General features: G+C 39.6%; 43 protein-coding genes and 1 pseudogene. 23 read left to right on the top strand and 21 right to left on the bottom strand.

From position 1 onward, the window contains the following. Positions 1-202, bottom strand: a pseudogene (locus tag KK060_RS15575) (phospholipase); the annotation flags it as partial. A gap of 54 nt (positions 203-256) precedes the next feature. Here KK060_RS15575 and pdeM point away from each other — a divergent pair. The 3 genes from pdeM to KK060_RS15560 all read left to right on the top strand — a co-directional run bounded on the left by pdeM (position 257) and on the right by KK060_RS15560 (position 4050). Beyond that, positions 257-892 carry a ligase-associated DNA damage response endonuclease PdeM gene (gene pdeM / locus KK060_RS15570; RefSeq protein ID WP_254154685.1) on the top strand — a complete coding sequence of 212 codons (636 nt, stop codon included), beginning with the start codon at positions 257-259 and terminating at the stop codon, positions 890-892. Position 893: 1 nt separating this feature from the next. Further along, positions 894-2198 carry a CapA family protein gene (locus tag KK060_RS15565; protein ID WP_254154684.1) on the top strand — a complete coding sequence of 435 codons (1305 nt, stop codon included), beginning with the start codon at positions 894-896 and terminating at the stop codon, positions 2196-2198. A 268-nt stretch (positions 2199-2466) separates the two neighbouring features. Next, entirely contained in the window at positions 2467-4050 is a 1584-nt protein-coding gene (locus KK060_RS15560) for a CHASE3 domain-containing protein (protein WP_254154683.1), read from the top strand. A gap of 6 nt (positions 4051-4056) precedes the next feature. Here the strand turns inward: KK060_RS15560 and KK060_RS15555 are convergent, their stop codons facing one another. Further along, positions 4057-4785: a hypothetical protein gene (locus tag KK060_RS15555; RefSeq protein ID WP_254154682.1), complete on the bottom strand. Its 729-nt coding sequence runs from the start codon at positions 4783-4785 to the stop codon at positions 4057-4059. A gap of 25 nt (positions 4786-4810) precedes the next feature. Further along, positions 4811-6631 (bottom strand): LTA synthase family protein, encoded by a 1821-nt coding sequence (locus KK060_RS15550; RefSeq protein WP_254154681.1) that lies wholly within the window; start codon positions 6629-6631, stop codon positions 4811-4813. Positions 6632-6711: 80 nt separating this feature from the next. Here KK060_RS15550 and KK060_RS15545 point away from each other — a divergent pair, with 80 nt between their 5' ends. The 4 genes from KK060_RS15545 to KK060_RS15530 all read left to right on the top strand — a co-directional run bounded on the left by KK060_RS15545 (position 6712) and on the right by KK060_RS15530 (position 11612). Next, a complete protein-coding gene (locus tag KK060_RS15545; protein ID WP_254154680.1) occupies positions 6712-8421 on the top strand; it encodes an amidohydrolase in 1710 nt (569 codons plus the stop codon). A 340-nt stretch (positions 8422-8761) separates the two neighbouring features. Continuing rightward, on the top strand, positions 8762-9316 hold the full coding sequence (locus KK060_RS15540; protein WP_254154679.1) for an RNA polymerase sigma factor: 555 nt from the start codon (positions 8762-8764) through the stop codon (positions 9314-9316). Continuing rightward, a complete protein-coding gene (locus KK060_RS15535; protein WP_254154678.1) occupies positions 9309-11120 on the top strand; it encodes a hypothetical protein in 1812 nt (603 codons plus the stop codon). Before KK060_RS15540 ends, KK060_RS15535 begins: the two co-directional genes overlap by 8 nt. 3 nt (positions 11121-11123) lie before the next feature. Further along, a complete protein-coding gene (locus KK060_RS15530; RefSeq protein ID WP_254154677.1) occupies positions 11124-11612 on the top strand; it encodes a hypothetical protein in 489 nt (162 codons plus the stop codon). A 55-nt stretch (positions 11613-11667) separates the two neighbouring features. On the opposite strand, the gene KK060_RS15525 is transcribed toward KK060_RS15530, so the two are convergent. Beyond that, the gene (locus tag KK060_RS15525) at positions 11668-12072 is read right to left on the bottom strand and encodes a tellurite resistance TerB family protein (protein WP_254154676.1); all 405 of its coding nucleotides are present in this window, start codon (positions 12070-12072) and stop codon (positions 11668-11670) included. A 158-nt stretch (positions 12073-12230) separates the two neighbouring features. On the opposite strand from KK060_RS15525, the gene KK060_RS15520 reads away from it, so the two are divergent. Together KK060_RS15520 and KK060_RS15515 are read left to right on the top strand one after the other, a co-directional pair. After that, entirely contained in the window at positions 12231-12911 is a 681-nt protein-coding gene (locus KK060_RS15520; RefSeq protein WP_254154675.1) for a head GIN domain-containing protein, read from the top strand. Between the two features lie 434 nt (positions 12912-13345). Next, positions 13346-15508, top strand: coding sequence for a glutamine synthetase III family protein (locus tag KK060_RS15515; protein WP_254154674.1), 2163 nt, complete (start codon positions 13346-13348; stop codon positions 15506-15508). A 76-nt stretch (positions 15509-15584) separates the two neighbouring features. On the opposite strand, the gene KK060_RS15510 is transcribed toward KK060_RS15515, so the two are convergent. Further along, the gene (locus KK060_RS15510; protein WP_254154673.1) at positions 15585-16454 is read right to left on the bottom strand and encodes an alpha/beta fold hydrolase; all 870 of its coding nucleotides are present in this window, start codon (positions 16452-16454) and stop codon (positions 15585-15587) included. A 25-nt stretch (positions 16455-16479) separates the two neighbouring features. Next, entirely contained in the window at positions 16480-18126 is a 1647-nt protein-coding gene (locus tag KK060_RS15505) for a S41 family peptidase (protein WP_254154672.1), read from the bottom strand. 148 nt (positions 18127-18274) lie between these two features. Between KK060_RS15505 and KK060_RS15500 the strand changes: the two genes are divergently transcribed. Beyond that, positions 18275-21256 carry a M16 family metallopeptidase gene (locus KK060_RS15500; RefSeq protein ID WP_254154671.1) on the top strand — a complete coding sequence of 994 codons (2982 nt, stop codon included), beginning with the start codon at positions 18275-18277 and terminating at the stop codon, positions 21254-21256. 96 nt (positions 21257-21352) lie between these two features. On the opposite strand, the gene KK060_RS15495 is transcribed toward KK060_RS15500, so the two are convergent. The 6 genes from KK060_RS15495 to leuS form a co-directional block, all read right to left on the bottom strand. After that, a complete protein-coding gene (locus tag KK060_RS15495; protein ID WP_254154670.1) occupies positions 21353-22423 on the bottom strand; it encodes a dipeptidase in 1071 nt (356 codons plus the stop codon). A gap of 5 nt (positions 22424-22428) precedes the next feature. Then, entirely contained in the window at positions 22429-23535 is a 1107-nt protein-coding gene (locus tag KK060_RS15490) for a D-TA family PLP-dependent enzyme (protein ID WP_254154669.1), read from the bottom strand. Next, the gene (locus KK060_RS15485) at positions 23532-23999 is read right to left on the bottom strand and encodes a RidA family protein (protein WP_254154668.1); all 468 of its coding nucleotides are present in this window, start codon (positions 23997-23999) and stop codon (positions 23532-23534) included. The genes KK060_RS15490 and KK060_RS15485 overlap by 4 nt, the downstream gene beginning before the upstream one ends. A gap of 140 nt (positions 24000-24139) precedes the next feature. Next, entirely contained in the window at positions 24140-25453 is a 1314-nt protein-coding gene (locus KK060_RS15480; protein ID WP_254154667.1) for a gluconate:H+ symporter, read from the bottom strand. 66 nt (positions 25454-25519) lie between these two features. Next, positions 25520-26518: a 3-oxoacyl-ACP synthase III family protein gene (locus KK060_RS15475; RefSeq protein WP_254154666.1), complete on the bottom strand. Its 999-nt coding sequence runs from the start codon at positions 26516-26518 to the stop codon at positions 25520-25522. Positions 26519-26634: 116 nt separating this feature from the next. Then, positions 26635-29442, bottom strand: a complete 2808-nt coding sequence (gene leuS / locus KK060_RS15470; RefSeq protein WP_254154665.1) for a leucine--tRNA ligase — start codon at positions 29440-29442, stop codon at positions 26635-26637. A gap of 138 nt (positions 29443-29580) precedes the next feature. On the opposite strand from leuS, the gene KK060_RS15465 reads away from it, so the two are divergent. The 6 genes from KK060_RS15465 (at position 29581) to KK060_RS15440 (ending at position 36779) form a co-directional block, all read left to right on the top strand. Then, on the top strand, positions 29581-31350 hold the full coding sequence (locus tag KK060_RS15465; protein ID WP_254154664.1) for a DUF885 domain-containing protein: 1770 nt from the start codon (positions 29581-29583) through the stop codon (positions 31348-31350). Positions 31351-31695: 345 nt separating this feature from the next. After that, complete coding sequence (locus KK060_RS15460; protein WP_254154663.1) at positions 31696-33837, top strand: TonB-dependent receptor; 2142 nt, start codon at positions 31696-31698, stop codon at positions 33835-33837. An 11-nt stretch (positions 33838-33848) separates the two neighbouring features. After that, positions 33849-34502 (top strand): tetratricopeptide repeat protein, encoded by a 654-nt coding sequence (locus tag KK060_RS15455; RefSeq protein ID WP_254154662.1) that lies wholly within the window; start codon positions 33849-33851, stop codon positions 34500-34502. A 78-nt stretch (positions 34503-34580) separates the two neighbouring features. After that, complete coding sequence (locus tag KK060_RS15450; RefSeq protein WP_254154661.1) at positions 34581-34997, top strand: hypothetical protein; 417 nt, start codon at positions 34581-34583, stop codon at positions 34995-34997. A gap of 5 nt (positions 34998-35002) precedes the next feature. After that, a complete protein-coding gene (locus tag KK060_RS15445; RefSeq protein WP_254154660.1) occupies positions 35003-36016 on the top strand; it encodes a sensor histidine kinase in 1014 nt (337 codons plus the stop codon). Position 36017: 1 nt separating this feature from the next. Continuing rightward, positions 36018-36779, top strand: a complete 762-nt coding sequence (locus KK060_RS15440; protein ID WP_254154659.1) for a LytR/AlgR family response regulator transcription factor — start codon at positions 36018-36020, stop codon at positions 36777-36779. A gap of 348 nt (positions 36780-37127) precedes the next feature. On the opposite strand, the gene KK060_RS15435 is transcribed toward KK060_RS15440, so the two are convergent. After that, positions 37128-37523 (bottom strand): response regulator, encoded by a 396-nt coding sequence (locus tag KK060_RS15435; protein ID WP_254154658.1) that lies wholly within the window; start codon positions 37521-37523, stop codon positions 37128-37130. Positions 37524-37847: 324 nt separating this feature from the next. Between KK060_RS15435 and KK060_RS15430 the strand changes: the two genes are divergently transcribed. The 5 genes from KK060_RS15430 to KK060_RS15410 all read left to right on the top strand — a co-directional run bounded on the left by KK060_RS15430 (position 37848) and on the right by KK060_RS15410 (position 44318). Continuing rightward, on the top strand, positions 37848-38741 hold the full coding sequence (locus KK060_RS15430) for a hypothetical protein (RefSeq protein WP_254154657.1): 894 nt from the start codon (positions 37848-37850) through the stop codon (positions 38739-38741). Positions 38742-38849: 108 nt separating this feature from the next. Then, on the top strand, positions 38850-41900 hold the full coding sequence (locus KK060_RS15425; protein ID WP_254154656.1) for an ATP-binding cassette domain-containing protein: 3051 nt from the start codon (positions 38850-38852) through the stop codon (positions 41898-41900). Between the two features lie 55 nt (positions 41901-41955). Further along, the gene (locus KK060_RS15420) at positions 41956-42723 is read left to right on the top strand and encodes a YdcF family protein (RefSeq protein ID WP_254154655.1); all 768 of its coding nucleotides are present in this window, start codon (positions 41956-41958) and stop codon (positions 42721-42723) included. A 2-nt stretch (positions 42724-42725) separates the two neighbouring features. Beyond that, on the top strand, positions 42726-43115 hold the full coding sequence (locus KK060_RS15415; RefSeq protein WP_254154654.1) for a rhodanese-like domain-containing protein: 390 nt from the start codon (positions 42726-42728) through the stop codon (positions 43113-43115). A gap of 366 nt (positions 43116-43481) precedes the next feature. Then, positions 43482-44318 carry an alpha/beta fold hydrolase gene (locus KK060_RS15410; RefSeq protein WP_254154653.1) on the top strand — a complete coding sequence of 279 codons (837 nt, stop codon included), beginning with the start codon at positions 43482-43484 and terminating at the stop codon, positions 44316-44318. A gap of 42 nt (positions 44319-44360) precedes the next feature. Here KK060_RS15410 and KK060_RS15405 read toward each other — a convergent pair whose 3' ends face one another. The 3 genes from KK060_RS15405 to KK060_RS15395 all read right to left on the bottom strand — a co-directional run bounded on the left by KK060_RS15405 (position 44361) and on the right by KK060_RS15395 (position 46548). Next, complete coding sequence (locus KK060_RS15405; protein ID WP_254154652.1) at positions 44361-44675, bottom strand: hypothetical protein; 315 nt, start codon at positions 44673-44675, stop codon at positions 44361-44363. 10 nt (positions 44676-44685) lie between these two features. Beyond that, positions 44686-45768 carry a FecR family protein gene (locus KK060_RS15400; RefSeq protein WP_254154651.1) on the bottom strand — a complete coding sequence of 361 codons (1083 nt, stop codon included), beginning with the start codon at positions 45766-45768 and terminating at the stop codon, positions 44686-44688. A 216-nt stretch (positions 45769-45984) separates the two neighbouring features. Continuing rightward, complete coding sequence (locus KK060_RS15395) at positions 45985-46548, bottom strand: RNA polymerase sigma-70 factor (protein ID WP_254154650.1); 564 nt, start codon at positions 46546-46548, stop codon at positions 45985-45987. 138 nt (positions 46549-46686) lie between these two features. Between KK060_RS15395 and KK060_RS15390 the strand changes: the two genes are divergently transcribed. Both KK060_RS15390 and KK060_RS15385 read left to right on the top strand, forming a co-directional pair. Continuing rightward, positions 46687-47310 (top strand): hypothetical protein, encoded by a 624-nt coding sequence (locus KK060_RS15390; RefSeq protein WP_254154649.1) that lies wholly within the window; start codon positions 46687-46689, stop codon positions 47308-47310. A 14-nt stretch (positions 47311-47324) separates the two neighbouring features. Then, positions 47325-47558, top strand: coding sequence for a hypothetical protein (locus tag KK060_RS15385; protein ID WP_254154648.1), 234 nt, complete (start codon positions 47325-47327; stop codon positions 47556-47558). Positions 47559-47643: 85 nt separating this feature from the next. Here KK060_RS15385 and KK060_RS15380 read toward each other — a convergent pair whose 3' ends face one another. From KK060_RS15380 to KK060_RS15360, 5 genes are all read right to left on the bottom strand, one after another. Next, a complete protein-coding gene (locus KK060_RS15380; protein ID WP_254154647.1) occupies positions 47644-49299 on the bottom strand; it encodes an SGNH/GDSL hydrolase family protein in 1656 nt (551 codons plus the stop codon). An 18-nt stretch (positions 49300-49317) separates the two neighbouring features. Next, on the bottom strand, positions 49318-52047 hold the full coding sequence (locus KK060_RS15375; RefSeq protein WP_254154646.1) for a TonB-dependent receptor: 2730 nt from the start codon (positions 52045-52047) through the stop codon (positions 49318-49320). Between the two features lie 127 nt (positions 52048-52174). Next, positions 52175-52507: a gliding motility protein GldC gene (gene gldC, locus KK060_RS15370; protein WP_254154645.1), complete on the bottom strand. Its 333-nt coding sequence runs from the start codon at positions 52505-52507 to the stop codon at positions 52175-52177. Between the two features lie 75 nt (positions 52508-52582). Next, positions 52583-54541: an acetoacetate--CoA ligase gene (locus KK060_RS15365; protein ID WP_254154644.1), complete on the bottom strand. Its 1959-nt coding sequence runs from the start codon at positions 54539-54541 to the stop codon at positions 52583-52585. A gap of 35 nt (positions 54542-54576) precedes the next feature. Continuing rightward, positions 54577-55128 (bottom strand): riboflavin kinase (locus KK060_RS15360; protein ID WP_302180100.1); only part of this gene is annotated, 552 nt, incomplete at its 5' end.

Below are 55128 nucleotides of genomic sequence, written 5' to 3'. Positions count from 1 at the left end.
CTCCTGCGCCGTGCAGAAAAATTACGAGCGGAAATTTTTCCATCGCCTGCGGATTAACCGGTTTCAATAACCGATAGGGTAAGGAATCTCCCTTGCTGATATAAAGCAGTTTATCAAATAAATCTTTTCCCTGAAGTGCCTGAGAAAGAGCTATTGTATTTGAAATTGTTAAAGCGATAAGCCCCAAGAATAGTCTGTGCATGCGTAATCTATTATCTTCGAACTTTAATTTACAGAAAATTATATACCCGCTTTCATGGAGGTTGAGATTCTTGGCGAACAGGTAGTGTTGTATCCCCAGAAGGCTATGTTTTGGAAGAAGCAAAACGTTCTTTTTCTGGCAGATCTTCATTTGGGAAAGATTAATCACTTCAGGAAATCCGGTATACCAGTGCCCGTGAAGGCTAATGATAGAAATCTCGAAGTGTTGATGGATATCATTAATTTAACAAAACCGCAACGGGTTATCTGTCTGGGTGATTTATTCCACAGTCACTATAACTCCGAATGGGAAGTATTTGGAGAACTTGTAAATCATTACGCTGCCATTTCATTCGAACTTGTAGTTGGGAATCATGATATTATGAGTGATCATCAATACGAAAGAAAAGGCATTAAACTGCACGACAAACTTTTCATGGGACCGTTCTTATTTACGCATCATCCGTTAGAAGAATTTTCAGACACAGCATATAATATTGCAGGGCATATTCATCCTGGAATTCATTTAAAAGGAAAAGGAAGACAATCAGTAACTTTGCCTTGTTTTTACTTTGGAGCAAAACAGGCTTATCTCCCTGCTTTTGGATTATTTACAGGTCTTGCTTTAATTAATCCCAGGAAGAATGATAAAGTGTTTGTAGTTGCAGACAATAAAATATTATCCGTATAAAATGAAAAAATACCTATTTGTTTTCTTAACGCTTTTACATTATACCTCTTTTAGTCAGGATACCACACGTCTTTCATTATTGTTTCTGGGTGATATTATGCAACACGATTCGCAGATCAGCGATGCTTATAACCCAACTACCAAAACGTATGACTACAAACCTTGTTTTCAATATGTAAAACCATATACACAGGCAGTGGATCTTGCCATAGGAAACTTAGAGCTTACATTGGCGGGCCCTCCATATAAAGGATATCCTCAGTTTAGCGCACCTGATCAACTTCTCTTCGCTTTAAAAGATATGGGAATGGACGCGTTGGTTACGGCCAACAACCACTGCGTTGACACCGGAAAAAAAGGATTAGGGAGAACAATAAAAATGTTAGACAGCTTAAAGATTCCGCATACTGGTACATTCACAAACGAGCAGGAGAAATTGCGACTTAATCCACTACTTATTGAAAGAAAGGGATTTCGACTTGCACTACTCAATTATACCTACGGAACTAACGGTCTCCCTGTATACAAGCCAAACATTGTAAATTTGATAGACACGGCCTCAATAGCGAAAGACCTGGTTAAAGCAAAAGGATTAATGCCGGATGCTATTATTGTTTTTATGCATTGGGGTGCCGAATATCAGAGCCTTCCTTCTAAGTGGCAGAAAGATGTAGCAGAGTTCTGTTTCAAAAAAGGTGTACAGCTTGTTATCGGCGCACACCCCCATGTTCTTCAGCCGATGGAGTGGCGTAAAGAGAAAAACCAACTGATAGCCTATTCTCTTGGTAATTTTGTTTCAGGGCAGCGGAAAAGGTACACTGATGGCGGTGCAATGATTAGAATAGAACTTGAGAAAATTAAAGTAAATGACAGTATATCTTTTACAGGGATAGACACCGCAAGTTATATTTTACAATGGGTTCATCGTACGGCAGATGCAGAGAAAAACTATTATGTATTTCCTATTCCTACTGTTGAATCTGAAATAAATAAATATGTAAAAGATGTAGAGGGTAGAGAGGCTTTTAAAGTTTTTCTTGCAGACTCGCGAAATTTGTATAAGAAGCATAACCTTAATATCAACGAATTTAGCAGTAAGCCTTCTTATGTAATAGAGTATAGAGGAACAGAGTCAGATACTTTACAAGTACGCCAATATTTGCAGAAGGAAACAGAAATCAGAATAATTAATGACCAGCTTGGAAGAAGGATACAGATTGGACCTTTCTCACAGCCAGATGCAAATTTTGTATTAAAAAACATCAGGTTAAACGAAGCTGTTATTAAAGAAAAGGAGAAACAATAGTGCGGATAATTTGTAAGTACATTCCTGTAATCAACTATTACTACCGTCTTTAAAGAAAGTTTAGGAAATATTGATAAAAGTGCCGATATTATGTGTAGGGACATACACATCCATCAATACGGTTGGTTACCGCAATTACTTTCTGCCTATAAATATAGTTTCCGCAAATAGGTGTCTTTTAAAAGATACCCTTGATTGAATTAGCAGTGCATACTGAAATTTGCAAGAATAAGATAGAAATTAGATAGAGATTAAAAGATACTACGCTATGTTCAAGAAGTTAAAGGAGAATTTTATCAATGTTTCTCTCATTACCCTTATAATCCTTATCGTAATTAATGCGATTCTGATGTTTTATAATCGTTCTGTAATGATGAAAAACAATGTTTTACAGGAGCAAACTGTTCATGTAAAAAACGTATGGAATTCTGTCTTCGAAAACAACCTGCGTAGAATGGATATGGGTTTACGCGGATATGCCTTAACCCACAATGAACAACTTCTTAATCCGTATCGTGACGGTTTAAAAGCAATGCCCAAATCGATAAAAGAGATAGACAGCTTGTTAGTAGTTCAGGAACTGGATTCTTTAAAAGACCAATTCGAGTTGTTTAAGCCCAAACTGGAGGCCTTTCTTGAATACATGAACGAAATGTACCTCTTTTCAAAGGAGGATAGTCTTACGCATTTTGTAACACTCTTGAATGAAGACAGGGGCTTTTATCTATGGAGGGCGTTTTCGCCAATGTTCAGCACTATCAACGCACATCAGGATAAGCTAATGGATCAGGCCGTAGCCAAATACCAGGCAGCAATGGATAGAAACGTTTTCTTCCAGGTGTTTCTTATCGTTCTAACCATTCCCACACTGGTTATGGTAATGTATAAAATTAAAAGAGACGAAGGCAATCGTAGAAAGTTGCTGGAAGAGTTTGAGGGTAATAACAAACGCTATCTTTTTGATTCAGGAGAAGAAATAGAGGCTGATAACGGGAAGGCAATTATTGAAAGTTCGATAGCAAACATGAAAAAGGCATCGTCATTTATTAAAGATATTGCACAGGGTAACTACGCCGTAACCTGGGATGGACTTACACCTGCAAATGAGCATCTCAACCAGGAGAACATCGCTGGTGATCTTATTAAAATGCGCGATAAGATGAAGCGGGTTAAAGAGTTAGACGAAAAGAGGTTGTGGAGTACTGAAGGGCTTGCGAAGTTTTCTGATGTAGCACGCCATAATCAGAATAATATTGAAATGCTTTCCCTTGAAGTGGTTCGCTTCCTGACAAAGCATACAGGCGCACAGCAAGGAAGTTTATTTGTACTTCACAATGAAGAAATTGAAGAAGCGTACTTAAAACTTACTGCATGTTACGCTTTTGATAAGAAGAAGTTTGTTGAAAAAAGAGTTGATATAGGATCTGGTTTAATAGGGCAGGCGTTTTTGGAAGGCAATACGATATTACTTACGGATGTACCAGCGAACTACATTAAGATCACATCAGGATTGGGAGATGCAACACCAGGTTGTGTTATTATAGTTCCTATGAAGTATAATGAAAGAATAGAAGCTGTGCTTGAGCTGGCAAGCTTTAAAAAGTTTGAACAGCACGAAATAGAGTTTCTTGAAAAAGCCGGTGAAGTTATTGCATCTTCTCTCTATACTACAAAAACCAATGAACGCACTGCAAAACTTTTAACAGAAACCCAAGAGCAGGCTGAAGCGTTGCGCTCACAGGAAGAAGAACTTCGCCAGAACATGGAAGAACTGCAAGCCACGCAGGAAGACATGAGGCGCAGAGAAGTAGAGTTGAATAATAAGCGAGGCAAAGTGTCTTCGGTAAAATAATTACCGTTACCGTCTTCTTTTTTGTTTAGGTCTTTTTGGGGCACTGTTACCAGAACTAAAAATTAAACCAATGGAGAATTCAAGGCCAGTCATGTCAATTTTAGCATCCTTGTAATCTATTGGTTTAGTTTCGAATGTCGCGCTTGTTCCTCCTGTGTAAGAACCTGTTAAAGGAAATTTAGCGGCACCTACGAGATAATTTGTTTCGAGGGAGATGCCAAACTGACTGGTTACAAACACAGTGAGCTCGGCACCTGCATGATATCCAAAGCCTGGATTGTTTTTAAAAGAGACATCTGCATTTGCGACATCCCATTGTTCATGGTCTCGAATAGCCCGGTCAAGATTACCGTAGTTGATTTTATGAGCAAATCCAAAGAAGAAGAAGCCACCGCCTTTGATATCAAATTCTACACGCGAGCCTTTTAGTTGTATTACCAATTCTGCCGGAATAAGTATTGTAAAGTTAGGACCGATCAAAGATTTCTTGCTTTCAAAAGGAAGGTCTTTCAGGTTTAAACCACTCATTCTATATAGAGATGCACCGGTTTCTAACGCCAAATATCTATTGATGTCTACTCCGACACCTCTAATGGAAAATGGACTTATTGGTGTTGAAAACTCGCCATTCTTGGGAATAAAGTAGGAAAAGGATAAACCAAAATCCTGGGCGTTAGAAACGCCTGCAAAGCATAAGAGCACCAGTGAAGCGAAGAGATATTTACTTTTTCTCATGAGCAGATAAGGTTATCTAAAAATCCTACTTTCTATTATAATCACTATACAACACCTGTTGGTAAGCTTTACTTAACTCAAGGTCTGATTCCGTGGCGTTGTCCTTTTTCAGAAACTGCTTGCCAGGGTTGTCGTACACAATATGCTTATCAGGAAGAAGAAACCCATATCCGTCATTAAAAAAGTATGCAGCAAAAGGTTTAACAGTAGGAGAAAGCAGGTTTTTGCTGAATGTAAAATCCTTTGAAGGCTTGTCGAGCTGTGCTAATAATGTATTCGCAATATCTGTCTGGCTCCCCAGGGTGTGAATAACAGTATCTTTTTTAATGGCGCCTCCAACGATTAGAAACGGTATTTTAAATCGCCTTGAATCTTTCATTTGTTTGTTTCCCGGTTGCCTGTGGCCATGGTCGGCTACAAAAACAACAATCGTATTATTCCACCAGGTAGTTGCTTTTGCCTTGTTAATAAACGCACCTACCGTACTGTCTGTAAAGTAACAGCTGTTCAGGAATAGCGAGTCGGGCTCACTACCTTTAATATGTTTTACGGGTACATCAAAAGGCTCGTGGCTGCTTAGTGTTAGAATAACTTTAAAGAATGGTGCCCGCGCTGTATCAACTTCTGAAAAAGCTCTTTCAAGAACAATATCATCATGAATGCCCCATTTGCTTTTATTAAGCTCATCAGGGAAATCTTCATCCCGGGTAATGTAATCGAAACCACAATTGGTGAGATAAGAACGGAAATTTGCAAAATCAATATCACCCCCATAAATAAATGAAGTGTTGTATCCTAACTTCTTTATGTAGTGGTTTACATAGGGGAGTCGTTGGGTTTTGGATGGAAATTTAATGATTGATGTTTGAGGCTGAGCAGGGTATGCACTTAATATGCTGATGAGACCTTTATCAGTTCTATCACCACTAGCATAAAAATTATCGAAGAGGATACCTTCCTCACATAGTTTGCTCAGATTAGGAGCAACTCCCTTTACTCCACCCAATGGTTCAAATACATCAGCTGTGAAACTTTCGAGAATGAAAAAGATAATGTTAGGTTTTTTTATGTTGAGCAATTCAACGGTGGAGTCGCTTTCTGTATAAAGATCTTTAAAAAGATCGTTTGCTTTTGCCTGATCAAAGAAGTTCTCCGGGTATTTGATCTGGGAGTTCTTTTTAATACTATACAAAAAATTCCAAACTACATTTATTGCAGCGTGGTTGGCATATGCTTTTGATTTATGGAAGTAAACAAACCCGGTGTTCATGGGAGCCACGGTAAAGCTTCCTCTGATAGGAATGAACATAAACGCAGAAAGTACAAATAGCGGAATAAATGCTTTTTTAGCAGGTTGCGTTAAAGCATTAAATTTTGGAACGATGAGTTTGAAATAGAAAAACAGAGATAGGGTGAAAATTGCAATGAGTATAAGTATAAGTTTTACATATACTGAAAAGCCTATACTACCCATTGCTTCTGATCCTACATAAAAGAGGGGAGTAGTATTTAGTCTGAAACCCCAGTGATGGTATAGTTCCAGATCAACAATAACAATAATTGACGATAGCAGCAGTATGAGGATAGTTGTGATGTTCAGTATTCTGCCGATAACTTTTCCCTTTGCAAATACCGATATTGAAAGGAGAAGACCGACAAGCATGAGAAAATACCCACAAATGCTCAGGTCCATTTTAAATCCATGAAAGAAAACCTGCAGAATTTCAGAGGCCGTAAGATCATCAGTAAATGCTTGATTATACAGTAAAAAAATTGCTCTGATAATAATCTGATAAGAAACCCAAAAAATAGCGAAGAAGCCGAAAAGGCGTAAGCGTGCGCGCATGCTGATAAATTATCCCGCAAAGATAAGAAGTAAGGGCTTTTAATAATTATTCAGTAAAATTACAGGATCAATTTATTCTTATGCGAATCAGATCTTGCTACTATTTTATCTTAATTCTACTTGTTGCGATTGGGTGTAAGCCTAAAGAAAAACCTGCAGATTTAATTATTCTTGGAACAATCTATACCGTAAATGAACAACAACCAAAGGTTGAAGCGGTGGCAGTGTCAGGTGATAAAATAGTCTTTGCAGGGAAAAAGACAGATGTTGAGTCGCTTAAAGGAGAGAATACGCAGGTCATAGAGCTTAAAGACCGTGTCATGATTCCCGGTTTTATTGAGGGCCACGCCCATGTTATTGAAGTGGGTTATAATGAAATGAACCTTAACCTGATGGATGCCAAAAGCTATGATGAAATAGTAGAAAGGGTAAAGGAGGCAGTAGCCAAAGCGAAGCCCGGACAATGGATCTTAGGAAGAGGATGGCACCAGGATAAATGGGAAAAGAAACCCGAAAAACTCATCAAAGGATTTCAGACGCATCAGAAGTTAAGTGAAGTGTCACCGAATAACCCCGTCTTTTTAGAGCACGCCAGCGGCCATCTCGCTATTGCTAATGGAAGGGCAATGGAACTGGCTGGTGTTAATATGCTTTCGAAGGAAAGACAGAAAAATATAGGAAGTGAGGGAGGTGAAGTGTTACGCGATGAATTGGGCAACCCTACAGGTATTTTTAGTGAAAACGCCATGTCACTCATCTATCAACACATACCTAAGAAGGATGAGGCATTGGATGAGCAGGCCCTAAATCTTGCTTTTGATGCTTGTTTAAGAAATGGAATAACCAGTGTTGTTGATGCTGGTGTTGGCCGCAGTAGTTTGAATCTTTTTTACAAATTGAAAGAGCAGGGTAAGTTGAGGGTGAGAATGTATGTGATGTTGTCAGGTGCCGAACGCGACCTCATTTATGAGTGGTATAAAAAAGGACCCGATATAGATACCACGCATTGGCTAACAGTTCGCTCAATAAAGCTTTACACGGACGGCGCTTTGGGCTCAAGGGGAGCTTGGTTGTTGGAGCCTTATACAGATCGTCCTGATTTTTCTGGTATGGCTACCTTATCCATGGATACGGTACTTAAGTCAGCACGCGATGGCCTCAAGTATGGTTTTCAAGTTTGCTCTCATGCTATTGGTGATAGGGCCAACCGCGAGATCCTGGATCGATATGAACAAGCATTCAAAGAAAATCCAGATCAGGCAAAAGACGTGCGGTTCAGAATTGAACATGCTCAACATTTGCATCCCGACGATATAGCAAGGTTTGGCAGGCTTGGTGTTATTCCTGCAATGCAGGCTATTCACATGTCGTCCGATCGCCCTTGGGCAATTGACCGTCTGGGGGAAAAAAGAATCAAAGAAGGCGCTTATATGTGGCAATCCCTTCTAAAATCTGGTGCACATGTTGTAAATGGTACCGATGCCCCCGTAGAACCAATCAACCCAATTCCTTCATTATATGCGTCTGTTACAAGAAAAACGTTAAAAGGACAGCCTGAAGAAGGTTATGAACCGGAAGAAAAAATGACGCGGGCACAGGCACTGAAGTCGTATACGCTTGACGCGGCTTACGGATCATTTGAAGAGAACACCAAGGGATCCATTGAAAAAGGAAAACTTGCAGATTTTACAATATTATCTCAGGATATCATTGAGGTTCCTGAAGATCAACTACTTAAAACAGAAGTATTGATGACTATTGTAGGCGGAAAAGTAGTATATCAAAAGTAAAACTGTGTATATGGGTAATTACGCCTTAGTAGTAGAGCGTGCAATTTCGAGGGGTAGGTATAGGATCAGATTGCTGCTATGGCCGCTATAAACTTAATAAGATCGCGGTTTTAACCTGGTTTTCGATCTTTACAATATTTTAGATTTCTTCGTTTTTGTAAAGTAACATTGGGTACTGCTGAAACGAGTCTGTTATTACGCCCATTCGCATATAATAAAGTAGGCTGAGCGGTTTATCATTCTACACCAAAATTCATTTTACTAAACTTTCATTAATTTTTCAGACAGAGGCAACCCTCTTCTTAAAATCATTGTACTGTCTATAAAAGCAGAATTCCTTTTGATAGAAAAAGAAGATCATTTGACTGAGATACTGATCGGGTGCTCGAAAATGCACCGGGCCAGCCAGAAATTGCTCTATCAAAAATTCTACAGTTATGGAATGAGCATTTGTTTGCGATATGCGGATACGCGCGATGATGCTGCGGTAATCTTAAACGATGGTTTTATGAAGATATTTAAAAACATCAGCCAATTTGATTTGAGTAAGTCATTCAAGCCCTGGTTCAGGAAAGTGATGATTAATACAGCGATCAATCACTATCATGAAAAACAGAGACAAATACAGGCTGAGGAATTGGAGAAAGCTGACAAGGAAGCTAACGTTGAGAAGATTATCTCGGGTATTTCTTACGATGAGATAATTTCATTGCTTCAGAAATTATCTCCGGCCTATCGCACTGTGTTTAATCTCCATGTTATTGAAGGATACACGCATGAGGAAATAGCAAGCATGCTGGGTATATCAGTAGGTACTTCCAAGTCCAATCTCTCAAAGGCCAAGGAAGCACTTCGTAAAATATTAAGTGATTTTTTTGAGGTTGATTATGTCTAAAGGAACAGACGACAATATTGAGAATTTTTTCCGTAAGGCGGTTAATCAACCTGAGAACATTGAATTCAGGGACAGTGACTGGCAGGATATGGAAAAACTTCTGGACGCAGATCCCGCTATGCGTCCTGCACCTACGTTTCCTTATGTGAGAATGGGAATTGCAGCACTTGCTTTGGTGGCTGTATCCATCATTGGTTTTTATTTCATTAATAAAAAAACAGATACAGTATCCACAGCTCGAACAAATGCTGTCGCAACTGAAAATAATTCAAGCACAAGTAATCCAACAGATAATAAGGAAGTGGCAGTTGATAATCTTGAGCCATCTGAAATAAAGCAAGATACCGCCTCGCCCCACATGCAAATGTTAGAAGAGAATTCAACATATGAGGGGGCTGTGAATCAGAAGAAACCTTCAACGCTAACTCTTAATGGACAGCAGCCAGAAAAAGAAAAACTGAACCATACAATAGGCGTTAGTAGCGAAATAGAAATACCCGCTACTAACATAGCTAAAAGTAAAAGAAGTGAAACCGATGCAACTACACGCAAGGAAGTTTTACATAAGAGGTCAACGGAAGATAGAACAGATAAGAGAATTGACCTTGCTAAGGCCGATGCTATTGGCAATATTGGTAAGGAAACGATGGTAAAAGAGTTGGCGGAAACCAAAATGCCCTTGTCTGCTAAAAAAGGAGCCGATGAAAACCATATTTCAATTGATAAACATATTGATACGCTTTCTCTTTCGGATGAATTTGCTACGGAGAGAAATGATCGAGCGCCTGAAAAAAAATTGTTAAGTGAGACAACTGGCGTAGTGAATACAGTCACAAGAAAAGATAGTAAGCATGATGTGAACATCGCTGCAACAGTTGACGCAGTAAGCGACCTCAGCAATTCAGGGAAAAATATCAATGCTAGCATCGGACAAGAGAAAGCAAGGGACTGGCATTTGAGTAATACAATCGACGAAAGTAAAAATGCAGGTGATAGTTTAGCACACCCAACATTCACTGACGACAATAGTAAGAATGGATCTATTACAGATATTGCAGTTTTAGGTGATACTTCAGTTACAAACGCGAAGCTCCCCGTAAAAATTGAAGAAGATACGCTAGAGAAAGCAGATGAAACAATTGTAGTGACAGAAGGTGGCAGTAAGAAAGATACTGTTGAAAGGAAAGAGGAAGCAAGAAGGAGTTTATTCCGTTTTGCCCTAAACGTTTCACCAGATTTTAGCGCCACACGTATGAATAAGTATACAGTACCTGGTGAGGCGTATGGTATTCAGTTGGGGTATTACATTACCGAAAGATTTATCATTACTTCAGGATTTATTAAAACAACCAAGAAGTATATAGGAGCAGGAAGTGACTATACACCTCCGGAAGGGTATTGGCAGTATGTAACGAATGGTGTTGTTCCTAATGAAATAAAAGGACAATGTTCGGTAATTGAAATTCCGTTATCGCTACAATATAACTTTCATGCTACTGCAAAGAATATATTCTTTGTCTCAGGTGGTGTATCAAGTTACATTATGTTGAGCGAGAATTACCAATATAAGTTCAAGTCGGCAAACCCCGGGGCAGCGAAAGGATGGGATACATCAAAATCATCAAAGTACCCATTTAAAGTAATTCATTTATCGGCAGGATATCAACGTCATATTAATCCCAATGTATTTATAGGAATTGAACCTTATTTAAAACTTCCTACTCAGGGTTTAGGATGGACAAGTGTAAAATTGATAACAACTGGTGCGTATGTAACAGTAGGGTATAAGTGGTTAAAGAAATAAGATATGCTACAGACAAATACAATTGAGATTTTCAATCAGCGTTTTGAGAACAAAGTACCCAATCAGAAGATCAATGTAGGGGGGGTACATTATGAAGATGATTATGCAAAGATTTCTTTTATGGAATCCATTCCGTGTGTAAAGCTGAAGCTTACGGGTATTCCTTTTTGCAGTGAACATTTTAAAATAGTTCACCTGCAATTATTAGAGAAGATTAACACCGAACGGCCCAATTACTTCAAGTTACATCTTGTAACGGATTGCAGTAAGGCAGGATTGGCGGCAAATGAAGATATTGAGTTCTATAAAAATACTGTGCTTCCGGGAATTATTAATGCAGGGGTGAGGTATCACGCATTGGTTATGCCGGAAACTGTATTGGGTCGGCTCATTATAAAGGATATGATTCAACCTTCCCTTACCGGAAAACCGCTTAAGATGGAGTTTTTCGACTCGTCTTATGCAGCATATGCGTGGCTGAGGAAAATGTAAAAAAAATAAAAGGAAGGATAAATCTCCTTCCTTTTCATACATCGTGATGTAAATATTAAGCTCTCATGTATTTATCAGCTTTCTTTCTGATCATATCGCGATCAGCAGTAATAGAAGGATCACTGTAAACATGTTGAGATATTTCGGCTACAACACCTTTTTTATATCCAAGTTTCTCAGCTATCTGCTCGCAGAATACAATTTCGCTGCGGAAAACCTGTCCGTCCATTTTCATGAGCTGAATAAGGTAATATAGGTGTTCAAATTTTTGGTCGGTAGTTAGAGCGGTAACATTGCTGATAGGTTTAGGATTTGCAATCATCTGGTTAATTTCATCAACTGAAAGACCATTAGCCTTGCCAATCATGTGAATTAACTTTGCTTCGCGTTCAGCCACTTGCGAATCGCTGGCAGCAAGATTTATGAGAACATTCAGTTCCGCTTTTTTATCGAAAATCATATTAGCTATGTTGGTTTTTGACTGATGCAAATGAAGGAAATAATAGCTTGAAAATTAATTAAAAAAGCAATGTTTTAATACATTTAAAAAAAATGTGAGTTTTGCAATCTGATGCAACCCTTCATTTTAAGGGCTGTCTTTAAGACAAAATTAGTAATATGAATAAGATAGTTGCCATAATTTTACTGAGTTACATAGCCATCACTAGTTTAGCCCAGACTTCTGAAACGAGGAATTTGAGTTCATTTTCTGGCGTAAAAGCTTCTGAGGGAATTGATGTATACCTTAAAAAAGGAGATAAGGAAACAGCAAGAGTAGAGGTTTCTGGTGGTAAATTAACTGATGTGCTTACGGAAGTGTCGGGATCCTATTTAAAAGTTCACATGCGCGAGGGCAACCATCGAAACATCAACGTGAAGGTTTATGTAACCTATGTTCATATTGATAAACTTTCTTCAAGTTCGGCTGGTAGCATTTTTGGAGAAGAAACAATTAAAGCAGATGATATTGAAATCAGTGCTTCGAGTGCAGGAACAATCGATGTAACAGTCGATGGCAATAGAGTTGAGGCAAGTGCCTCCAGTGCGGCTGATATTGACTTAAAGGGAAGGGCTAAGACCATTTCTGTAGATGCAAGCAGTGCAGGAGAAATAGATGCGTATGATCTGGTAGCTGAAACAGTAAATGCCGAGGCAAGCAGTGGGGCTTCTATTAAAATTAATGTGACAGAAAACCTTAACGCCCATGCCAGTAGCGGTGGAGGAATTCGCTATCGTGGTAATCCGGACAAGTCCGTTACCAATTCAAGCAGTGGCGGATCAGTAAAAAAGGTAAACTGATATTATTTTGATAAAAATTTTGGGTGAGGATTACACGTCGTAATCCTCTTTTTTTATGCCCTTGCGGTGGTTGAGAAGTTATGAATAAGGGAATAACCTATTGATAGCCATTGCTACGTATCAATAAGCTTTGTAAAATAGTGTTTTATCGTTAAAAGAAATTTTATGCTGATCATGAATGATTCTTGACATAATTTCATGAAAGACAAGCATTTCAATCACCAACATTATCTCACTTATATTACAATGACGGGCAGTATTAATTAAAATTATGTAATAAAACCTGTTTTAATTAAGGTGGATTAAAAATTACCCTTATGTAAACGATTTCATTATTAAAACTTTGTAATTGGGTTCATTTTTAGCCGTGCTATTCAAAAAAACATCTAGATTTGATGTACTAAACAACACAACTAAACAATTACAACCTTAGTATGGCGCAATTAAGATTTGAAGCTCTGAAAAAACTGAGCGAACGCCCACGTGTCCATGTTGAGGTACCTAACCCTGTAGTCTCTAAGTTTTTTGGAGAATATGTGTATGGTATCGAACAGATGCGTGCGACACTAGCACCTGGCTTATTTAAAAAGGTGAGTCAGGCAATTAAAAACCACGAAAAAATTGATGACGCTACAGCTGACGCTGTGGCATCAGCGGCTAAATCGTGGGCAATGGCAAAAGGTGCAACCCACTTCACGCACTGGTTTCAGCCATTAACCGGAGGTACAGCAGAAAAACATGATTCTTTTTTCGATGCCCTTGCAGGAATTGAAAAATTTAAAGGAAGCGAATTGGTTCAGCAGGAACCAGATGCATCATCATTTCCTAGTGGTGGAATAAGAAGCACTTTTGAAGCCCGTGGTTACACCGCGTGGGATCCAACTTCACCCATGTTCCTCTACGGAAAAACATTGTGTATTCCTACCATATTTGTTTCTTATACAGGAGAAACTCTTGATCAAAAAGCACCATTACTGAAGGCATTAAAAGCAGTTGACTTAGCTGCAACAAAAGTTTGTCAGTTATTCGATAAAGATATTCAACGTGTTGTGGCTTCACTTGGCCCGGAACAAGAGTACTTTGTTGTTGATAAAGATTTATTCCTTGCTCGTCCTGATCTTGTAATGGCAGGAAAGACTGTATTTGGTCATTCGCCAGCGCGTGGTCAGCAATTGGAAGATCACTATTTCGGATCTATTCCTTCCCGCATTTATGATTTCATGAAAGAATTTGAAATTGAGTGCTGGAAATTAGGTATACCTGTGCGCACACGTCATAACGAAGTAGCACCGAGCCAGTTTGAGGTGGCTCCTTTGTTTGAGGAAGTAAACGTTGCCAATGACCATAACCAGTTGATGATGGATGTTATGGGACGTGTGGCAGACAAGCACAATCTAAAAGTGTTGTTTCATGAAAAACCATTTGCAGGGTTAAATGGAACAGGTAAGCATAACAACTGGTCATTAATAACTGACACCGGTGTTAACTTATATGCTCCCACAAGCAGTGCCCGTGATAACCTCTTGTTCCTCACTTTCTTTGTTACTACTATAAAAGCGGTTCACGAGCACGCTGACCTTCTTCGTGCAAGTATTGCTACTGCAGCAAATGATTTTCGTCTGGGTGCAAATGAAGCCCCTCCAGCTATTATGTCGGTGTTCATTGGTTCACAAATGACAGCCGTACTCGATGAGCTTGAGAAGAAAGGTAACGTGAAGATTGAGAAAGGTGACAACATGTATATGAAATTAGGTATAGACCAAATACCTGAGATCATTTTAGATGCTACTGACAGAAATCGTACATCACCTTTTGCATTTACAGGAAATAAATTTGAATTCCGTGCAGTAGGAGGAAGTGATAACTGTGCTACTGCCATGACGGCTCTGAATACTATTGTTGCAGATCAGCTTCTTCATTTCTATGACGCAGTAAATGCACAGATAGAAAAAGGTGAGGAGAAAAGACTTGCAGTGGTAAATGTCCTTCGTCAATATATTAAGGAATCGAAGAATATCCGTTTTGAAGGAGATGGCTATTCTGAAGATTGGGTACAGGAAGCTGCGAAACGTGGACTTTCTAATGTAAAGAACACCCCGCGTGCGCTTGATGCATACATTACAAAGAAGTCTCTTGATCTTTTTGTAAAGCATGAAGTAATGTCACATAAAGAGACAGAAGCTCGTACCGAGATAAGACTTGAATCTTACATCAAGCGTGTACAAATAGAAGCACGTGTTTTAGGTGACCTTGCTATGAACCACATTGTTCCTACAGCTATCGCATATCAGAATAAGTTAATTACTAATGCGAATGGTCTTGCAGGCTTGGGTATAGACAACAAGGCTGTTGTTCAAACGATCAGGGAGATCTCCGGATTTATTGAAACCATTAAAAATGGTGTTCGCGAGATGATCGAAGAGCGTAAACGTGCTAATAAAATAACAGATACTCACAAACGTGCAATTGCTTATTGCGACGACATCAAGGAGAAGTACTTTGATGTAATACGCGAGGCGGTTGACAAGCTTGAATTGCTAGTGGATGATGAAGATTGGCCATTGGTAAAATACAGAGAGCTTCTGTTTATCCGATAAGTCTCTATTTTAACCTAAACCTATAGCGGATTTCCTTCTTAAGGAGTCCGCTTTTTTTTATGGATTTGAGAATAGTTTAGTTTCCTGATGTTTTGATATTACGAAGCTGATTTAACAACGCTTGTTGAATCAGCTGTGGGTGAGACCAGGGAACAAAGTGATCCATATCTTCTTCGATAATAAGGTCAAGCGGAGCATTTATAATCATCTTCTTGGCAAAACTTGCATTGTCTGGTGAAACAAATTTATCCCTGTTGCCTTGAATCACGGTTACAGGGCATGTGATGTTTTTCCAAAATGGCAACATCATTTCCAGCTCGGGTTTTAAATGATAGATTTCATCATTAGAAGCTCTAAAAGCACGGGGCAATATCCAACTTAAAAAGGGTGAGGCTAGTGGTGCTCGAAACCATGTTTCGTCAGGTTCAAGCTCAGGAGCAAGTGAACCTGCCACTAGTACAAGTCCATCTACTAAATCAGGATAATCCATTGCTACTCTGGCTACCACTGGTGCACCTAATGAATGTCCTACTAATATTACCTTCCTGTTCCCTTTATATCGTTTCAGTAGTGGTGTTAATATTTCTGCCTGTTTTTTTACTGACACTTCAGCATTGCCAAAATTGGAATATCCAAACCCTGGTCTATCAACTGTAATCAGTTGAGCGTGGTTTAGGAGAATGGTATCTGTTAAGAAATGAACAAAGGCATTAAGCGAGCCTGGTGAACCATGCACGAATAAGATCAAAGGCTTTAAGGTATCTCCAGTTTTAACATAATGAATATCTCTGAATCCATACTGATAAACATCTTGTATTGCCGTAATTTGCTTTTGACGGAAGTACGTTTCCAGCTTTCTAGGCTTTGTTCTGAAAGTCAGGCAAGAATGGAGAGCAAAGACAATTAAAGTGATGCCACAATAAGTGGCTACTTTAAAACTCATCATTGGTAAATGATTATAGATGCAGTTACTACTGAATGTTCAGCACCTTTTTGTATTGCTGAGTATCATGCAAAACTTCAATAGCCTTTTTAACCTCATTGTCATACTTAAATCCTGCTTCAACGCTACCTTTTTCTAAATGGAATCTTGCAATAATTTCTTCTTCCAAAAGCATCTTGACCTGGTTTTTATAAAGCATAAGCTCATTCTTTTTATTCTCTGCTATTCTTGTCTTCACCTGTTCCAGCTGATTCTTTATTTCACCGTAGTATTTTTCTTTTTTTGCTTCGCCCGTTAGCTCTTCCAGCTCGTGTTCAAGGTACGATTTGTAGCTATAGTCTTTACCCTTCATCCATGTTACAAACTGTTGGTATCCTTCGTCACTTAACGAAAATGTTTTAGGGTCAACTACTTCCGGATTCTTGTAAACATATTGCGTAGCAAAGTCGAATAAAAAGCCCTTTTCAAACAGCACCTGCGTCAATGCACTGGCCTCTACAGCTTCTACCTTTATATCTGGTTCGATACCTCCACCATCATAAACAGTTCTTCCTGTAGAAGTTTTAAAACTTCTCTTGATTGAATCAGGAATAGAGGCTACACTTCCATCGTCTCTTCTATGCGCATAATCAAGAACCTGTATACAACGGCCGGTAGGAGTATAGTATTTTGCAGTTGTTACTTTGAGCTGTGAGTTGTAGGAAAGCGGTCTGCTTACCTGTACAAGACCTTTACCATAAGATCGTTCACCAAGTACTACCCCTCTGTCGTAGTCCTGCAAGGTACCAGCTACAATTTCAGAAGCAGAGGCGCTACCGCGATTGATCAATACAGCAACAGGAATTTCAGTATCAACAGGAGCATTTAATGTCTCATAGCTAAGGTTGTTTTCGGGAATTTTTCCCTTCGTGCTCACAACCAGTTTTCCTTTCGGAATAAATATGTTAGATATATTAACAGCCTCGATTAGCAAACCGCCGGGATTGCCTCGCAGGTCGAGTATAACGCCTTTAGCACCTTTTTCTTTAAGGGCAATAAGTGAATTTCTGACCTCTTTGCCCGCATCCGGTGTAAAATCTGATAATTGAATGTAAGCAATGTCGTTGGATAACATTCCGGAATAAGGAACATTATGTACCTTGATCTTTTCTCTTTTGAACTGAAGTTTAATCGGCTGCTCGCTTCCGTAGCGTTTAATGGTCAGTGTTACAGGTGTGCCCACCTGGCCTTTCATAAGTTGGCCAGACTCTTCCCTTGATAATTTAGAAAGTTGCACACCATCTATTTCAAGTACTTCATCGCCAATCTTTAATCCGCCTTTTTGTGCACCATACCCATCCATTATCATGGTAACGATTGTCTTTCCACCAATCTCGCGGGTTATCGCACCAATACCACCATATTGGCCTGTGTTTACAGTTCTATAATCTTCAACTTCATCTTCAGCGATGTAGTTTGTGTAGGGATCGAGAGATCCAAGCATTGCATCAATACCAGTTCTAATCAACTTGTTCGGATTAACTTCATCGACATATAATGCATTAACCTCTTTAAAAAGGGTAGCGAATATGTCGAGGTTCTTTGCAATCTCGAAATAGCGGTCAGCAGGTTTAGTAAACGAAAGAGCAACGATGCAAGCAATAACAATAAAAGGGAAAAGTACCTTCTTCCTCATAAGGATTGGAAAATTATTTAACAGTAGATAACGCAAAATGACTTTTAAAAGTATCCCTTGAAAGCAAATGTTTAAAATTGGACAACAAGTATTACTTCTTAAGTAATTCTTCTATAAATTTAACAATTACCTTAAAATGTCTATACCTATGATTGACAAAACCCTCAGAATTCTACTTGTGTTGGTTCTGCTGTTTACTATTGGATGTAAAGATGAAGTTCAATATGAAGTAAAACAGGGAGAAAGTAACGGCTATAGTTACGAATATGTTACCAACGACCCTTTAAAAGTAAGGATCTATACCCTAAAAAATGGCCTTAAAGTTTATCTAAGCAAGTACGAGGGTGAACCGAGAATACAAACCCAGATTGCAGTAAAGGCGGGTGGAAAAAATGATCCTGCTACCAATACTGGTCTTGCCCATTATCTTGAGCATATTATGTTTAAAGGTACCGCAGATTTCGGTACACTTGATTGGAAGAAAGAAGAAGTTCTTCTCGACAGCATCGAAAATATGTTTACAACCTATGGTGCCTTAACAGATTCTGTAACACGCGTAAACTATTACAAACTTATTGATAAGGTTTCAAATGAAGCATCCAAATACGCTATTGCAAATGAGTATGATAAAATGGTAAGTGAAATAGGTGCAAAGGGTACCAATGCCTATACTACAGAAGACAGGACTGTTTATATTAATGATATTCCGTCAAATCAGCTTGAAAACTGGCTTCAGATAGAGGCGAACCGCTTTCAGAAAATTGTTCCCCGCTTGTTTCATACCGAGCTTGAAGCTGTATATGAAGAGAAGAACAGAAGTCTTGACAATGATTACTGGAAAACCTACGAAGCATTGTATGCTGGTATGTTTCCAAAACATCAGTATGGCACCCAAACAGTTATTGGCACCATAGAGCATTTAAAAAATCCTTCGATTACCGAGATTAAGAATTACTTTACTAAGTATTATCGTCCTAACAATGTCGCCATATGCCTGAGTGGTGATATGGACTACGATAAGACTATTGCTTCAATTGATAAATATTTTTCTACCTGGCAGCCTAACGGTGAAATCACTCCACTTGAAAGAATTGAAGAAGAACCGCTTAAGCAACCTGTAGTAAAGGAAGTTTACGGACCGGATGCAGAATGGATCAATATAGGGTTTCGTTTCAAGGGAAGAAGCTCTGATGATTTCCAGTTGTTAAGATTAACTGATATGATCCTTGCTAATTCGCAAGCAGGCCTAATAGATATTAACCTGAAGCAGAAGCAGGCTGTTATAGAGCCAAGTAGTTATGTCGATTATCTTAATGATTACGCAATTCATACTTTTTCAGGAAGGCCGCGTGAAGGCCAAAGCCTTGATGATGTAAAGAAGCTGCTACTGGAACAAATTGAATTACTTAAAAAAGGGGAGTTTGAAGATTGGCTGATCGAAGCGACTATTAATGATTTAAAGAAAAGCAAGATAAAGGATAGTGAAGAGAACTGGTCTCGTTCAAATGACCTGGTGATTGCTTTTACAAATGGTATTCCATGGAATAAATACATTGGTGAAATTGAAGCATTGCGAAAATTCAAGAAGGAGGATATTGTAAAGTTTGCGAATGAGAATTACAAGGATAATTATGTGATCGTCTATAAACGAACCGGAAAGGATTTAAATGCTAAGAAGGTTAATAAGCCTTCTATTACAAAAGTTGTTCTTAATAAAGAAAATAAATCACCTTTCCATGAACGTATAGGTAAGAACAAGGTAGAGAAGTTAAAGCCTGTTTTTCTTGACTATGATAAAGACATTAAGAAGTTATCCATGAATAAAGGCGTTGAAGTTCTATACACACCTAATCAGGAAAATGAACTTTATTCACTTTACTATCTCTCCGACGTAGGAACAAATAACGATCCTCGGATGAACATTGCCATTGAATATCTTCAGTATGTAGGTACCGATGATATGTCGGCTGAGGATGTTAAAAAGGAGTTCTATAAACTCGGTTCTAATTTTGACGTATTCGCCGCTGAAGACCAGACGTATATATATTTAGAAGGGCTGAGTGAGACCATGGATAAATCACTTGCCCTATTTGAGAAATTACTGGCAAATGCGAAGGCTGATGATGAAGCGCTTAAGAAGATGGTCGATGGCATCTTTAAAAAGAGAGAGGATGCTAAGAAAAGCAAGTCTACGATCATGTTTAGTGGTTTAATGAACTACGGATTGTATGGAGCGAAGTCACCATTTACAAATGTATTAAGCAATAAGGAGCTCCGTGAGTTAAAGAGCGAGGAGCTGACTAGCATCATCAAAGACTTTACGAAAACAGAGCACAGAGTTTTGTACTATGGGCCTAAGAAAGAACAGGAGTTGCTGGCTACTGTTAATCAGTATCATGTGCTGCCTGATAAATTAAAACCAACACCTGAACCAGTAAAGTTTGATATGGCTGATGCAAAAGAGCCATCTGTTTACTGGACTGACTATGATATGGTGCAGGAAGAGATCATGTTCCTGACGAAAAGCGAGGAGTTTGATAAGAACAGAATTGCGATAAGCAGAATGTTTAATGAATACTTTGGAGGAAATATGAGTTCTCCTGTTTTTCAGGAATTAAGGGAATCTCAAGGGTTAGCTTATTCTGCCTTTGCTTATTATGGTACAGCAGCTAAACCAACCAAGAACGACTTTTTCTACGCCTATATGGGAACACAGGCTGATAAGCAACCGGAGGCAATGAAAGCAATGTTGGGCCTGCTGCAAAGTTTTCCTAAGTCCGATAATGGATTTGAAGTTGCACGGAATTCAATTCTTAACCAGATAGAAAGTGAACGCATTACCAAAGCAGGCATCTTATTCAATTACGAATCTGCACGTAAAAAAGGGTTGTCTTATGATATACGCAAAGATGTTTATGACCAGGTACAAAGGTTTACGTTAGCAGATGTTGAGAAATTCCAGGGCGAGTATCTTAAGAATAAAAACTTTAACGTTGTATTAATCGGAAATAAAGATAAGATCAACTTCCAGGAGTTAAAACGCTATGGAAAAATACAAGAGCTCTCACTAGATGAGCTTTTTGGATATGAGAAAGTCCAGAAGATTAACCTGGAAAAAGTTAATCAATAAGCGTTAGTTCAACTTATAATTACTGATATGCCTGTTGTTGATTTATAAAAAGATGCAACAACAGGCATAGCTATAATCTTCAAAGTATACTAGTAATTATTTCCAGGCTCTTCTTAAAAAACGAAGCCAGTTCCCGTGCATAATGTTTTCTATATCAGCGTTTGCGTAACCACGCTTTTGTAAAAGGTTAGATATTTTTTGCAAGTCTGCAATGGTCTCAAGATCATAAGGTGATTGCTCTTTGCCAAATGCTCCATCAAGATCAGATCCGATGGCAACATGTAAAGCATTGCCGGCAAGCTGACAAATGTGATCCATATGGTTGATGATAACCTCCAGGTTGCAATTAGTGTTCTCAGGAGTAGATTCTCCCCTGATCCAGTTAGGGACCATCATCCAAGTATCCAGCACGCTGCCAATTACGGCACCACGACTAACAAGTTCTTTGATCTGCTCATCACTGAATTGCCTGTTATGGTCTACAATCGAACGACAATTATTATGACTCGCCCAAACATTGCCATGGAAGTGATCCATAGCCTCCCAGAAACTGTCATCACACAAATGCGTCGCGTCGAGAATAATATTCAGGCGCTCCATTTCTTTAAGAAGCTCACGCCCGGTCTGGCCAATTCCGCCTGTTGCATTCGTGCCCTGTGCATACCTTCCAGGTCCATAATGTCCTGGCCCTACAGCACGTAAACCGTAAGCATAAGCACGTTCAAGATGTTTTACTGTAACAATAGAATCAGCACCTTCAAGGCTAAGGATATAGCCAATAGGTTTATTGGTGTTTGAGTTACCGTCATTCCAAAGCTGTAAATGTTTTTCGAGCGATGGAAGATCTTTTATTTGTACTAGTTCTCCTGCATCTTCCATGGCTTTATACCATGCCAGTTGCCCTTGAGTCTGTGCCCATGCTTGTTCAGGAGAATTCCAACCCGGCAATGAATTATCAGGAGCTACGTATCGGGCTATTTGTGTCGCCACTACCAGTCCAATGTTTCCCTTTCTTAACTCAGGGAAGCTTACAACGCCTTTTCCTCTGTCTGGTTTATCTTTAAGATGTTCCTCACGGTTCCTTATCTCTTCTATGGGTTTTCTTAGATCCCTGTTCCATTCCATTGCATTCATGGCGAGGTCGAGGTGCGCATCAATAATAAACATGTATCCTAGATTGTTATTTTTCTATTCCTTGAGATATTGTACCAGACATCAACAGCCATATGTTTTTCAACAACATGAGCCTGGTCATGAAGTGCAACAGTAGGGCATACATGATGGGGAACACCATAAAGTGCATCACCAACCTCATACTGTTTATCCGTAGTTTGTAGTACCATGTGTTCTTCACTATGGCCAACAGGAAACAGTTCAGGTGCATTAAGAAAGTATACTCGATTATTAAGAGGATTCTCAGAGGCAATTGCTTTGTGCCCAAGATCAATACAAATGAGATTGCTTGCTGGTTTGGAAATAACCCGAGTTAAAACAAGTGCTGCAAATTTGTAATGCTGTTCAGGAAGTATCTGCTCATATCCTTTGTCCCAATAAATGAATGTGCCAGGGCTACATTCAATTTCTTTTCTTCGGGAGTGAACAGAGTATGTTGGCGTTCCGCCTGCAACTATTATAAGTTTCTTTCCGGATGATTGTTCTATTTGCTCTGCTATTGTTTGGATACTATTAAAGCCCTCATCACACTTCTTTTTCCTTGCCTCGAAATCAGTATCACGAATATGTCCATCATAGGCATGTAAGCCTACTATGGATATTCCTTTTAAATTCTCACAGATTCGAAACAGTTCAGTCACTCCTTCAGTAGATATTCCAGTTCTGTTCATTCCTACATTTACATCAATATATACATTGATACTTAAATTGTTTAATGTAAAGACACTGGATAGTGCTGACGCTGTATTGTAATTATCTATCAGACAGGAAAATGTAGTGCCTGGAAATTCTTCTACTAATTCAGCCAGGCGTTTTGCTTTAGGTCCTACGGGTTGGTAAGCAAGTAAGACGTCTTGTGCTCCTGCATTGGCAAGCATTTCTGCTTCAGCAATTGTAGCACACTTAAATTTTGTGATGCCAGCCTTAAGCATCAAGCTTGACACTTCAGGAGATTTATGTGTTTTTATATGAGGGCGAAGACGTTCCTTAGAATCGATGGAATTTATTAGTGTCTCAATATTGTCCTTCACATGCTCCTTATATATCAGGAGGGCAGGTGAATCAATCTCGTCCACGTTATTAAAAGTATACCAAGCGTTGCTCATTGTAATTCAAACATTGCTTCAATTTCAACCGGAATATTATCTGGAAGTGAACCCATGCCTACTGCACTACGCACACCTATTCCATTCTCTTCACCCCATACTTTTGCAAACAATTCACTGCATCCGTTGATAACAAAAGGATGTCTTTCGAACTCCGGAACACAATTTACCATACCAAGGACTTTAACTACACGTTTAATCTTGTTGAGGCTTCCGAGATTCTGTTTTAGTGTTGCAAGTATGGCGAGACCTACTTGTTGTGCTGCAGCTTTTCCTTCTTCCATACTCATATCTTTTCCTATGCGTCCGATAATGAGTGTTCCATCTTCTTTTACTGTTCCATGTCCTGAAACATAAACGAACTTATCAACTATAAGAAAAGGTTTGTATACGCCAAGTGGTTTAGGAGCAGGAGGAAGGGTAAGCTTTAAGTCTGCAAATCTTTGATCAGGTGAAGTACTCATTTGTAACATGTTAATTGAGCATCCAATTTGAGAATTATCATTGAGATAATGTTACAAAATTTAACATTTTGAGTAATAATGAAGAATGTGTGTGCCACGCATTGGTAGGAGAGCTCAGAATAAGGAGTTAAGAATTCTGCTTATATAATGTAATTCAAAATCAAAACACCCACCAAACCACTAACTGCAACAATAGATTCCATCATTGACCACGATTTGATTGTATCACGAATGCTTGTATTAAAATATTCTTTAAACAACCAGAAGCCTGCATCATTAATATGTGAAAACATGAGACTTCCTGCTCCAATAGATAGTACCATAAGGTTGGGATCAACTCCTGAGCCATTCAAAAGCGGAGCAACGATGCCAGCAGCAGTAAGACCAGCTACTGTTGCTGAACCAAGACATACTCTGATAACGGAAGCGAGCAGCCAACCTAACACAAGTAAATGAACATTAAGGCCATTCAGTAGCCCTGCTATCTCCATGCTTACACCGCTAACAATCAAAATCTCTTTTAATGCACCTGCACCGCTCATGATAAGTAGAAGCATAGCGATATCTTTTACCGAATCGCTATAGATATCCATGATTTTCTTCATACTCATTTTCATGTTAATACCCAGTGTAAAGGTTACGATGAACAAAGAAAGTAATAGTACCAATGCAGGATCGCTTAAGAAAAGAATTGTTTTGCTTAATGGGCTGTATGGTGGTATGATGTAAGTAAGTACGGTAGTAATTGTAAGCAGGATAACAGGAAGCAGTGCCGAGATAAGACTATTTGTCAACCCTGGTAATTGATCTTCTGGTGTATCACTGGGTTTAAATGTTTTTAACATGGGCGCATTGATTCTTCTCAGGGTTTTTGAAAAGATCGGGCCGGCAATTATTACTGTAGGAATGGCAATTAGGATCCCATACAGCAATGTTTTTCCCATGTCCGCGTCAAACTGACTAACTAATCCTGCAGGTGACGGATGGGGAGGAAGAAAGCCATGCGTTACTGATAGGGCTGTAAGAATTGGCAATCCCACATAAATGGAAGGTAACTTGTATCGGTAAACCACCGAAAAAACCAGAGGCATTACAAGAACAAAACCTACGTTATAAAACAACGGAATGCCTATAACAAATCCTGTAACTACCAATGCCCATTGAATATACCGCTCTCCAAACAACCTCATCATGCCTGAAGCTATTCGTTCGGCAGCTCCGCTTTCTGCAACTAGTTTTCCGAGCATGGCACCGCTTACAATTACTATTACAAGAGAGCCAAGCATGTCACCGATGCCCTTCTGTATAGAACCAACAATCTTTGTACTATCAATACCCAGTAGAAACCCGGCAAGAATACAAATTAGAAGAAAAGCCAGAAATGCATTGACCTTAAATTGCGTTATCAGAAGGATGAGCACGATGATGCAAAAGGAAACAATGATTATAGACATCTTCTTGAAGTTGTGTTATGAATTACTAATATATGAAGCCTTCAGCTTCAACGCGCTACCATTATTCTACCATCTTATTAAGGCAGATGCCCAGGTAAAGCCACTGCCAAACGCAGCTAAACAAAGTAAATCATTTTCTTTGATTTTCCCTTCTGCCCAGGCTTCGCTTAATGCAATAGGGATAGATGCTGCGGTAGTATTACCATAACGCATGATGTTATTATAAACCTGCGAATCTGATAATTCAAGTTTTTCCTGAATATACTGACTAATTCTGAGGTTTGCCTGATGAGGTACCAGTAAGTTAATATCTTCTTTTTTGAGGTTATTGGCTTGCAGTGCCTCTTGGATGACTTCCATAAACTTAACAACAGCGTACTTGAAGACCTGATTTCCATTCATAACAACTTTAAATGAACTGGTATCTAAGATCTGTTCAGGTTGCCTTTCTTTGTGAGGGCGTGAACTACCTGGATCTTTTACATATAACTCTTCAGCAAAACGCCCATCGGAGTGAAGGTGTGTTGAAAGGATGCCGGGTTTTTCTGATGCTCGCAGAATAACAGCACCAGCTCCATCACCAAAGATAACGGCAGTATTTCTTCCCCGCGTAGAGATGTCTAAAGCGGTTGATTGAATTTCAGCACCGACAACCAATACAGTTTTATACATTCCTGTTTTAATGAATTGATCGGCTACAGATAAGGCATAGATGAAGCCTGAGCATGCATTTCGTATGTCTAAGGCCGGTATAGATTCTAATCCAAGTTCTCTTTGTAATAGAACTCCTGAACCAGGAAAGAAGTAGTCAGGGGTAATGGTAGCAAAAACAATAAAGTCGACGTCTTTTTCGGAAAGTTTGGCTCTTTCTAAAGCCATCCGTGTGGCTTTAGCAGCCATATTAGCGACAGTATCTTTGGCAGGATCCATCCATCTTCTTTCTTTGATACCCGTCCTCTCTACAATCCACTCATTATTTGTTTCCATCACAGTAGAGAGATATTCATTGGTAATCACATTTTCAGGCATGTGGTGGCCGAGCCCAATAATTTTGGAATAATGCATTCTGGTTGTGTTTAAAAAGCCAGCTAAAATACAGAATTGTAACGAATGAGTGTTAGTGTAAATAAAAAAGGCAGCTCTTACGTAAGAACTGCCTTTTATCTTAAAGAATCACAATTTTAAACTACAACATTCACAATTCTTCCAGGTACTACAATAACCTTTTTTGGAGGTTTACCTTCTGTCCATTTCATCACAACCTCAGCTGCAAGCACGGTTTTTTCAATATCTTCTTTGGGCATATCTAATGCGAACTCCATCTTCGCTCGAACTTTTCCGTTGATGGAAATAGGATACTCAAAAGAGTTTTCTTTGAGATACTCCTCATTATATTGAGGGAAGGAAGCATTGAGAATTGTATCTTCATGTCCTAGTTTCTCCCAAAGCTCTTCTGTAATGTGCGGAGCGAACGAAGCCAACCCGATGGCAAGTGGCTCAAGAATAGCTCGCTTATTGCACTTCAGCGAACTCAGTTCATTTACACAAATCATAAACTCACTAACCGAAGTATTAAAAGAGAAATTCTCGATGTCCTGCTCTACCTTTTTTAATGTTTTATGAAGCGCTTTCAGTTCTTCTCTAGTAGGTTCAGTATCTGAAACACTAAAGTTACCTTTATCATCGTGGAATAGATTCCAGAACCTTCTCAGGAATTTAAATACGCCATCAATACCGTTGGTGTTCCAGGGTTTGGACATTTCCAAAGGGCCGAGGAACATCTCGTACATTCTTAATGTATCTGCTCCGTAGTTTTCGATAATGTCATCAGGGTTAACAACATTGAAGTATGATTTACTCATCTTTTCAATTGCAGAACCACAAATATATTTGCCGTCTTCTAGTATGAACTCCGCATTGGCAAAGTCAGGCTTCCACTTCTTAAATGCTTCTGTATCCAGTTCCAAGCCATTAACGATGTTTACGTCAACATGCAATGGATCTGTTTCATACTCACCTTTTAGCCCTGCCGAAACGAATTTATGTGTTCCGCGAACTCTGTAAACAAAGCGTGAATCGCCAGTAATTTTTCCCTGGTTAATTAGTTTTTTAAAAGGTTCATCAAATCCTAAATAGCCAAGATCATGAAGTACCTTAACCCAAAGTCTTGCATACAATAAATGCGCTACAGCATGTTCTGAACCTCCGATATAAACATCGACCTGGTTCCAGTAATTTAATGCTTCGCGGCTTGCAAATTCTTTGTCATTATGGGGATCAGTAAAACGCAGGAAATACCAGGCAGCGCCAGCATGGGTAGGCATGGTGTTGGAATCTCTACGTTCATTTTCACTGATGTTAATCCAGTCTTTCAAATTTGCCAATGGACCCTCACCAGTACCTGAAGGTTTAAAGTTATTTGAATCAGGAAGCTCTAATGGAAGATCTTTCTCATCCATGGCGTAAGGCATGTCATCTTTAAAAACAACAGGGAAGGGTTCACCCCAATAGCGCTGTCTGCTCCATCCGGCATCGCGCATTTTGTAGTTCACCTGTCTCTGGCCTATACCCAGCTCTTCAAGTTTTTTCACTACAACGTCAATAGCCTGCTTCATGGTTAAGCCATTTAAAAAATCTGAATTTTCAAGCACGGCATCGTATGTAGGATTGGCTTCCTTACCATTATAATAAGAACCAATAATGTTGGTAATCGGAAGATTAAAATGCTTTGCAAATTTATGATCGCGTTCATCGCCGCAAGGCACGCCCATAATAGCACCTGTGCCGTAGCCAGCCAACACATATTCACTGATCCAGATAGGAACTTCGCGACCACTGATAGGATTAACAGCGTAGGCACCTGTAAATGCACCTGTTACTTTTTTCACTTCTGCCATTCGCTCAACTTCCGAACGGCTTTCAACATATTTCAGGTATTGATCGATCTCCGCTTGTTGTGCTTTGCTGGTGATGTCCTTTACAATTTCATGCTCAGGTGCAATAACCATAAAGTCAACACCATAAATTGTATCGGGCCTGGTTGTAAACACGGTAAGCGAATCTACTTTTGATTGCTCACTTTTTACCTTGAAATTGATTTTGGCTCCTATGCTCTTGCCGATCCAGTTGCGCTGAATCTCTTTCATAGACTCACTGAAATCAATTTCATCCAAACCTTTTAACAAGCGTTCAGCATATTCTGTGATACGCAAACTCCATTGGCGCATCTGCTTACGCACCACAGGAAACCCTCCGCGGTAGCTAACACCATTAATCACCTCGTCGTTGGCAAGTACAGTACCAAGTGCTTCACACCAGTTAACATCCGTATACGCCAGGTAGGCCAGACGATACTGCATCAGTATCTCCTGCTTGTATTTCTCATCAAACGACTTCCATTCAGTATTCGTAAAAGTGATTTTATTAGAATGTGGAAGTTTATATTTCAAATTTGGGAATGGGTGGTTCACATTTCCTTCCTGCTCAAAAATGCTTACGAGCACAGCAATGCGTTCAGCTTTCTCTTTTTTCCGGTTGAACCAGCTGTCGAATATTTGAAGGAAGATCCATTGTGTCCATTTGTAGTAAGAGGGGTCGCACGTTCTTACCTCACGACTCCAATCATAACAAAAGCCAATTTTATTTAACTGCCTGATGAAGTTCTTGATGTTCTGCTCGGTTGATTTGGCAGGATGGATGCCATGTTCAATAGCATATTGTTCCGCAGGCAAACCAAAGGCATCAAAACCCATCGGGTGAAGAACATTATATCCTTTTAGTCTTTTGAATCTTGATACAATATCGGAAGCAATATAACCGAGAGGATGGCCAACGTGAAGTCCTGCTCCTGATGGATAGGGGAACATATCCAAAGCATAATACTTCGGTTTGTTTGATTTATTCGAAACTTTATAAACCCCTCGTTGTTCCCATGCAGCACGCCACTTGTCTTCGATACGTCTAATCTCTTCTTTATTGTAATCGGCCATAGTATTGAAAAATGAGCCACAAAATTAATTATTCTGCTGAATAGCAAATCATTATTAGGGCTTTGTTTGCCTATTTTTGAATAGCAGACTGCCGGATTCTACAAATATTTAATTTTGCCGAAAAATTACCTTTTTCTTATGTATCGATTATCAATTGTTGTATTAGCAATTCTCTTTCTTGCCTGTTCTCAGAAGGAAGAAAAGAAAACAGTCACTAACCAGTCTTTCAATAACTTGCTGGACCTTTACTATGAAGATTATCTGAAGTTGAATCCGCTGGAAGCAACACAGATCAACGACTTCCGGTACAATGATCAGCTTCCGATTGACATCAGCAATACGTATCGCCAATCTCTGCAGACGTTCTATAAACGCTACCAGGATTCCCTTCTGAATTACGATAGGGCTTCTTTGCCCGATGCACAGCAATTAAGCTTCGATATCCTTGCAAGGGAATTATCTTTCAGGCAGGAGCTTTTGGAGTATCCTGAACACCTTATGCCGGTACAGCAGATGTGGGGAATGGCTTTAACCATGCCTCAGATAGGCAGCGGCCAAAGTTTTCAGCCTTTTAAAACAGCAAAGCATTATGACGATTTTCTTAAACGCATTGACGCTTTCGCCATTTGGGTTGATACTGCCATAGTAAACATGAAACAAGGACTTTCCGAAGGATATACCTTCCCTAAGGTGCTGATGGAAAGAGTATTACCGCAATGCAAGGATATGATGGTCAAGGATGTTACTAAAAGCATCTTCTATCAACCAATTACCAATATGCCTGATTCCATTAGCGCTGACGACAAGGCAAGATTAAAAGACGCCTATACGAAAGCTATAAAAGAGAAAATTGTCCCTTCTTATACAAAACTGCATGACTTTTTAAAGAACGAGTATATTCCGCGCACGAGGACCAATGCAGGCATTAACGCTATCCAGAATGGCAATGCTTATTATCAGATGATGATAAGGTCTTATACCACTACAAATCTTGACCCTGATTCAATTTTCAGGCTTGGAGAGTCGGAAGTAGCAAGAATAAAGGGCGAAATGGAAAAGGTTAAAGAACAAGTTAGTTTCCAGGGAGATCTTCAGGCATTTTTCAAATATGTTAATGAGGATAAGAAGTTTATGCCGTACAAAACCGATCAGCAAGTAATAGATGCATTTAAGGGGATCGAAAGTAAAATTGCTCCAAGGCTTAAAGAGTTATTTAATATGACTCCTAAAACTCGGTTTGAGGTGCGACAAACGGAAGCTTTCAGAGAGATGTCAGCCAGTGCTGAATACAACCCTGGTTCTCCTGATGGTTCTCGTCCTGGTATATTTTATGTTCCTGTTATTAATCCTGAAGAATATAATATTTCAGGAATGGAGACTTTGTTTTTACATGAAGCCATCCCAGGGCATCACTATCAGGTTTCCCTTCAATTGGAGAATCAGGAGCTGCCAAGATTTAGAAGAACATTACTGTACAGCGCCTATGCTGAAGGATGGGCATTATATACTGAGTCCCTTGGGAAAGAGCTTGGATTGTTTACCGATCCAATTCAATACTTTGGTCATCTTGGGGATGAGATGCATCGCGCTATCCGCCTTGTGGTAGATGTAGGATTGCACACGAAAGGATGGACACGCGAGCAGGCTATTGCATACATGATGGATAACGAGCCTATTGCTGAGCAATCTGCCGTAGCAGAAATTGAACGTTATATGGCGGTGCCAGGCCAGGCACTTTCTTATAAGATCGGACAGTTGACAATAGTATCGTTACGTAAACGTGCAGAAAAAGAATTGGGTGACAAGTTTAAGATCGGCTTATTCCATGATGAGGTCTTGAAGTATGGCATGTTGCCCCTGAATATCCTGGAAGCGCGGATTAATAAATGGATTGAAGAAGAGAAGTAACAGTAGGCAGTAGGCACGATTCAATAGGCAATGGAATTAGTTGACAGTTGACAATGAGCAGTTGACAATCACCGATCGCGCAACCTGTAACATGTAACCTTAAACTTGAAACAACTTCCAGCCCCGAACGCAGAACGCAGAACATTGAACCAATAACAAAAAGGGAATGCTTCATTGAAGCACTCCCTTTTTTGTTACCACTATTTGCGTCTATTACACAATGCCTAAAACAGCACGTTTCGGGCTTACTACAGCTCATCCTATCTGTTTTACAGTTCGGTAAGAGTAATTCGTTTTCGTAACGACCAGTGCTAATCTTTGCAGGGTAATCACAACGATTAGCCTATGAAAACACTTTCTACCCTGCTTCTAACCCTTATTACAATGAGTGCATTCTGCCAAACAATAATAAGTGGTAGAATTACCGACAAAGCCACTAACCCTATTGCATTGGCAAATGTACTATTGCTTGATACATATGATGGGGCAAGTTCAGATAACGATGGAAAGTACAGTTTTACAACAACAGAAGAAGGCACTAAGATCCTTCTGGTAAAGTTTATAGGTTTCAAAGCGTATCAAATGCCAGTTACTTTATCTGGAAAGCCCTTAAACATAGATATCGTTCTGGAAGAGGAGATCAGCGAACTTAAGGCAGTGACGATTTCTGCGGGCACATTTGCAGCAAGTGACGAATCACGCAGAACAGTTTTTAAGGCGATGGACATTGCCACTACCGCAGGAGCTACTGCTGATATTGCCGGTGCGCTTAATACCTTGCCAGGAACGCAAAAAGTAGGAGAGACGGGAAGATTATTTGTACGCGGAGGCGAAGGCAACGAAACACGGACGTTTATTGATGGCATGCTGGTGTTGGATGCCTACGGCCCCTCAGCACCGAACACACCATCACGCGGAAGATTTCTGCCTTTTATGTTCAAGGGCACAAGCTTTAGCACCGGTGGATACTCTGCTGAATACGGACAAGCCTTGTCATCAACACTGGTTCTTGACTCCAGAGACAAAGCGGAGATGACACGCACCGATATCGGAATCTTATCCGTTGGAGGCGATGTAACACATACACAAGCGTGGGAATCAGGTTCCATCTCGGGTAAATTACAGTATACCAACATCCGTCCTTACTATGGTTTAATCAATCAGGAGATTGATTGGAAAACAGCACCAGAGTCAATTGAAGGTATTTCATCTTTTCGTCAACAGGTTGGTAAAAATGGCATGGTTAAGCTCTATGGCAATTTCAGCCATACTAACTATTCGTTGTATAATCATGATATCGACGACTACAACCAGACACAACTTTACGATCTTGAAAATAATTACAATTATCTAAATGCATCCTACAAAGATGTACTTAGCAATAATTGGATTGTAAGGGGCGGTCTTTCATATACATTACTTGATAACAACATCAAACTTGATCAAACTGCTATTGGAGACATCGAAAAAGGCATACATGCGAAAACAGTTTTTGAAGGTTCAATATCTGATCAATTAGAACTTAAAACAGGTGCTGAAGTTATCAATAGAAATTATGAACAAGCTATCTACGGCGCTGGTAACCGCGAATTTAACGAAGTTATCGCAGCTACATTTGTTGAAGCTGACCTGTATGCCAGTAATAATTTTGTAACGCGCGTTGGGAGCAGGGTAGAATATAATAACCTTCTGGAAAAGTTGAGCGTTGACCCTCGCTTGTCAATGGCCTATAAAACAGGATCGACAGGACAGGTTTCATTTGCTTATGGAAGATTCAGACAGTCTGCAAAGAATGAATACCTGAGAGTTAATACAGCGCTTAACGAAGAAAAGGCAGAACATTTTATTCTTAACTACCAGCGTATCGATAATAACCGCACCTTCAGAATTGAAACTTACTACAAACGTTACAGTGATCTTGTGAAGTATACCGCGTATGATCTATCCGATCTTAAGGCAACCGGTGATGGATTTGCAAAAGGTATTGAGTTGTTTTGGAGAGACAACCGCTCCATCAGAAATATTGACTACTGGGTATCCTATTCTTTTCTCGATACTAAACGCAACTATCTTAATTTCACTGAAGAAGCAATGCCTTCCTTTGCATCTAAACATAACTTTTCTGTAGTAGGTAAATATTTCGTGCAAAAGTTAAAGAGCCAAATTGGTGCTACCTACTCTTACACATCACCACGTCCTTACAATGATCTTAACAACGATAAAACTAACAGCGGAAGAACACCTTATTATGCTGACTTGAGCTTTAACTGGAGTTATCTTCCTAAGCCTTACATCATCATTCACTTGTCGTGTACAAATCTTCTTGGTCGCGATAATATCTTCGGATATGAGTATGGTGATGTGAGGAATCAAGAGGGTCTTTACAACGCAAGGCCCATTCGACAAGCTGCAACCCGATTCTTATTCGTGGGCATATTCATAACACTTTCTAAAGATAAATCAGTAAACCAATTACCAACTCTATAATTACTAACACTATGAAAACATTAAACATTGTACCTGTTCTTGTACTTATCCTTGTTCTTGCGCTTACACGTCTTGGCCTGGCCAACGATGGTAAGTATTTCGAAGCTATGCAAAAGAATATCAAAGCCATTTATGAAGCACAAACTATTGAACAACTTCAGGCAACTGTAAACGCTTTTGAAAGAATCGGCAGCGCCGAAAAAGATAAATGGGAACCATCTTACTATGCAGCTTACGGTTATATTATAATGGCCACGCGTGAGCAGGATGGTGCAAAGAAGGATGCTTACCTCGATCAAGCGATGAAGGCCATCGAGAAAGCAAAAGCAGTTGCGCCTAAAGAATCCGAGGTAATAGCGCTTGAAGGTTTTGCCTACATGATAAGGGTAACAGTTGATCCGGCTTCCAGAGGCCAGCAATACTCAGGGTTATCCATTCAGGCGTATCAAAAGGCGTTGGCATTTAATGGTGACAACCCACGTGCGCTTTCACTTCTGGCGCAGATGCAGTACGGCACCGCACAGTTCTTCGGTTCATCAACATCCGAAGCATGTGGCACACTACAAAAAGCACTTGAAAAATTTGATTCCTATAAATCAGAAAATGCATTGGCACCACAGTGGGGAAAACAAATGGCAGAAAAACTTAAGACAAACTGTAAATAACGTAAGTAGTGAAGTGTGGCCTGTAGGCTACGCTTCACGTTATATTTTAGGTTAATCCTTATACTTAAAAACAATTTTATGACAAGTATGACTGAAGAAGCAAAACTCATGTGTGGCATTACACTTGTTACAATTCCTTCCATTGAATATGGAGGATACTTTTTGTTAACAGTTTTGTCGGGTAGTTTTAAGAAAATTGAATTCAATAACTTTCAGAAGGCCATGTTTAGAGCGGGGCATGCGCATGCAGGTGTGCTGGTCATACTTTCGTTGATTTGCCAGGTATTGGCAGATCACGCTGCGCTCTCAACTCTTTGGGTATGGATGGTAAGAGCAGGTCTGCCCTTAGCTGCGCTTATGGTTAGCGGAGGTTTCTTTTTTTCTGCCCTGTATAAGAATGCTGTAAAACCAAATGGTTGGATTAAATTACTTTATACAGGAATTTTTGTTTTGGCCCTATCTTTAATTATTCTTGGAATCGGATTATTGCTGTAGTATACATGGCATTGGATAGAAAAATTATATGGAGAGAGGTAAGAGATATTGTTATACTTATGCTCGTCGGAATTTTGATGACGTGGGCTGGAGTAACATGTCGAAACTGTTATGACAATTCACGCGAGTTCTGGATTGTCGCAAGCTTTACCGCGCTCATGTGGGTCTTGCTATGGAAAGGTAATTCGTACCTCGCTGATTATATATCAACAAAAATGTCATGGATTGATCAACCGGGAAAACGCTTCCTTGTTGGCTTAGTAGCTACCATCACATATACATTCCTGGCAATGTATATACTGGGTGCCATCTATACATTGTCTTTTAAATTTAACTTAACCGCTGGTATCACCTACTCTGTAATTATTACCATCATTATTTCTCTTTTTATGCATAGCCGTGCATTTCTCATTAACTGGAAGCAAAGTGTTGTTACAGCCGAGCAACTGAAAAGAGAGAGTATTGCAGCTAAGTATGAAAGCTTGAAGAATCAGGTTAACCCGCACTTCCTCTTTAACAGTTTTAATGCACTTTCTAATTTGGTATATGAAGATCAGGATAAAGCTGTTAAATTTATCAAACAACTGTCAGAAGTATATCGCTATGTTCTGGATACCCGTGAGAAGGAGGTTGTTCCGCTTGCTGATGAGCTTAAGTTTTTAAACTCGTATATTTATCTTCAAAAAATCAGATTTGCCGACAAGCTATCCATTGAAATATCAATCAATACTATTAAAGGGGGAGTAGCTCCATTGGCTCTGCAAATGTTGATTGAGAATGCCATTAAGCATAACGTTGTATCAGAAGATGATCCACTCACGGTCAAAGTATTTGAAGACAAGGGCTTTATTGTAGTTGAAAATAATCTTCAGAAAAAGACCTCTATAGGTGAACCTTCCGCCGGAGTCGGGCTCGAAAACATTTGCAAGCGCTATGAATTTCTCAGCAGTAATAATGTAGAGGTATCAAACAATTCAAAAACATTTGTTGTAAAGTTGCCTTTACTCACCTTGTCATAAAATGAACGTAGTTATTATAGAAGACGAACCTCAGGCTGCACAGCGTCTCGAACGCCTGGTGAAGGAGCTAATCAGTAATGCCAATATTCTGGCAAAGATGGATACAGTTAAAAAGTCAGTTGCATGGTTTAAAGGCAACACCGTGCCCGACCTTGTCTTGATGGACATTCAGCTGGCCGATGGAATCAGCTTCGAAATATTTGAGCACTGTGATATAAAAGCACCCATTATATTTACCACGGCCTATGATGAGTACGCCCTCAAGGCATTTAAAGTTAACAGTATCGACTACATTCTAAAACCTGTTGATAAAGATGAACTGGGCAATGCTTTAAAGAAATTAAAGACCTTTACAGGGAATGAATCACAAACACAGCAAATGCTCGACAACATTGGCCACGCCGTGCAGATGCTGATGAAGAAATATAAGAACCGCTTTGTTATAAAAGTCGGTGAGCATCTGAAAACCATCGAGGTAAGTGCCATCCGGTATTTCTTTAGTCAGGATAAAACCACATTCTGTGTTACGGAAGACAACCGCAACTTTATCCTCGATTATACCCTTGAACAGTTGGAGGAACTGGTTGATCCGGCCCAATTCTTCCGCATCAACAGAAAGTACCTGGTCAGCTCACCCGCCATCCAGGACATTATCAATTACACCAATAGCAGGCTCAGGTTGGTCTTAAAAGGCTCCCAGGATAACGAGGTTATAGTAGCCCGCGAACGCGTTCAGGAATTCAAAGACTGGCTCGACAGGTAATACCTTCTCTTAAGCGCACCTTTACCAGAAAATTCAGCACTATAAAAGTGTCCGGAATAGGACATTAGCCATAGTTCAGTGGGGGTTGAGCCGTATTTGAGCCGTATATGAGCCGTATAAGGCCTCAAATTTCGCTAAAAACGCAGCTTACCCGGCTCTTATACGGCTCAAGTACGGCTCATCTCGGGCTCATGTACCGGTATGATCCGACTTGCGGTACGAAAAGGGCTACTATAATAAAGGATTTCGAATCTTTAATTCGTGTTACATTTTACAAGAAGGACTTAGGCTCAGTGATCCTCTGAAAGGTAAATTTGAAAGAATTTGATTTTAGAAGCCAGTCAGCTCCTAATTTTTAGATATCATTCCATTCAGCTCCTCAATATCGCTTTGTTTGAGAGGCTTGGTGATGAAATGAATTACGTTTTTATTTTCGAAAGCCATTTTTCGGTCCTGAAGGCTATTGGAGCTGGTGAGCACAACTATTCTGGTTTTTCCCTTTATCCCATCTTCTAAAGATTCAAAGCCCTTTAAAAAGCCAAAACCGTCTACATCTGGCATGTTCAAATCAAGGAAAATAACGTCTGGAGGAGCTTCTCCGTTTAGTTTCTGAAGCCAGTTCAGTGCTTCTTTGGCCGATTTATAAACAATGAGTTTAGATGAAAACCCGTAGACTTCCAGAAACCTGCGCTGTATGAACAGGTCTATATCACTGTCATCGATTAGCACTGTCTTTTCTACCATCCTCAGCCTGTTAGTTCTCTAAATGTATCGGCAATAAACTTAAGGAAAACTCTTAAAAAAACAACTGATTTACTATAAAATGCTATGGCGGGGGAGGGTGGGTGGTCATCGGGCTCTATGCTGTAATCAGGTTAATATTAAAAAAGCGAGATTTTTTCGTTCAGTTATCTGAGGAAGAATTTCTTCACCTGTAGCGCTGTCTAAATTTAACTTAGAAAAAGAACCGCTCTATAATAAAAATAATGACGCTAAAATGTAATACGTAGGTTTTTTGCTGATAAAAAATGTATTAAAATTGAATCTTCTAAACCTTTCTTAATTACCATGAATATTAAGCGACCTATTTATTTCTTTCTAGCGATCGTCCTTGCTGCGGGACTGGCTTCCTGCGGTAATTCTTCCAAGGAAGAAAAGGACAAAAACAGTGAAGAATTTGACAAAGCCAATGAAAATCTGAAACAACAGATTGAAGATGTTGTATACAATATTCCGTCACCATCTGAAATACCTTACCTGTTACAGGCTACAGGTGCAGAATATAATGAAGGCCTTGTAAATCCTCGTTCAAAAGTAGATCAATATGCTTCACGTTCTGATAAGGCTGCTTTAAACCTTGGTGTTTATGCTGCAGACATCGGGTACCTGAGCTCTTATGATAAAACACAGGAAGCAATCGATTACCTGACAGCATGCAAAACCCTTGCTGATAACTTAGGTCTTATCGGTACTTTTGATGCTGAAGTAATTAATAAGTTTGAAAAGAATATTTCTAACAAAGATTCTTTAACACACCTTTTAGACAGAACTATCAAGAAGACTGAAAATTATCTTAATGATGATAACCGTAACAAGCTTTCATCGCTTGTTATTACAGGAAGCTTCATTGAAGGTTTATACATCTCTACAGGTTTAATCAAATCATATCCTAAAAACATTCTTCCTGACGATAAGCGTAACCTGGTACTTACACCAATTATGCGTATTGTACTTGAACAGAAAAAATCAGTATCTGATCTTGTTGAAATGCTTTCGCGTGTTGAACAAACTGAACCTGTTACAGCTATTGTAGCAGATTTAAAAGAACTTGAAAAAACTTATAACTCTTTAAATATTGAAGAGCAGATTAAGAACAACCGTGCTGATTTAGTTTTATCAGATAAAAATCTTGAAGGCATCACCGTGATTACTGAAAGATTGAGAAAAGCCATCACTGGTTAATTAAAATATTACATCATAATAGGAAAGGGACCGGGTTTTCACCGGTCCCTTTTTTATGGTAGAAACTGCATCTTTCATTATCTTTAGCGCCTAACCAAATAACCCACCATGAGCGAAGCATTACTCAAAGCCATTCTACGCTTATTTGCCCAGGTAGCCAGAGAAGGCGGAGTAACAAAACAAGAAAGGGAACAGATCAGCTTCTTTCTACATGAGCATCTGAGTAAACCAGCTGTTGATAATTACCTTCATCAATTTGATGAATACATTAAAACTCTTGCCGATACACATGTCGATGAAAATACCATTCGTAAACTGTGCCAGGAGATAAATGCCCAGCTTACGCAGAAACAAAAGGTTGTTATTATCCTTGAATTAATTACAATTATTCAGGCTGATGGAAATATTTCTGCGCATGAAGACCATCTGATGAAAGTAATAGGGGAGACATTTAAGGTGAATGAGGAGGAGATCGACGCCATTGAGGTTTTTGTGTTGGGCAACAAAGCAGAGCAATTAGATCATCCGGATATTCTGATTATTGATTCTTTACTTACATCTAATTTCTCAAAAGCAAAACACATTGTAAGAACTCATCTCTATGGGTTTATTTCAGTTCTTCATGTTAAACAGAACGATCTCTATTTTATAAAGTACCTTGGTGCTACCGATGTGTTTCTTAACGGAGTGCCTGTAAAACCAGGAAGGATAAGTGTGTTGGCGGTAGGAAGTTTGCTACGGTGGGATAAGGATGAGCCTGTATACTATGGTTCTATACTTAAGCAATTTGTAAACTTTGCCAGCTTAAATAGAATTTCCTTTGAAGCAAAGAATATAAGCTTCAAGTTTAAGAATGGAAAGTTAGGCTTAAGAGATGTTAATCTCGCTACTGAATCTGGGAATTTGATCGCATTGATGGGAGCAAGCGGTGCAGGGAAATCTACCTTACTGCACGTACTTAACGGATCTGAAAAACCCTCGGAAGGACAGGTGCTGATTAATGGTATTGACATTCACAAAAATCCGGAGCGCATTGAAGGTGTCATTGGTTTTGTTCCTCAGGACGACCTGCTTATTGAAGACCTTACCGTATATCAGAATCTGTATTATGCTGCTAGGTTATGCTTTAGCCATAAAAGCGAAGCTGAAATAGATGGTCTTGTGATGACCGTGCTCGAAGACCTGGGCCTTGCAGAAAGTAAAGACCTGAAAGTAGGCTCGCCGTTACATAAGACAATAAGCGGTGGGCAAAGAAAGCGACTAAACATTGGTCTGGAACTTCTTCGCGAGCCAGCGGTGCTGTTCTGCGATGAGCCTACCAGTGGTCTATCCTCGCGCGATTCTGAAAACATTATCGACCTGCTAAAAGAGCTTTCCCTTAAAGGTAAGCTTGTGTTTGCTGTAATTCATCAGCCTTCATCAGACATTTTCAAAATGTTTGATAAGCTTGTGATACTCGATACAGGTGGATACCAGATCTATTATGGTAATCCGGTTGATGCTATTGTGTACTTCAAGCGCACAATTAACATGATCAACAGTGAGGAAGGGGAGTGCCACGAATGTGGTAATGTTAACCCTGAGCAGATTTTCAACATCATAGAATCGAAGGTGATCAATGAATATGGACATTTTACAAATGAGCGTAAGATAAGTGCACAGCAATGGAATGAGTCTTATCTCAAGTACCATAGGCCAATCACTATCAAACCTTCTGATGATGTACCGCATTCTACATTGAATATTCCTACGCGCTTGAAGCAAACGCGCTTGTTCTCTTTGAGGGATATCCAAGCTAAAATTCATAATACGCAATACATGGTCATCAACCTTCTTGAGGCTCCTGTACTTGCTTTTATACTTGCATTTATTGTAAGGTATTATAATGTTGACGATAAACACCTCACAGGATATTTATTTGGAAAGAATCTGAATATTCCTGCTTACTTATTTATGAGCGTAATCGTAGCCCTTTTTATGGGGTTAACAGTTAGTGCTGAGGAAATTATCAGAGACAGAAAGATTCTTAAGCGAGAAGCGTTCCTTCATTTAAGTCGCAGCAGTTATATTCTCTCGAAGATCTCGATACTGTTTATGTTATCGGCCATACAAACCTTTATGTTTGTACTGGTTGGAAATTATATTCTTGAAATTGAAGGTCTCTTCCTGGAGCATTGGCTGATACTGTTTACCACCTCATGTTTTGCTAACCTGTTAGGACTTAATATCTCTTCAGGCTTTAACTCTGCAGTTACTATCTATATACTTATACCGTTATTACTGATTCCACAACTTATATTAAGTGGGGTTGTCGTAAAGTTTGATAAGCTTAATCCTACCATAGGTAATACAGCTACAGTACCCTTTGTTGGAGATCTAATGGCTTCGCGCTGGGCTTTTGAGGCAGCTATGGTAACGCAGTTTAAGGATAATCGCTTTGGAGAGGAATTTTATAAGTATGATAAAGCCATGGCCAACGCCGACTTTCAAAAAGTGTATCTCATTCCAGAACTTGAAACAAGGCTTCAATACTGTCTTCAGAGTTATAAGTCTAAAGACGATGCGGACCGTGCAAAGGTAGCCACCGATCTGCAACTTATACAGGCAGAAGTGGTTAAGGAGCTTGAGGTTGTAGGTCAAGATAAATACAAAGGTGTTAGCGATTTAACTGTTACTAAGTTCGATTCAACCGTGTATGAAAATCTTTCAGCGTTTTTGAATCAGCTCAAGCAATTCTATATGAAGCGATATAATGCTGCAGATCAGGTAAAAGAAAAGCGCATACAAGAGCTTACAAGCACAGTTGAAAAAGAAAAAGCATTTGAAAAGTTAAGAGAGTCATATCATAACGACGCAGTTGCTGAACTTGTTAAGAACCTGACTGAAACCCACCGCATTATTGAAAGCGACGGCAGGCTTGTACAAAAAATCTATCCGATATATAAAGATCCCGACCCTGAGCACATGGTTGATTTTGATGCGCAGTTCTATATGCCGTCGAAGCACTTTCTGAATACGCGGGTAGATACGTTGTTCTTTAACACAGGCGTGATTTGGTCCATGACGTTTGTTCTTGCATTAACACTTTATTTCGATGTTTTAAGAAGGATTATTGACGGCATTGGTAACCTTTCAAATCCAATCTACAGGCGCAAGTAAAAGTGTATAATGAAGTGTGTGGTTGTTTTATGTGATTTCTATAATCGGGCTGATTATGTTTTTTGTTCTTTCTAAAGTATTAGGTTATCTCATTCAACCTTTTACAATTGTATGTGTTCTGTTCATTGTAAGTGTTTTGATTAAAAATACAAAGTGGCGCAAACGTACTTTTTGGACTGCATTTGTGATGCTTCTCTTCTTCTCTAATGACTTTATTGCGAACGAAGCAATGCGTGCGTGGGAAGTTAAGGCAAAACCTTTTAAAGAGATGCGCAAGTACAAGCTGGCCATTGTGCTCACTGGTTCAACCCAGGGAGATCTCTATCCTAGTGATCGAGTTTATTTTAGCAAGGGTGCCGATAGGGTAGTACATACAGTGCAATTATACAAGCTTGGTCTTGTAGAGAAGATATTGATTAGCGGAGGTTCAGGGCGGTTGGTTACAGAAGACGAGCCAGAAGCTAATAAATTCAGAAGTGCAATGATATTGATGGGGGTGCCTGAAGAGGTAATTTTAATTGAAAATGAGACACGCAATACGGCAGAATCAGCAATTGAAGTTCAAAAGCTGCTGAAGCAGATGAACTATAAGTCTGAAGATTGTCTGCTGGTAACTTCAGCATTTCATATGAGGCGCTCCATTGCCTGCTACAGAAAGGTGGGGCTAAACATTGAAACTTTTAGCACTGATTTTTACACGCATCAGCGCAATTTTTATCCTGATACTCTTTTTATTCCCAAGCTGGAGGCGTTTTCACTTTGGCAGAGGCTGATAAAAGAGTGGGTTGGTATAGTAGCCTATAAATTTGCAGGTTATATTTGAGTATGAAAACATTTGTATTCATTTCAATATTAGTTGCCGCTTCTGTTACGGCTTTTTCACAAGGTAATGTTATATCAGAAGACCTTACAGCTGAACAGTTCAAAACGAAGCTCGAGTCGAAGCCAGGAGCTGTGTTGCTTGATTTGAGAACACCGGATGAATTAAAGAAAGGCATGCTTCCGCACGCGGTGCAGATAGACTATTTCAATAAGAATTTCGAAGACCAGATAAGAGCGTTGGACAAGAATAAGGTGTATTTCATTTATTGCGCAGGTGGAGGCAGAAGTGGCGAAACAAAAGAGTTGATGGCAAAAGAAGGATTTAAGGAAGTATATAATCTTCCTGAAGGTTTTGATGGATGGAAGAAAAAGAAGATGCCTATCCAGGAGTAGCTTAGGAAAACGTATACACCAGTTGTTCTTTAAAAGAAGCTAGGTTTAGCTGATTTAGATTTAATTTGAAGCCCTTTTAAAAACAGTGAGTTAAGCAGGAGCCAGGTTTTCAAATACAAACCTGGAAAAAACGGACCGCAGAACGGCGCAGAATTTTGCTATTGACCCTGATAGTAATAAGATGAAGAAGACCAGGTTTTCAGCACTTAATCTTACGGGCCTTCTTTATAAATACAATCTGGATATAGAGTAAGAAAACCTTGCTTACTTCCTAATATTCATCTAATTATCTAATTCTATTTTAGTTTAGCCGCATGCTTAGCTGGCATTGTATTATTCGGTGTTGGCGAAATTTCTAATAAGCAAATGGAAACTTTCAACCATGCAAACGGCATTACCTTACACTGCTCGGAGGAGGGCGAGGGGAATAAAGAAGCAATTATATTTCTGCATGGTTTTCCTGAATATGGTGGCGCATGGAAGAAGCAATTGGATTTTATGGCCAGTGTGGGTTATCATGCTATAGCACCTGACCAGCGAGGCTATAACATGAGTAGCAAACCTGAAGGAGTAAAAGCTTATATTATTGATAACCTTGTAGCAGACATTGTCGCATTAATTGGTACTAGAAAAGTTTTTCTGGTTGGCCATGATTGGGGAGGTTGCGTTGCCTGGGAAGTAGCGATTCGGCATCCCTCGTTATTAAAGAAGCTTGTAATATTGAACATGCCTCATCCTGCGGTAATGTTGCATGAGGTAAAGACTAATCCCAAACAAATGATTAAGAGTTGGTACCAGGCTTTGTTTCAATTGCCTGTATTGCCCGAGCTTTTGCTGAAGGTGTTTAACTTTAAGTTTTTAGAGAGGTCTCTGCTAAATACTTCGATTAAAGGTACTTTTGATAGTGAAGATCTTACCAGATATAAACACGCATGGCAACAGCCGAATGCGTTAACATCAATGCTTCATTGGTATAGAGCGTTTAAGTACTACAAATCGACTAACGACGTTACTGTCAATGTCCCGACCTTAATCATCTGGGGTAAGAAGGATCAGTTTCTATCAGCGGAGATGGCAGAAAAAAGTAAGGACCATTGTGCTAATGGCAAACTTGTGATGTTACAAGATGCCACACATTGGCTTCATCACGAGAAGACGGAGAAGGTGAATAAGCTAATACTTGAGTTTATTCAAGAGGCCTAAGCGAACTATTGTTGCGGTAGGCGCTTACAGCATCACCATTTGTTAAAATCCCCAGTCACTAATGCTTCTGTTTTCTCCGAGAAGCATATTCTTTATCGACCTCAACATTTCTATAACACCCTTCTCTTTCTTCTTAAGGCATAGGTCTCTTTCACGCCAGGCATCTTCCATTAACTTCTTATATTTCTCTCCTTCTTCATGCTTTTGTCTTGCAATTGAAATTTTAGAATTGAGGTCCGCTATCATCACATTATTGATAGGACTTTTGGGACCCAGGTTTGTGTGAAGGTTGATAATTTTTTCACCAATACAAATAATTGTTTTTGCTTCGGCTTCAATTACTACTGTATCGTTCATAATGTAGAGATTAGAATGAGTTATTGGCTGTTGCTTTAGCAGATTTAATGGTAATATTTACAGCTTTGGTATCTGTAAAAACATCTAAAAGTCGTTTTTTATAATGTAGTTTTTTCCCAGGGTATACTGCGTCATAAATTACAATATTTGAGTTTACAGCAGTACCACCTGGCTTTGTGTAGGAGACGTTGAGAACAATTTTCGTATAAGCAGCAAGGTTACCGTGATTAGTCAATGTCCCCTCAATCACTGACTGATTAATTTGATTCTTTTTCCATGAATAAGTATTAGAGAGAAACTTTTGCGGGTTATTCTTTTCATCCTCGAAAGCAGGGTTGTTAAGCTCTCTCCATTTGGCAAAAGTGGGATCATCGTTTTTCGTTTTATGCAAACCGGACTTTGTACTTTCTACCGCTTTCTCATGTGCATTAACAACTGCCCGCTCATTTTCAGAAACATTGCGATCGGAAAACTTAACAACACCCTCTGCTACCGTAAGTGTTACTGCAGTATCACCTTGTTCTTTTAGATTGAAGGAGGTACCTAATACCTGCGTTATGGTATTTTTGGTAGTAACTGTAAAAGCAGTTGTATCCTTTCTAACAGATAAAAATGCCTCCCCTGAAAGCTCAACATGGCGTTTTTTAAAATCTTTTGAATAGGTAAGCTTACTATTAACGTTAAGCCAGACTTTACTGCTATCAGGAAGGTATAGCGTGGCCACTTTGTCACCACTAGCAAACATTATTTCGTCCTTAATCGAAGATTTAAATGTGAAGTAGGAGATGATGAAAATGATGGTGACACTTGCTGCAATTTTAAGCGCATGCGTGCTAATAAAGGAGATAACTTTATTACCAGATTGCGTGTTGTTAATCCTGCTTTTTGTTTCAATAAGAAACTTAGAAGAATCTATATAAGGATATTGCAGGCGTACTGTTGCACTATCCCAGATCTTCTTTGCTTCTGAAAAGGTGACTCTGTTTTCTTCTGATGCTGTAATCCACTGTTCTATTTCAGCCTTTTCTGCATCTGTTAGTTCACCATTAAAATACGAAACAAACTTGCTTAATTGTTCTTTATCAATCTCCATAAAATTAAAAGTACTACCTGTATCTCACCTTTGTCTTCTTATGAGGGCTAAATTTTGCATAAGTAGGACATACATGAGAAGAACAGGAACTTAGTATTGTCACCGTTAAAATGGTTAGAAGAATCATCTTTTTCATTGAAAATGGGGTTTATTTCTTGTATCTATATTTCTATAGCACACAACACCGCCTATACCCCTAACCAGTATGAAAAAAAATTAAAAGAGAATATAAAATAAGAGGCTTGCTGCGAGCAGGATTGCCAGAAATTCGAGTGTTAAGAAGGGTTTAAGGTCCTGGCGCAGTTTTTCAAGGGCTATTCCCATCTGGCTTTCAACTGTTTTTACTGATAATCCAAGGGTTTCTGCTATTTCCTGGTATTTTAGTCCCTCGTGCCGGCTCAGAAGAAAAATTGTTTTGCATTGCGGGGGGAGGCGGTCGATCGCTTGCCTGACGCGTAATTCAAGCTCACCATAAGCAGGAGATTCGGGGCCTGAGGGTGCTATTAGCATTGAAATTTCCTGGTAATCATCCAGTTTATAGGATGTCTTCAGCTTTCTCAAAGCATTGAGCGAGGTATGAGAGGTGGCTTTGAAGAGATAATTTTTTATCTGTTCGCCGAACTGAATTGAGTGTCTGTTCTTCCAAAGACTAGTAAATACCTCCTGTACAACATCTTTAGCAATATCTCTATCTCTAACAATATTATAGGCAAGGTTCAATAGCTCACGGTGGTATTTTAGAAAAAGTGTGTCGAAGTCTTGTTGTGCCAGTTCGCCCATGAATCCGTAAAAAGTACTTAAAAGTAGCGTTTAAAGGCTAAAAATAGAATTTAAAATTATTGTTAAAATTTTTTCAATGCACTACAGGGTAAGGGCCGGTTTAAATACTAAAGGTGTAGATAAACCAAAATTATTAAAATGAAGTACAGGTACATTCTTATTGTATTGATGTTAACGATTACTATTTCACAAGCACAGACAAAGAAACAAAGCGCAGGAAAAAACAAAGCAACAAGTTCAACACCAACCAATTGGGGTGTTGGAATTCGCCTGGGAGACCCACTTGGAGTATCTGCTAAGAAATATCTGGCTAATGGGAAGGCACTTGAGTTTAATATCGGACAATCAAGTTATTGGGGATATGATTACCGTGATCGGTTTTATGACGATCGAGATTTCAGAGATTACTATTATTTAGGCCATAGAAAAAATAGTGCAATAAGCATTCAAGGTCATTTACTTTTTCAAAAAGACTTCCCCAATGCTCAAGGACTTCAGTGGTACTGGGGTGTTGGACCTCAGCTCAGGTTTAACACCTTCACATATAGATACCGTTACAGCGAAAGAAATACATGGGTACACGTTTCAGAAAAGGTTACCGATGTAGACTTTGGTGTTGACGGAGTTATTGGCTTGGAATATCACATTCCAGGTGCGCCTCTTTCTGCTTTTGCAGATATAAATCTACTTCTGGAACTGGCGGATGATCCATTCAACTTCTTTGGCCAGGGAGGTATAGGTATCAGATACAATTTTAACTAGTAACCGTTTTAACAATGAAAATAAGATTATTCAGAGTTTGCCTGATTTGCGTTGTAGTTCTTTTTCTTGCTTCATGTTCCAGTAAAACGGTGGTGATAACACCGAAGAAAACACCTCCTGGACATGAAAAGAAAGTAGCAGGCAACCAATCAGCCAAATCACATGCCCCTGGGCAACAGAAAAAGGCAGCTGGACATCAGTCTGCTAAGCCACATGCTCCCGGACAACAGAAGAAAAAGGGTCATTAGTAATATACTTTTTTTCTCTGCTAGACAAAAATAAAAGAGACTGCATGGAGAGCAGTCTCTTTTATTTTATCTAAGTCCTGTTTGATTACCGAGGTAAACCATTAGCGCTGTATTTGCTAATGTTTACTTTAGGAACAGAAGCACCAAATTTAGTATTGATGGCGTCAATGAAGATGTTGGCTAAATAAGCATATCCTCTTTGATTTGGGTGGATTCCGTCTTCTGAGAAACCACCAGTAGGAGGCGCTAATGTTGGAGTAATGGTTACACCGTTAACAACGTCAGCACCTGCCATTTTCAATTGATTAAATTTACCATTAACATCAACTAGCGCTACCCTGTCGCCGCCTAATTGTGCTACAGCATTTGCTATAATAGTGTTAAATTCATTCGTACGAGTTTGAATTGCAGTAATTTCATTTGCTGTTAATGCATACTGATCTGGTAATGGTACAGCTACACCCCATACCGTAGTAGGATCTTGCGGATTAGCAAGTGTACCTAACACAGCTCCGGCCCCAAGAGGTACAAGCTCGCCAGCTACCAATGGTCTCGATTGTTCATAAGGCACAAGTCTTTGACGTTGTTCTTGAGTAATGGCATTTACAGAAAGTAAGACGTCAAATTTAGGACCTAAGTCTTCCAGGTCTTCGTCGTTGATAAGAATAGGATTATTGCCCAGCTGATAACTAACTTTTCTTTTTGCAGCCTCTGCTGCAGAAATAAGACCATTGGCGGATAAACCATCAAGAGCACTATTTAATCCAGCAAAGGCTGCATTTAATTGTGCCACAGTAGCAACGTCAGTTGGTTTTGCTTCATCAAATGCAATCCGATTCCATGTTACTGTATTAAAATAGGCAATTGAAGTAATATCAGGGATGTTAGCAACAGCACCTTTTACATTAGGAACAGAAAGTAATGTTTGAAGAGCACCTTGATATTGCATAGTAAAATCTGCTGTAGATGTCATTTGAACACCGGTACTCGCAGCACCACCTATAGCATATCCTAACACATCGTTATTTCCAATTTCCATAAGAAAAAACGTACCCCCATTTGCCAGGGAGGTAGTAGCATCCTGAAGAATGGTGCTAGTACCTGCACCTCCATCCGAGGCGAAACGTGCATAAAAAGGATTAAAGCCTGCTGCGGGATTTGGATTACTCCAATTACCTGTAGCTGTTGTAAAAATTTGTCCTAGGACGATCCCTGGTACTCCAAAGTTATTCAGGTCTTTTGTAGGCACGGCGCCCTGAGAACCCGCATACATAAAATTAGGATTCACCTGAGGATTTGGTATGCTTGAAGCTGCAGCCTCTTGGCTAGGATATTTATAAGGTGCAGGTGCTGCGCCATAGATAAATAACCGCCCTAAAAAGATATTTCCAACAGGGTTCGTTCCTCCTGTATAGAATCCATATTCTGAGCGGATATCCGGTTGGTTGAATGTTTCGCTTCCGCCGACGCAAACAAATTGTTTTGATAGGATTTTCGGTAATGAATTCTGCTGACCTGCGTCAAACAAAGCACCTGACTGGTAGCCCGCCATCAATGAATTACCAATGGCTACAACTTTAGTAAAATCTGCTGATCCTTTAGATGCACCTTGGGGGCATGCATCTGTTCCTACGTTTGTTAAGTCTGGCTCTGGTTGTTGTAAATCTATAGTGTCTTGCTCGCAGGCGCTGAGAGCAAGTATCAATGCCAATGTATATCCAAGATATTTTATCTTTTTCATAAGTATATGCTTTGGGGATTAACGGAAGAATTCATCAAATGTAAGCGAGATATAATATTGCTGACCAACAAATGGTCCGCCTAGGTTTGTGCGATAATCGCCACCTGCTATGTTAGAGCCACCTAATTTAACGATGGTTTTTATAGATGGAACACGATAGCTTACCTGAGCATCTACTACACCAAATGAAGGAACATTCCATGAACCAAAATCAGATTCCCAAAGGAATTCATCCTGCCAACGGTAGTTTACACTGAAGCCAATATTTTTAACAACCTTTCTGTTTGCAATACCAATATTGAATTTGTGCTCAGGCGTGTTGAAGCCCGAGCGGAAGCTTGGGTCCTGATCTTTGTCCTCTTCAAGCGTTGCATAATTATAGTTTGCATTGAACTGGTACCCTTTCGGAAGATTGTATGTTACACCAAAACCTACACCAAAAGAGGCCACAGTAGCAGGAGAGTTTACATAAGGAGAGAATATTGTTCCCGCAGGAACTTCTCTACCCTGATGAGTCGTAGGATTTTTACTTGCAACATCTAATGAGCCAATAAAGTCCTCGTAACTGTTGTAGTATGCGTTTACATCAAAAAGGAAATTCTTATTAACTACACCCTTATAACCTACTTCAAAAGCGCTTAACTTCTCGGGTTGTACAGATGCGATATTCGCCTGAACAAGATCTGCCGTGTTCCCAGTTCTGCGGAATGTTTCATAAGAAGCTCTTGTCCATGAACCTCCGTTGTGTACTCCGTAGCGTTCAGCATTTGCTTTCGCGCTTCCTAACAATATGTTTGTTCCAGCAGGGAAGTAGATAAACTGCGCCTGTGTATCAGGGTTTCTAAATCCTGTTTGGAAGGAAGCACGGATGTTATGGTTTTGATTGAAAGTATAAACAGCGGAGATCCTTGGTGTCACCCGGCCGTCAAAGTTTTCATTTTTGTCATATCTCAACGATCCTGTCAGCTTAAGCGATTCAAGGAAAGTTTTAGAGATCTGGGTATAAACACCGAATTCGTTTATAGTTATTCTGTTGAAATCTGTTCCATCATCAGGATCTTCATTAAAGATAGTTCCGTCAGAGAATAAGCTGTACTGACGAACGTTACCACCTACCTGTATTTCTGCAAACTTTATTTGATGAGCAAAGTTGTAGTTGAATTCTCCATGATACAACCTAGAGTTGTCAATAAACTTTGCACCTGCAGGATTGCGTTGGAAGTAGTCATTTCTTACACTTTCAATAAGTGCTTTTCTTTCCTGTTCCGTTAAAGCATTTCGTCCTGCATCGGCCCGGGTACGCGCAGCTTGATGCGCTGCAGCAGAGTTTCCGGCAGGTACACCAGGGAGATAGCCTTGCATGGCAAGTACGTAAGTTTGTGCATAGGTAGGTGCCCATTCAGTTGCTGTAGGGCTTATTCTTTCATTCAGATTCGCGCCTAATGCAGCCATATTGTAAGAGTCACCAGCGTCAGTTGCTGTTATATAGCCTCTTACAAAGAAGTTATCTGACTTTAACTCAACTTTATGGAACTGTTGTGTAAAATCTCTGAGTGCATACTTCTGCGAACCCTGGTATACCGAACTACCGCCGCCAAAACGATAATTATATAAAGCTTCTACTTTATCAGTTATTCTATAATGAAGTGCGGCGTCTCCTTTGATACTTCTTGCGTCATAGTTATCGATTATGTCCTCTTCTTTCCATCCTGTTCTTCGTAAATCAAGGGAACCAAATGTTCCTCCAATAGGAACAGGAATTACTACTTCATCGCCATATGTATTAACACCATTAAAATTAGGTTGGCCAGAAAGATCAATTTTTGATTCCGGATTAACTACATCAGTCTTGTAGTCGTTGCTATGCCAGTCTTCGGCGTCCAATATGGAGAAGTTTACTTTGAAGGCGAACTTGTTATTGAATGACTTCGCGTAACGTAGTCCAAAGTTATACATTGGATAAGCTTTGCCTTGCGCATCTGAGGTTGTGATACCTCCTTTAAATTGAGCGCTTAAGCCCTGGTATTCAAAAGGACTTTTACTGCGCATAATAAGAATACCATTAAAAGCATTTGGCCCGTAAAGCGCTGATGCAGCCCCTGGTACAAGCTCCATGCTTTCTGCATCTAATTCACCGATACCTACAATGTTACCTGTAGGGAAGTTCAATAGGGGGGCTTGTGTATCTATACCGTCAACAAGCTGAACAAATCTAACATTTGCAATGGTGGCAAATCCTCTGGTGTTTACCTGCGGAAAATTTAAACTACTTGAAGTGAATTGAACTCCTTTAACAGAAGCTAAGGCTTCATAAAATTCAGGTGCTGGAGTCTGCTGTATTGCAAGCAAATCAACCTTTTCAACAGTAACGGGAGAACGCATAATGCTCTCTTCAACACGTGAGGCAGATACTACGATCTCCTGACCCAGAACCGTTTGTTCACTAAGTTTAATATCGAGTCCTGTAGCACTGTTGTCGCTAATAGATACTTCCTGAGATTGATAACCAACAAAAGAAAAGACAAGTGTAAAAGGAGGAGCATCATTGACAGCAAGAGAGAATTGTCCATTGGTATTTGTAATGGTGCCAATCACTTTTCCTTTAACAACAATATTCACCCCTGCTAATGTCTCTCCAGTAGCGGCATCCGCGACTTTTCCCGAGATAGTGGTTTGGGCATAAACCGCGGAATTGAGCAACATTACTAAAGTAATTGCTGCCCATAAACCATTGTAAAAATGCTTCATAGAATGTTTAAGTAGTTGAATTTTAAAGAAATAGGGTTATTAGAAATGCAATATGTTATGCATACAGAGCATTTCTTTCTGTAAAGTACAAATTTTTAGAATAAAACAAACGATTGAAAGGCCGTTTCTATTTGTTTTCCTCTTGCAGGTGTTTAACCAGCTTTTCGCAAAGTGCATTGGTTTCGCTGGCCATGTATTCATCGCCGGTGGAAGTAAGGATACTTTGGGCTAATCCGCCGATACAATCAATGAAAAATCGCTTCATCTCTTCAACGGGCATGTCTTTGGTCCAAAGGTCAATACGAAGGGTGTTCTTTTGTTTGCTATCCCAAAGAGCTACGCTAATAGACTTAGTTTCAGATAACTGAGGGTCTGGTTTATCGGTAGCATCCCATTGTATTTTTTCAGGAATGTTATTTTGATCTAAATGTACGGTGAAGTTGATGCTTGATTTCTTCATTTGGCAAATGTAAAGGATAGTTGATTTTCTTTCCTGCTATTTAAAATCTTTTTCAGTGTAGGCCGAAGGCGGCGGCTATGGCCTTTTGTGTTTGAACAGGGTAATAAAGTGATCAATAGATTTAGGATTTCTTAAAGAGCCAAAGTTTACTACTGTTTTAGGATCTTTTCCCATCAGTATTTTTTTAACTGGAGTTTCGGTCTTCTTTCCGCTGATCGTATAAGGAATATCTTCAACTGCTACAACTTCATCCGGAACATGTCGAGGACTATATTCATTTTTGATTACTGTATTGATTTTCTTTTTAATATCATCAGTTAAAGTATGATCTGCTTTCATTACAACAAACAGAGGCATCCAGAACTCTCCCTTCTCTTTTTCAATGCAAATGATCAAACTGTCTTTCACTTCTTCAACTTTATCTACTGCACGATAAATCTCGCTTGTTCCAATTCTTACACCACCGCGGTTTAATGTTGCATCAGATCTTCCATAGATTATCACTCCCTGTCTGCTTGTAATTTCAATCCAATCACCGTGGCGCCAAACTCCAGGGAACATTTCAAAGTAACTTTCTTTGTATCTCTCGAAGGTTGGATCATTCCAGAAAAATACGGGCATAGAAGGCATGGGTTTGCTGATCACCATCTCGCCAACACTATTGGTGATCGACTTCCCATCGTCATCAAAAGCTTCTAGCTTGCAGCCTAAAGCTCTGCATTGAATTTCACCAGCATAAACAGGCCAAAGCGGATTACCCCCAACAAATGCACTACACACATCAGTGCCACCACTCATTGAAGCCAGCCAGATGTCTTGTTTAACATGCTGGTAAATCCACTCGAAACCTTCGGGTGGCAAAGTGCTTCCTGTTGAGCCGATTGATCGGAGATTGGCAAGTTGCAATTTTTTGGATGGTGTAATTCCTTCTTTCAGGTTGGCAAGGATAAACGCAGCGCTCGTCCCGAAGTGATGTATTTCCGATTGCTCAGCATACTCCCATAATACACTTAAGTCAGGGTATCCCGGGCTTCCATCATATAACACCATAGTGCCTCCTGTGAGCAAGCTTCCATGAATGTAATTCCACATCATCCATCCTGTTGTAGTATACCAGAAGCAACGCTCTCCTGGTTTAAAGTCGTTATGAAATGAACCGTACTTTAGTTGTTCGAGCAAAATGCCACCATGAGAATGTGTAATCGCTTTGGGTAGACCTGTTGTGCCTGATGAATATAAGATCCAGATAGGATGGTTAAAAGAGACGCGTGTAAATTCAGGGGCTGCATTATCATTGCGCTGAATGTCCTTCCATAAGATTACTTGTTTGGTGCTTACAAGTTTAGACTGATCCGATACGAGAATGATACATTTCAGTGAGGGGAGCGCATTGATGAGATCTTGAACAACAGAAGTTTTGTCAAAAGATTTTCCGTTGTAAGTATATTGGTCAACTGCAAAAAGGACCTTCGGTTCTATTTGGTTAAATCTATCTATCACAGCATTAGTCCCAAAGTCGGGAGAACAGCTAGACCAGACTGCGCCAATAGATGTGGTAGCCAAGAGGGCCATGGAAGCTTCAGGAATGCATGGAAGATAAGCTGCTATTGTATCACCTTGCTGAATACCCTCTGCCTTAAAAAGAGCTTGTAATGCAGAAACCGACATTGATAATTCTTTCCAGCTTACTTCCCTCAGTGCAGTAGACTCACTTTTAAATAGGATAGCAGGGTGCGTATCATTGGCTTTTCTAAAAATATGCTCTGCATAATTAAGTTTAGTGCCTTCAAACCATTTTACTGCAGGCATTTCGCCGGAGTAGATCTGTGAGATCTCTCCGTCATGTAGTATATCAAAGTATTCCCAGATGCTTTTCCAGAAACTGTTAATATCAGTAACAGACCAATTCCATAATGCCTGATAATCAGAGAAGGTAAGTTGCTTGCGTTCTCGTAACCAATCTATGTAATGACGAAGGTTAGCATCCTTCTTCATTTTCTCCGACGGCGTCCACAAAAGGTGAGATGATTCCATAAAACAAGTTTACAAAAAAATGTAAACCTTATGGATTAGATAGAAGATAAAAGCCTCAGAGCGTCAAGCTTGTCTAACTTTAGCTGGTCTTTTAATTGTTCAAGGTCGCTAAACTTTGCATCGCCGCGAATAAGGTGATGTAAATTGATTGTGATATTTTCACCATAAACATCTTTGTCGAATTCAAAGATATTCACTTCAATGTTTAATTTGTTGCCATTAATTGTAGGGCGATAACCTATGTAAAGCATGCCTTTGTATAAGTCACGCTCGTGCTGAACGGTTACCGCATAAATACCTTCCATTGGTATGAGTTTATGCTTGCTGTCTAATTCAAGGTTCGCAGTAGGAAAACCCAACAGTCTGCCAATCTTATCACCAGCAATAACGCGACCTGTAAGACTATAACTACGACCAAGGAAATGGCTAGCAGTTAGTACATCGCCCTGCTCAAGTGCTTTACGGATTTTAGTTGAGCTAACGCCTACATTATCAACATCCTGTCGTGGGATTTCTTCAACTTCAAATCCGTATTGAGGAGCGTTCACTTTAAGTTGTTGAAAACGTGCTTCACGGTTTTTGCGCAA

It is taken from the genome of Chryseosolibacter indicum (assembly GCF_018598585.1).
Lineage (GTDB): Bacteria > Bacteroidota > Bacteroidia > Cytophagales > Cyclobacteriaceae > Chryseosolibacter > Chryseosolibacter indicus.
Note: the sequence above shows the minus strand (reverse complement) of the source record. Positions and strands in the feature narration are given on the sequence as shown.

What these genes read in the sequence shown, in the direction of transcription:
- KK060_RS15545 (WP_254154680.1), top strand. Translation starts at nt 6,712, where the DNA reads ATGCGAATCAGATCTTGCTACTATTTTATCTTAATTCTACTTGTTGCG.
- KK060_RS15500 (WP_254154671.1), top strand. Translation starts at nt 18,275, where the DNA reads ATGATTGACAAAACCCTCAGAATTCTACTTGTGTTGGTTCTGCTGTTT.
- KK060_RS15415 (WP_254154654.1), top strand. Translation starts at nt 42,726, where the DNA reads ATGAAAACATTTGTATTCATTTCAATATTAGTTGCCGCTTCTGTTACG.
- KK060_RS15535 (WP_254154678.1), top strand. Translation starts at nt 9,309, where the DNA reads ATGTCTAAAGGAACAGACGACAATATTGAGAATTTTTTCCGTAAGGCG.
- KK060_RS15390 (WP_254154649.1), top strand. Translation starts at nt 46,687, where the DNA reads ATGAAGTACAGGTACATTCTTATTGTATTGATGTTAACGATTACTATT.
- gldC (WP_254154645.1), bottom strand. Translation starts at nt 52,507, where the DNA reads ATGAAGAAATCAAGCATCAACTTCACCGTACATTTAGATCAAAATAAC.
- KK060_RS15510 (WP_254154673.1), bottom strand. Translation starts at nt 16,454, where the DNA reads ATGATGAGTTTTAAAGTAGCCACTTATTGTGGCATCACTTTAATTGTC.
- KK060_RS15530 (WP_254154677.1), top strand. Translation starts at nt 11,124, where the DNA reads ATGCTACAGACAAATACAATTGAGATTTTCAATCAGCGTTTTGAGAAC.
- KK060_RS15430 (WP_254154657.1), top strand. Translation starts at nt 37,848, where the DNA reads ATGAATATTAAGCGACCTATTTATTTCTTTCTAGCGATCGTCCTTGCT.
- KK060_RS15460 (WP_254154663.1), top strand. Translation starts at nt 31,696, where the DNA reads ATGAAAACACTTTCTACCCTGCTTCTAACCCTTATTACAATGAGTGCA.
- KK060_RS15515 (WP_254154674.1), top strand. Translation starts at nt 13,346, where the DNA reads ATGGCGCAATTAAGATTTGAAGCTCTGAAAAAACTGAGCGAACGCCCA.
- KK060_RS15560 (WP_254154683.1), top strand. Translation starts at nt 2,467, where the DNA reads ATGTTCAAGAAGTTAAAGGAGAATTTTATCAATGTTTCTCTCATTACC.
- KK060_RS15480 (WP_254154667.1), bottom strand. Translation starts at nt 25,453, where the DNA reads ATGTCTATAATCATTGTTTCCTTTTGCATCATCGTGCTCATCCTTCTG.
- KK060_RS15440 (WP_254154659.1), top strand. Translation starts at nt 36,018, where the DNA reads ATGAACGTAGTTATTATAGAAGACGAACCTCAGGCTGCACAGCGTCTC.
- KK060_RS15400 (WP_254154651.1), bottom strand. Translation starts at nt 45,768, where the DNA reads ATGGAGATTGATAAAGAACAATTAAGCAAGTTTGTTTCGTATTTTAAT.
- KK060_RS15555 (WP_254154682.1), bottom strand. Translation starts at nt 4,785, where the DNA reads ATGAGAAAAAGTAAATATCTCTTCGCTTCACTGGTGCTCTTATGCTTT.
- leuS (WP_254154665.1), bottom strand. Translation starts at nt 29,442, where the DNA reads ATGGCCGATTACAATAAAGAAGAGATTAGACGTATCGAAGACAAGTGG.
- KK060_RS15410 (WP_254154653.1), top strand. Translation starts at nt 43,482, where the DNA reads ATGGAAACTTTCAACCATGCAAACGGCATTACCTTACACTGCTCGGAG.
- KK060_RS15395 (WP_254154650.1), bottom strand. Translation starts at nt 46,548, where the DNA reads ATGGGCGAACTGGCACAACAAGACTTCGACACACTTTTTCTAAAATAC.
- KK060_RS15505 (WP_254154672.1), bottom strand. Translation starts at nt 18,126, where the DNA reads ATGAGGAAGAAGGTACTTTTCCCTTTTATTGTTATTGCTTGCATCGTT.
- KK060_RS15490 (WP_254154669.1), bottom strand. Translation starts at nt 23,535, where the DNA reads ATGAGCAACGCTTGGTATACTTTTAATAACGTGGACGAGATTGATTCA.
- KK060_RS15485 (WP_254154668.1), bottom strand. Translation starts at nt 23,999, where the DNA reads ATGAGTACTTCACCTGATCAAAGATTTGCAGACTTAAAGCTTACCCTT.
- KK060_RS15550 (WP_254154681.1), bottom strand. Translation starts at nt 6,631, where the DNA reads ATGCGCGCACGCTTACGCCTTTTCGGCTTCTTCGCTATTTTTTGGGTT.
- KK060_RS15465 (WP_254154664.1), top strand. Translation starts at nt 29,581, where the DNA reads ATGTATCGATTATCAATTGTTGTATTAGCAATTCTCTTTCTTGCCTGT.
- KK060_RS15435 (WP_254154658.1), bottom strand. Translation starts at nt 37,523, where the DNA reads ATGGTAGAAAAGACAGTGCTAATCGATGACAGTGATATAGACCTGTTC.
- KK060_RS15455 (WP_254154662.1), top strand. Translation starts at nt 33,849, where the DNA reads ATGAAAACATTAAACATTGTACCTGTTCTTGTACTTATCCTTGTTCTT.
- KK060_RS15495 (WP_254154670.1), bottom strand. Translation starts at nt 22,423, where the DNA reads ATGTTTATTATTGATGCGCACCTCGACCTCGCCATGAATGCAATGGAA.
- KK060_RS15565 (WP_254154684.1), top strand. Translation starts at nt 894, where the DNA reads ATGAAAAAATACCTATTTGTTTTCTTAACGCTTTTACATTATACCTCT.
- KK060_RS15365 (WP_254154644.1), bottom strand. Translation starts at nt 54,541, where the DNA reads ATGGAATCATCTCACCTTTTGTGGACGCCGTCGGAGAAAATGAAGAAG.
- KK060_RS15475 (WP_254154666.1), bottom strand. Translation starts at nt 26,518, where the DNA reads ATGCATTATTCCAAAATTATTGGGCTCGGCCACCACATGCCTGAAAAT.
- pdeM (WP_254154685.1), top strand. Translation starts at nt 257, where the DNA reads ATGGAGGTTGAGATTCTTGGCGAACAGGTAGTGTTGTATCCCCAGAAG.
- KK060_RS15375 (WP_254154646.1), bottom strand. Translation starts at nt 52,047, where the DNA reads ATGAAGCATTTTTACAATGGTTTATGGGCAGCAATTACTTTAGTAATG.
- KK060_RS15445 (WP_254154660.1), top strand. Translation starts at nt 35,003, where the DNA reads ATGGCATTGGATAGAAAAATTATATGGAGAGAGGTAAGAGATATTGTT.
- KK060_RS15450 (WP_254154661.1), top strand. Translation starts at nt 34,581, where the DNA reads ATGACAAGTATGACTGAAGAAGCAAAACTCATGTGTGGCATTACACTT.
- KK060_RS15385 (WP_254154648.1), top strand. Translation starts at nt 47,325, where the DNA reads ATGAAAATAAGATTATTCAGAGTTTGCCTGATTTGCGTTGTAGTTCTT.
- KK060_RS15525 (WP_254154676.1), bottom strand. Translation starts at nt 12,072, where the DNA reads ATGATTTTCGATAAAAAAGCGGAACTGAATGTTCTCATAAATCTTGCT.
- KK060_RS15420 (WP_254154655.1), top strand. Translation starts at nt 41,956, where the DNA reads ATGTTTTTTGTTCTTTCTAAAGTATTAGGTTATCTCATTCAACCTTTT.
- KK060_RS15425 (WP_254154656.1), top strand. Translation starts at nt 38,850, where the DNA reads ATGAGCGAAGCATTACTCAAAGCCATTCTACGCTTATTTGCCCAGGTA.
- KK060_RS15520 (WP_254154675.1), top strand. Translation starts at nt 12,231, where the DNA reads ATGAATAAGATAGTTGCCATAATTTTACTGAGTTACATAGCCATCACT.
- KK060_RS15405 (WP_254154652.1), bottom strand. Translation starts at nt 44,675, where the DNA reads ATGAACGATACAGTAGTAATTGAAGCCGAAGCAAAAACAATTATTTGT.
- KK060_RS15380 (WP_254154647.1), bottom strand. Translation starts at nt 49,299, where the DNA reads ATGAAAAAGATAAAATATCTTGGATATACATTGGCATTGATACTTGCT.